Source organism: Streptomyces sp. NPDC006193 (assembly GCF_040613915.1).
Classification (GTDB): Bacteria; Actinomycetota; Actinomycetes; order Streptomycetales; family Streptomycetaceae; genus Streptomyces.
Map to the genome: position 1 here is coordinate 1 of NZ_JBEXTB010000017.1, position 45,228 is coordinate 45,228.

The 45,228-nt window shown below is 75.6% G+C and carries 33 protein-coding genes and 2 pseudogenes; 18 read left to right on the forward strand and 17 right to left on the reverse strand.

The genetic code is table 11. The features are described from left to right. Window positions 1-104: 104 nt before the first annotated feature. A complete protein-coding gene (locus tag ABZ261_RS17410) occupies window positions 105-497 on the reverse strand; it encodes a BlaI/MecI/CopY family transcriptional regulator (protein ID WP_356859957.1) in 393 nt (130 codons plus the stop codon). A 123-nt stretch (window positions 498-620) separates the two neighbouring features. On the opposite strand from ABZ261_RS17410, the gene ABZ261_RS17415 reads away from it, so the two are divergent. Next, window positions 621-2,102: a hypothetical protein gene (locus tag ABZ261_RS17415; protein ID WP_356859959.1), complete on the forward strand. Its 1,482-nt coding sequence runs from the start codon at window positions 621-623 to the stop codon at window positions 2,100-2,102. 124 nt (window positions 2,103-2,226) lie between these two features. Next, window positions 2,227-2,715, forward strand: coding sequence for a DUF5709 domain-containing protein (locus ABZ261_RS17420; RefSeq protein ID WP_356859961.1), 489 nt, complete (start codon window positions 2,227-2,229; stop codon window positions 2,713-2,715). A 216-nt stretch (window positions 2,716-2,931) separates the two neighbouring features. Here the strand turns inward: ABZ261_RS17420 and ABZ261_RS17425 are convergent, their stop codons facing one another. After that, complete coding sequence (locus tag ABZ261_RS17425) at window positions 2,932-3,141, reverse strand: hypothetical protein (protein WP_356859963.1); 210 nt, start codon at window positions 3,139-3,141, stop codon at window positions 2,932-2,934. Between the two features lie 295 nt (window positions 3,142-3,436). On the opposite strand from ABZ261_RS17425, the gene ABZ261_RS17430 reads away from it, so the two are divergent. From ABZ261_RS17430 to ABZ261_RS17440, 3 genes are all read left to right on the forward strand, one after another. After that, window positions 3,437-5,275: a glycoside hydrolase family 15 protein gene (locus ABZ261_RS17430; protein ID WP_356859965.1), complete on the forward strand. Its 1,839-nt coding sequence runs from the start codon at window positions 3,437-3,439 to the stop codon at window positions 5,273-5,275. Between the two features lie 153 nt (window positions 5,276-5,428). Continuing rightward, the gene (locus tag ABZ261_RS17435) at window positions 5,429-6,952 is read left to right on the forward strand and encodes an FG-GAP repeat protein (protein WP_356859967.1); all 1,524 of its coding nucleotides are present in this window, start codon (window positions 5,429-5,431) and stop codon (window positions 6,950-6,952) included. Between the two features lie 98 nt (window positions 6,953-7,050). After that, a complete protein-coding gene (locus ABZ261_RS17440; RefSeq protein ID WP_356859969.1) occupies window positions 7,051-7,287 on the forward strand; it encodes a hypothetical protein in 237 nt (78 codons plus the stop codon). A gap of 301 nt (window positions 7,288-7,588) precedes the next feature. Here ABZ261_RS17440 and ABZ261_RS17445 read toward each other — a convergent pair whose 3' ends face one another. Beyond that, a complete protein-coding gene (locus tag ABZ261_RS17445; protein WP_356859971.1) occupies window positions 7,589-10,102 on the reverse strand; it encodes a SpoIIE family protein phosphatase in 2,514 nt (837 codons plus the stop codon). Window positions 10,103-10,435: 333 nt separating this feature from the next. On the opposite strand from ABZ261_RS17445, the gene ABZ261_RS17450 reads away from it, so the two are divergent. Further along, window positions 10,436-11,662 carry a hypothetical protein gene (locus ABZ261_RS17450; protein ID WP_356859973.1) on the forward strand — a complete coding sequence of 409 codons (1,227 nt, stop codon included), beginning with the start codon at window positions 10,436-10,438 and terminating at the stop codon, window positions 11,660-11,662. Window positions 11,663-11,813: 151 nt separating this feature from the next. Here the strand turns inward: ABZ261_RS17450 and ABZ261_RS17455 are convergent, their stop codons facing one another. The 4 genes and pseudogenes from ABZ261_RS17455 to ABZ261_RS17470 form a co-directional block, all read right to left on the reverse strand. After that, entirely contained in the window at window positions 11,814-12,101 is a 288-nt protein-coding gene (locus tag ABZ261_RS17455; protein ID WP_356859975.1) for a DUF1232 domain-containing protein, read from the reverse strand. 36 nt (window positions 12,102-12,137) lie between these two features. Next, entirely contained in the window at window positions 12,138-13,346 is a 1,209-nt protein-coding gene (locus ABZ261_RS17460) for a hypothetical protein (protein ID WP_356859977.1), read from the reverse strand. A gap of 436 nt (window positions 13,347-13,782) precedes the next feature. Next, window positions 13,783-15,147 (reverse strand): FAD-dependent oxidoreductase, encoded by a 1,365-nt coding sequence (locus ABZ261_RS17465; protein ID WP_356859979.1) that lies wholly within the window; start codon window positions 15,145-15,147, stop codon window positions 13,783-13,785. 279 nt (window positions 15,148-15,426) lie between these two features. Further along, a pseudogene (locus tag ABZ261_RS17470) lies at window positions 15,427-15,792 on the reverse strand (C40 family peptidase); the annotation flags it as partial. 2,304 nt (window positions 15,793-18,096) lie between these two features. Here ABZ261_RS17470 and ABZ261_RS17475 point away from each other — a divergent pair. Then, window positions 18,097-18,303: pseudogene (locus ABZ261_RS17475) on the forward strand (hypothetical protein); the annotation flags it as partial. A gap of 296 nt (window positions 18,304-18,599) precedes the next feature. Here the strand turns inward: ABZ261_RS17475 and ABZ261_RS17480 are convergent. Continuing rightward, window positions 18,600-19,298 carry a lipoprotein gene (locus ABZ261_RS17480; RefSeq protein ID WP_356859981.1) on the reverse strand — a complete coding sequence of 233 codons (699 nt, stop codon included), beginning with the start codon at window positions 19,296-19,298 and terminating at the stop codon, window positions 18,600-18,602. An 80-nt stretch (window positions 19,299-19,378) separates the two neighbouring features. Next, on the reverse strand, window positions 19,379-20,020 hold the full coding sequence (locus tag ABZ261_RS17485) for a class I SAM-dependent methyltransferase (protein ID WP_356859983.1): 642 nt from the start codon (window positions 20,018-20,020) through the stop codon (window positions 19,379-19,381). Between the two features lie 2,725 nt (window positions 20,021-22,745). Here ABZ261_RS17485 and ABZ261_RS17490 point away from each other — a divergent pair. Next, window positions 22,746-23,495, forward strand: a complete 750-nt coding sequence (locus ABZ261_RS17490; RefSeq protein WP_356859985.1) for a hypothetical protein — start codon at window positions 22,746-22,748, stop codon at window positions 23,493-23,495. Here ABZ261_RS17490 and ABZ261_RS17495 read toward each other — a convergent pair. Next, complete coding sequence (locus ABZ261_RS17495) at window positions 23,477-24,493, reverse strand: acyl-CoA desaturase (protein WP_356859987.1); 1,017 nt, start codon at window positions 24,491-24,493, stop codon at window positions 23,477-23,479. The two genes, ABZ261_RS17490 and ABZ261_RS17495, sit on opposite strands and share 19 nt — an antisense overlap. 240 nt (window positions 24,494-24,733) lie before the next feature. Here ABZ261_RS17495 and ABZ261_RS17500 point away from each other — a divergent pair, with 240 nt between their 5' ends. Beyond that, window positions 24,734-26,902 carry an acetoacetate decarboxylase family protein gene (locus ABZ261_RS17500; protein WP_356859989.1) on the forward strand — a complete coding sequence of 723 codons (2,169 nt, stop codon included), beginning with the start codon at window positions 24,734-24,736 and terminating at the stop codon, window positions 26,900-26,902. Between the two features lie 38 nt (window positions 26,903-26,940). Further along, a complete protein-coding gene (locus ABZ261_RS17505) occupies window positions 26,941-27,201 on the forward strand; it encodes a hypothetical protein (protein ID WP_356859991.1) in 261 nt (86 codons plus the stop codon). Between the two features lie 96 nt (window positions 27,202-27,297). Here the strand turns inward: ABZ261_RS17505 and ABZ261_RS17510 are convergent, their stop codons facing one another. Next, the gene (locus ABZ261_RS17510; RefSeq protein ID WP_356859993.1) at window positions 27,298-28,917 is read right to left on the reverse strand and encodes a peroxidase family protein; all 1,620 of its coding nucleotides are present in this window, start codon (window positions 28,915-28,917) and stop codon (window positions 27,298-27,300) included. A 74-nt stretch (window positions 28,918-28,991) separates the two neighbouring features. Further along, window positions 28,992-30,275 (reverse strand): cytochrome P450, encoded by a 1,284-nt coding sequence (locus ABZ261_RS17515; protein WP_356859995.1) that lies wholly within the window; start codon window positions 30,273-30,275, stop codon window positions 28,992-28,994. Between the two features lie 860 nt (window positions 30,276-31,135). Between ABZ261_RS17515 and ABZ261_RS17520 the strand changes: the two genes are divergently transcribed. Both ABZ261_RS17520 and ABZ261_RS17525 read left to right on the forward strand, forming a co-directional pair. Further along, entirely contained in the window at window positions 31,136-32,392 is a 1,257-nt protein-coding gene (locus tag ABZ261_RS17520; RefSeq protein WP_356859997.1) for a beta-ketoacyl-[acyl-carrier-protein] synthase family protein, read from the forward strand. 27 nt (window positions 32,393-32,419) lie between these two features. Further along, on the forward strand, window positions 32,420-32,569 hold the full coding sequence (locus ABZ261_RS17525) for a hypothetical protein (RefSeq protein WP_356859999.1): 150 nt from the start codon (window positions 32,420-32,422) through the stop codon (window positions 32,567-32,569). Between the two features lie 557 nt (window positions 32,570-33,126). Here ABZ261_RS17525 and murJ read toward each other — a convergent pair. Both murJ and ABZ261_RS17535 read right to left on the reverse strand, forming a co-directional pair. Further along, window positions 33,127-34,809, reverse strand: coding sequence for a murein biosynthesis integral membrane protein MurJ (gene murJ, locus ABZ261_RS17530; protein WP_356860001.1), 1,683 nt, complete (start codon window positions 34,807-34,809; stop codon window positions 33,127-33,129). Window positions 34,810-35,214: 405 nt separating this feature from the next. Further along, window positions 35,215-35,826, reverse strand: a complete 612-nt coding sequence (locus ABZ261_RS17535) for an ATP-binding protein (RefSeq protein WP_356860003.1) — start codon at window positions 35,824-35,826, stop codon at window positions 35,215-35,217. A 398-nt stretch (window positions 35,827-36,224) separates the two neighbouring features. On the opposite strand from ABZ261_RS17535, the gene ABZ261_RS17540 reads away from it, so the two are divergent. After that, complete coding sequence (locus tag ABZ261_RS17540) at window positions 36,225-37,100, forward strand: helix-turn-helix transcriptional regulator (protein WP_356860005.1); 876 nt, start codon at window positions 36,225-36,227, stop codon at window positions 37,098-37,100. Between the two features lie 62 nt (window positions 37,101-37,162). After that, window positions 37,163-37,978, forward strand: a complete 816-nt coding sequence (locus ABZ261_RS17545; RefSeq protein ID WP_356860007.1) for an SAM-dependent methyltransferase — start codon at window positions 37,163-37,165, stop codon at window positions 37,976-37,978. 368 nt (window positions 37,979-38,346) lie between these two features. Here the strand turns inward: ABZ261_RS17545 and ABZ261_RS17550 are convergent, their stop codons facing one another. Together ABZ261_RS17550 and ABZ261_RS17555 are read right to left on the reverse strand one after the other, a co-directional pair. Then, on the reverse strand, window positions 38,347-39,426 hold the full coding sequence (locus tag ABZ261_RS17550) for a glycerophosphodiester phosphodiesterase family protein (RefSeq protein WP_356860009.1): 1,080 nt from the start codon (window positions 39,424-39,426) through the stop codon (window positions 38,347-38,349). An 85-nt stretch (window positions 39,427-39,511) separates the two neighbouring features. Next, a complete protein-coding gene (locus ABZ261_RS17555) occupies window positions 39,512-40,270 on the reverse strand; it encodes an NPP1 family protein (RefSeq protein ID WP_356860011.1) in 759 nt (252 codons plus the stop codon). Between the two features lie 620 nt (window positions 40,271-40,890). On the opposite strand from ABZ261_RS17555, the gene ABZ261_RS17560 reads away from it, so the two are divergent. Genes ABZ261_RS17560 through ABZ261_RS17570 form a run of 3 tightly spaced genes read left to right on the forward strand, consistent with a single transcriptional unit; the run spans window position 40,891 to window position 42,580 of the window. Continuing rightward, the gene (locus tag ABZ261_RS17560; protein ID WP_356860013.1) at window positions 40,891-41,577 is read left to right on the forward strand and encodes a hypothetical protein; all 687 of its coding nucleotides are present in this window, start codon (window positions 40,891-40,893) and stop codon (window positions 41,575-41,577) included. Continuing rightward, window positions 41,574-41,852, forward strand: coding sequence for a BON domain-containing protein (locus tag ABZ261_RS17565; protein ID WP_356860015.1), 279 nt, complete (start codon window positions 41,574-41,576; stop codon window positions 41,850-41,852). Before ABZ261_RS17560 ends, ABZ261_RS17565 begins: the two co-directional genes overlap by 4 nt. Beyond that, window positions 41,849-42,580: a metallophosphoesterase gene (locus ABZ261_RS17570; RefSeq protein WP_356860017.1), complete on the forward strand. Its 732-nt coding sequence runs from the start codon at window positions 41,849-41,851 to the stop codon at window positions 42,578-42,580. Before ABZ261_RS17565 ends, ABZ261_RS17570 begins: the two co-directional genes overlap by 4 nt. A 203-nt stretch (window positions 42,581-42,783) precedes the next feature. On the opposite strand, the gene ABZ261_RS17575 is transcribed toward ABZ261_RS17570, so the two are convergent. Then, entirely contained in the window at window positions 42,784-43,773 is a 990-nt protein-coding gene (locus tag ABZ261_RS17575) for an aldo/keto reductase (RefSeq protein ID WP_356860019.1), read from the reverse strand. Between the two features lie 636 nt (window positions 43,774-44,409). Here ABZ261_RS17575 and ABZ261_RS17580 point away from each other — a divergent pair. Next, on the forward strand, window positions 44,410-45,228 hold an 819-nt coding region (locus ABZ261_RS17580), incomplete at its 3' end, for a hypothetical protein (protein WP_356860021.1).

Sequence of the window (45,228 nt, forward strand, 5' to 3'; positions counted from 1 at the left end):
CCCGGCCTCCCGGCGCCCGTCGGGGCGTGGGTCGCCCCCCGGGGGGCGGGCCCCCCCGGGGGGGGGGGGGGGGGGGGGACGGACCCGCGCACCCGCACGCACCCCTACGGCGCGGTGCGGTCGCCCCCGGCGAGCAGCTCCCGCACCGCCCGCTCCTCCTCGGCGCTCAGCCCGGTCACGAACTGCCGGAGCGCGGCGATCGGGTCCGGGCCCCGGTCCAGGGCCTCGCGCATCGCCGCGGCGGTCACCTCGGCCGCGTTCTTCGCCGCCCGGTACGCCCCGCGCCGCCCGTCGGCGTCCCGCAGCACCATCCCCTTGTCGTACAGCCGCGTGAGGATGGTGTGCACCGTGTTGTACGCCAGCCGGCCGCCTATCCCGGCCTGGATCTCCGCGGGCGTCAGCGGCCGTTCGGCGGCCCAGAGGACGGCCAGCACCTCGCTCTCCAGCTCCCCGGCGCTGCGCCGCTCCGCCCTGCCGCGGGCCCCTGTGCCAGCCATGCCCCAACCTTACAGCGCGTAGGGCCGTCGGCCGGATGGCCGTACCCGCCCGGCGGCCGCGGGCCACGGCGGTTAGCTTGACGGTGTTTTCCCCGACCCCGGCCGTAGGGAAGAGCGGTGAGGATGACCGGCAGCACCCACGTCCCACGCGCCGGCGTCCGGCGCCCGGGCGTCACGCCCGCCGGCCGCGCGCGCCCCCGCGGCACCGCACCGCTCGCGGCGGTCGCCGCCGCCTTCACCCTGGCCCAGCTCCTCCTCGTCCGCCCCGGCATGGGCCTCGGCTGGGACGAGACGGTGTACGTCAGCCAGGTCAGCGGGCACGCACCGGCCGCCTTCTTCAGCGCACCGCGCGCCCGCGGCGTCTCCCTGCTGGTCGCGCCGGTCGCCGCCTGGTCGTCCTCCACCGCCCTGCTGCGCGTCTATCTCGCCGTCCTGTCCGGCCTCGCCCTGTACCTGGCGCTGCGCGCCTGGCGGCGCCTGTTCCCGGCGCGCGTCCTGGCGCTCGCCGGCGCCCTCTTCGCCTCCCTGTGGGTGACCCTCTTCTACGGCCCGCAGGCCATGCCCAACTACTGGGTCGCCGTGAGCGCCCTGACCGCCGTCGCGTGCTTCCTGCGCGCCGGTGCGGACTGCACCGACCGCCTCGCCCTGGCGGGCCTGGCCGCGAGTGCGGCGCTGATGGCGTGGATGCGGCCGGTGGACGCGGTGTGGGCGGCGCTGCCCCTGCTCGCCCTCGGCCCGGTCCGCCGCCACCGGCGGGCGCTGCTCGCGCTGCTCGCGGGGCTCGCCGCGGGCGCCGCCGAGTGGGTCGTCGAGGCGTACGTCAGCTACGGCGGCCTGGCGCGCCGGCTGGCCGACGGCTCGGCCGTCCAGGGCGGTCTCGGCTGGCACCTCGCCGTCGGCCACCAGCTGCGCGGCCTCGCCGGGCGGACCCTGTGCCGGCCGTGCACCGGTGACCTGCCCCATCCGGCCCTCGTCCTGTGGTGGTGCCTGCTGCCGCTGTTCGCCGCGCTCGGGCTGGCCGTCGCGGTCCGGGCCCGGCGCACCGCGGCCACCGCGCTGCCCCTCGCCTGCGCGGTGACCGCGGCCTTCCCGTACCTGTTCCTGATCGGCTACGCGGCCCCCCGCTTCCTGCTGCCCGCCTACGCCCTGCTCGCCCTCCCCGTGGCCGACGCGCTGCTGCACCTGGCGACGGCCCCGCGCCGGTCCCGCCGCCCGGTCGCCGCCACCCTGGTCTGCGCCGGGATCGCCGCCCACCTCGCCGTGCAGCTGGCCGTCCTCGTGCACACGGTCCGCAACACCACGGCCGCCCACCGCGCCTGGGCCCGCACCGCGGCCGAGCTGCACCGCCTGGGCGTCCGCCCGCCCTGCCTGCTCACCGGCCACGAGGCCCTCCCGATCGCGTTCTACGCCGGCTGCGCCTCGGCCGCCACGTCCGGGCCCAACGCCAACACCACCGCGGCCGGCATCGCCGGCACCGCCCGCCTGACCCCGGTCGCCACGCTGGTGCGCACGGGCGCCGAACCACCCGGCTACACCCGCGGCTGGCCGTCCGCCCGGCTGGACGCCGTACGGCTGTACTACGTCGTCCCCGGCGGCGCCGGCTGACCTCCCCGCCGGGCGCCGCCCGGCCACCCCCGGCGGCCACGTCCGTGCGGGTGCCGGCGGGGTTAATGATCCGGTTGCGGGAAACGCGGAGCAGGACCGACCGCGAACCGCGAAGGAGGCCACCATGAGCGACCAGCCGTCCGAGCAGACCCCCATGGCGGACGACGCCTACCAGCCCACCGGCAGCAACGAGGAGCAGGAGGACGCCGGGCCCCTGGACCTGCAGGACGCGGTCGGCGAGCGCACCTACGACGACATGCTCGACGAGGGCTACTCCCCGCCCGAACGCCCCCTCGGCGTCACCAAGCACGGCACCACCGCCGCCGAGCAGCACGAGGGCGAGACCCTCGACGAACGGCTCCGCCAGGAGGTGCCGGACGTGACCGCGCCGGCCGGCGACGAGATCGGCGATCTCCCCGGCGGCGAGGGCGAGCCCGTCGACCCCGAGGCCGGCGCGTCCCGAGCGGGCCGCCTCGTCGCCCCGGACGAGGGCGTCCACACGGACACCGTCAAGGAGGAGATCGCCGACGACGTGGGCATCGACGGGGGAGCGGCGAGCGCGGAGGAAGCGGCGGTCCACGTGGTGCCGGACGACACCGACCTGCCCGAGTGAGCCCGGGGGGTGGCGGCCGCGAACGGCTCCGGGCGCACCGCCCCGGCCGCGGGCGGACCCGCGGCGTGCCGCCGGCGGCCGGCCCCGGCCGCCCGTCTCGCATCCGCCCCCGGGGCCGCGCCCCCGGCCGGACCGGGGCCCGCGGGACGGGGAGACCGGCCGGGCGCGTGCCGCCCGGCCGGTCTCCCCGTTCGTCCCCCTCGTCCCCGGACCGCCCTAGGGCAGCAGTTTCTCGACGGCCGCCGGGCCCTCGGACTCCAGCTTCTGCCGCGCCCAGTCGAGATTCTTCGGTGTGACGTCCCTGCCCGCCGCCATCACCAGGTCCTCGGGGGTGACATCCCTCGGGGGCGCGGAGTGGAGCAGGGCGTCCGGGGTGCAGACGTCGTCGGACGACGACCGGGACTCTTCAGGTGTGGATGTCGACATGATGCCTCCTCCTCGGTCCGGATGACCGCATCCGTGCCGGTGCCGCCGAACGGGGCACCCTCTCACCATTGCCCCCCTCGGCGCACCCTGCATCCGGAGGCGCCCGGGAGCGGTGAGGAGCGCCTGCCCGCCCCACGCGGAACCACTCGCTCTTAAGCTGGAAAACACCCGCAAGGGGGACAAACCGCACAACGGACAATCCGCACCACGGACCACGCCCGCACGCTGACCGCACCCGCGGCACCCCCGCGTCAGCCGGGCCCCGACACCCGCACCGCCCATCGGGAGGCCGCCCATGGCCGAGACGCCGTTCCCCGGGGACGCCGCCCCCGGCCGCCGCTACCTGCCGATCGCCGACCACGGACTCATCGGCGACCTGCGCACCGTGGCCCTGGTCGGCACCAACGGCACGATCGACTGGTACTGCTGCCCGTCCTTCGACGCCCCCAGCGTCTTCGCGGCCGTGCTGGACGCCGAGCGCGGCGGCTGCTTCGAGCTGGCCGCCGCCGCACCGGTGCGCACCAAACAGTTCTACTTCCCCGACACCAACGTCCTGATCACCCGGTTCTTCACGGAGGACGGCGTCGGCGAGGTCCAGGACTTCATGCCGGTCGGGACGGACGCCGCCGCCGAGCCGGGCCGGCACCGGCTCATCCGCCGCGTCGTGTGCGTCCGCGGCACCGTGCCCTTCCGCGCGCTGGTCGCCCCGCGCCTCGACTACGGCGCCGCCGCGCACACCCTGCGCGTCCTGGACGACGTGATCCTCTTCGAGTCCCCCGGCCTGTCGCTGGCCCTCACCTCGAACGTGCCGATGGAGTGCGACGACCGCGACGCGCGCGCCGACTTCAAGCTCGACGAGGGCGACTCCGCGGTGTTCGCCCTGGACCAGGTCGACGGCGCGGTGGCCCCCCGCGGCTGCGCCCTCGCCGAGGCCGAGCACGAGTTCAACGCCACCGTCGCCTACTGGCGGGGCTGGCTGCGCCAGTCCCGCTACCGCGGCCGCTGGCGCGAGATGGTGCACCGCTCCGCGCTCACCCTGAAACTGCTCACCTACGCCCCCACCGGCGCCATCCTCGCCGCCCCCACCACCAGCCTGCCGGAACAGCTGGGCGGCGAACGCAACTGGGACTACCGGTACGTGTGGGTGCGGGACGCCGCGTTCTGCGTGTACGCGCTGCTGCGGCTCGGCTTCACCGGCGAGGCCGAGGCGTTCATGCACTTCGTGACCACGCACATCAGCCCCGGCTGCCGCGACGGCTCGGGCCCGCTGCAGATCATGTACGGCATCGACGGCCGCACCGAGCTGCCCGAGCGGGAGCTGCCGCACCTGGAAGGCCATCAGGGCTCGGCGCCCGTGCGTGTCGGCAACGCCGCCGCCGGCCAGCTCCAGCTGGACATCTACGGCGCCCTGATCGACTCCATCTACCTCTACGACAAGTGGGCCCAGCCCATCTCCAGCGGCCAGTGGGACGACGTGTGCCACCTGGTCGACTGGGTGTGCGACCACTGGGACCAGCCCGACGAGGGCGTGTGGGAGACCCGCGGCGGACGCCGGAACTTCCTGTACTCGCGGCTGATGTGCTGGGTCGCCATCGAGCGGGCCATCCGCCTCGCCAACCGGCGCGGTCTGCCCGCCGACCTGCTGCGCTGGCGGCAGGTCCGCGACACCGTCTACCGGCGGATCATGGACCGCGGCTGGTCGGAGCACCGGGGCGCGTTCGTGCAGTACGAGGGCGGCGACGTCCTGGACGCCTCCCTGCTGATGATGCCGCTCGCCAAGTTCATCGCCCCCACCGATCCCAAGTGGCTGTCCACCCTGGACGCCCTGACCGAGGACCTGGTCTCCGACTCCCTCGTCTACCGCTACGACCCCCAGGCCAGCCCCGACGGCCTGCGCGGGGACGAAGGCACCTTCTCGATCTGCTCCTTCTGGTACGTCGAGGCCCTCGTGCGGGCCGGACGGCTGGACGAGGCCCGGCTGGCCTTCGAGAAGATGCTCACCTACGCCAACCACCTCGGCCTGTACGCCGAGGAGATCAGCCGCACCGGTGAGCAGCAGGGCAACTTCCCGCAGGCGTTCACCCATCTCTCCCTGATCAGCGCCGCGGTCAACCTGGACCGCGCCCTCGGCTGACCCCCGCGCGCGTCCCGGTCCCGCAACGTCCGTCACCGCCGTGTCACAGCGCGTCCCCGCCCCGCAACCCCCCGTGCCGTACGCCGGTCGAACCCCGTGTCGGCCGTGACCAGGCGGCTGACACACCGTCAACCACCCACGGGGGAACAGGACATGACCAGCGTGACCAGCATGACCGGCAACACCCGGCGCACCGCGGGCTCCGCCGCCGTCGCCGCGGCCTCCTTCCTGCTGCTGACCTCGGCGTGCGTCCTCGCCGCGCCGTCCGCGTTCGCGGGCGTGCCCGGCGGCACCGCAGCCGCCGACCGCAACAGCGACTTCGACGGCGACGGCTACACCGACCTGCTCACCGGCGCCCCCGAGGGCACCGTCGACGGCAAGGAGGGCGCCGGCTACGTCACCGTCCAGTACGGCGCCCCGAACGGCATCGGAACGAACACCACCGTCCCCAAGGGGCGGGTCCAGGCGATCAGCCAGTCCACCCCGGGCGTGCCCGGCGCCTCCGAGGCCGGGGACGGCTTCGGCCGGGCCGTCGCCACCGGCGACCTGGACGGCGACGGCTACGACGACGCGGTGATCGGCGCCCCCGGCGAGGACGAGGGCAGCGTCGCCGACGCCGGCCGGGTCACCGTCCTGTACGGCTCCGAGAGCGGTCTCGGCGCCGAGCGGGCCGCCTCGCTCACCGCCGCGCAGCCCGCCGCCGGCGCCCGCTTCGGCCTGGCCGTCGCCGCCGCCCGGTTCACCGGAGACGTCGCCTCCGACCAGCTGGTGGTGCTCGACCAGAAGACCGGCCTGCACGTGTTCACCTGGCACGCGGGCGTCCTGCGGCAGGTCGGCACCCCGCACTCCACCGGCCACCGCATCCAGCCCGCCTACCTCACCACCGGCGACTACGACCACGACGGCTTCGCCGACCTGGTCGTCTCCGGCTACAGCCCCGACGACGACTACGCCCAGGGCTGGTCCGCCCACTACGCGGGCGGTCCCGAGGGCCTCGCCCACCGCGGCGACCTGCACGGCGGACTCGGCTCGGCCTCCGGCGACATCGACCAAGACGGTTACGACGACCTCGTGGTCGGCCAGCTCAGCGCCGTGGACGAGGCGACCGGCGACGCGGACGCGCCCGGCGGTCTGGTCGGCGTCTACTACGGCGGCGAGAACGGTCCGGGCGGCTCCCGGGGCACCGGCGCCGACGCGCAGTGGTGGTCGCAGAACTCCCCGGGCGTCCCCGGCGCCGCCGAGGACGGCGACGCGTGGGGCGCCGACCTGTCCGTCGCCGACGTGGACGGCGACGGCTGCGCCGACGTGGCCGTCGGCGCGCCCGGCGAGGACGTGGGCGCCGTCGCCGACGCGGGCGCCGTGTGGCTGCTGCGCGGCACCCGCGAGGGCCTCACCGGCGCCGGTGCGCAGTCCTTCGACCAGAACACGCCCGGCGTCCCCGGCGCCGCCGAGGCCGACGACTCCTGGGGAGCCCAGGTGCGCCTCGCCGACACCGACCGCGACGGCCGCGCCGAACTGGTGGCCGCCGCGCCCGGCGAGAACGCGGGCGACGGAGCCCTCTGGCTGCTCCCCGCGAGCGGCGACGGACTCCTCACCGGCGGATCCCGGTCCTACGGTGCCGCCGCCCTCGGCGGCACCGCCCGCGGCGCCCGCTTCGGCGAGGCGGTGGACGAGTAGCCGACGCGTCCGACCGGGCGGTGTGTCCGCAGGTCGCAGGGGTACCCGGACGGCCCGAAAGCGGAACCGACACGGTCGAACGAAGGAGGAGACTCCGGATGACCAGCACGAACGAGACCGGCGACGTCACCGGCACCCGCGACAAGGACTACAACCTGATCTGGTACGTCGAGGCGTGCCTGAGCAACGCCCTGCGCCTGGAGCAGTACATCCAGGACGCCGAGCGTGACCAGGACAGTGAGCTCGTGGACCTCTTCCGCAAGGCCCAGGCCGACAGCCGCAAGGGTGCGGAACTGGGCAAGCAGCTGCTGCGCGCGCGGCTGAACGGCGGCTGACGGCCGCCCCCTCGGACGAACCGGGAACCGGGACGGGCCCGGCGGACCGGCGCGGTGGCCGCCGCGCCGCCGTCCGCCGGGCCCTCGCCCTGTCCGGCCCGGCGGCCCCGGCACCCCGGTCCGGGGCCGCCGTGCCCCGAGATCAGCGTCCGCTCGCGCAGCGGCCGCACCCCGATCGGGCGTGCGCGTGGCAGCGCCCGACGCCGTCCGGGCGGGACGCCCGGCACCCGGCCGGGCGGTGATGCGGGGACCGGTCGCGCGGGGCGGCGGGCGGTGTGGTGCGGGCGGGGGTTGTGCGCGGTCACGCGTGCGGCGGCGGGCGACGGGCGGCGAGGAGCAGGGCCACGTCGTCGGGGCGGTCGGTGGCGTGCCGGGCGGTGGCCGTGAGCCGGTCGGCGACCCCCGCCAGGGACCGCCCGCCGCGCCGCCCCGCCGCGGCGCCGACCCGCGCGAGCGCCTGCCGCAGCGCGGTGATCCCCTCGTCGATGTCGGCGCCCGGCCGCTCCACGAGCCCGTCGGTGTACAGGGCGAGGATCGCGTCCGACTCCAGCAGCACCTCGGTGACCGGGTACCGGGCGGCCGGATCGACCCCCAGGACGACACCGCCCGGTATGTCCAGCAGCCGGGTGCTGCCGTCGGGGGAGCGCAGCAGCGGCGGCGGATGTCCCGCCCGGGCGATCCGGACGCGGCCGGTGGCGGGGTCCAGGCGCAGATAGCAGCAGGTGGCGAACTGGCCCGGGTCCAGATCGATGAGCAGGTGGTTCGTACCGCTCAGCACCTCGTCCGGCGGCCGGTCGCCCAGCGCGAACGCGCGGACGGCGCTGCGCAGCTGCCCCATCGTGGCCGCCGCCTGCACACCGTGCCCCTGCACATCGCCGATGACCAGTGCGAGCCCGTCCCCGGACTCCACCACGTCGTACCAGTCGCCGCCCACGTCCATGCCCTGTGTGCCCGGCAGGTAGCGGCCCGCCGTCTCCACCCGCGGATGCGCCGACAGCCGGCGGGGCAGCAGCGCCTGCTGCAGACCGCGGGCGAGGGCCGCCTCGCTGTCGTAGCGCTGGGCCCGCTCCATCGCGTGCGCGATCAGCCCGGCGAGCGCGGTGAGGACCGTGCGCTCGTCGGTGCTGAAGCCGCGCGGGCGGTCGAAGCCCAGGATGCAGGAGCCGACCGGCCGCCCGGAGGCGATCAGCGGCAGGAACGCGCGGGCGCCCTCGTGGGCGTCGAGGGGGATGCCCGGGTAGGCGGCCGCCAGCTGCTGCATCGACTCGAAGAACAGCGGCCGGCCGGTGGTCAGCGTCTCCACGCCGGGCAGGTGCGCATCGAGGCCGACGCCTTCGAACGGGGCCAGGAACCCCTGCGGGAAGCCGGTCTCCCAGGCCAGGTACAGATGCCGGTCCTGCAGCAGGTAGATGGCCAGGCGCCGGCCGCCGAACGCGGGCAGCAGCTCCTGCATGACCACCGCCGACACCTGCCGGGCGGTGACGGCGTCCGTCAGCGCGATGGCCAGGGCGATCGGCCGGTACAGCGGCGCCGTCGAGTGACCGGCCGCCACCGCGTCCTGGACCTCCGGGAGCTGCGGGAGCTGCGGCCCGGCGGTCGGCTCAGCGCCGGTCCCCATGCGGCTGGTCGGGGCGAGCGTGCAGGTCAGCAGGTCCGCACCGGGATGCACCGACACGGCCAGCCAGTCGCCGTCGCCGGCCTCGTCCCGTGCGGCGGCCGGCCGCCGCACGGGGAAGTGCACCGGCTCGGGGGACAGCAGGGCGCCGCGCAGATGGTCGTCGTACGGCGGTCCGGCCAGCCAGGGCATCGCGTCCCACAACGCGTGCCCGAGCAGCTTCTCCCGCTCCCGCCCTGCGAGCCGGGCCGCGGCCGGGTTGGCGTAGACGATCACTCCGAGCCGGTCCAGGCAGAACACGCCCTGCGGCAGCAGGTCGGCCGCGGCGTCCGCGGAGGCCGCCGGACCGGGGTCGAGCACCACCCCGCCGACCGATGCAGCCGCACCGTCCGCGGTCGGCCACAGGTCCACCAGCCGCGGCGCGCCCTCCCGGGACCGCACGCTCAGCGGGGCGCCCGGCGGTCTCCCGGCGGCGGCGTCCCGCAGCGCGGCGAGGATCCGGTGCGCGTCGGCCGGCGCCACGGCCTCCGCGAACTCGGCGACGGTGCGGGGGAACCGGCCGGCGGGCAGGCCCAGCAGCGCCTGCAGCCGGTCGTTCGCGCGGACCACGGAGGTCGCCGGGTCCCAGCTGAACCGTCCCACGGCGGCCTGGACGGGCCGGCTGGCGGGCGGCCGCACGCACAGCGGTTCGCCGTCCCAGACCACGGCGCTCTCGTCCCCGTCGGCCAGACCCAGCAGTTCGGCGCCCAGTCCCTCGGCCAGCCGGGCGAGCCGGTCCCGGTCGAGGAGCTCGTCCAGCGTGTCCGCCACCGCCGGGCGCAGCACGGTGAGCACTCCCAGCGGTTCGGCGCCCCCGGGCACCGGGACGTGCACCGATCCGAACGGGAACGGCAGGCCGGCCGCGAACTGCGGATACCGGCGCATGGTCTCCGTGGCGTTCGGCAGCACCACCTGCGTGCCGAGCCGGTAGGCGTCCGCGACGGGGAAGGGGCGGCCGATGTGCAGCCGCCACCAGGGCCGGAACAGCGGACCGGGCAGTCCCACGAGCGCCGCGAGGCGCAGCAGACCCGGGGTGCCGGACCGCAGGTAGACGCCCGCCACCCGGCCGCCGGCCGCACCGAGCGCCCCGGTGGAGGCGTCGGTCAGCAGCGCGGCCAGCCGGGCCCGCCGGCGGACCGCCTGCTCGCCGCTCCCAGCCATCGGCCTTACCTCGTCCCGTACGCCTCCGGATGGATGACACAGCAAGAATGCGCCACGACCCGCACGTCACGCACCTGGGAGGGACGTGCGGAGACCGCGGACAGGGGGCGGCGAGGGGCCCGTCCGCCGCGGCCGGGCGGTGGCACGGCGTCCTGGGCGCCCGGTGCGGGCCTGCGCCGGGCCAGCACCGGGCGTGCCGTGCCCGGCCCGGCCGTCTCACACCGGTGCCCCACCCAGGTGGCGGGGCATCGGCGCCGCTCCTAGTAATGGACTGCGTAACGCCGCATCCGCACGGGGAAGCCGGTGCGGCCGCGCCCTTCTCCTGGAGCCGAGATGACCACCCGTTCTCCGTCCCCCCGCCCCGACGACTCGCCGATACCTCCGGAACCGGCCGCCGACGGCGTCCCCACCCCGCACCCCCCGCTCGTGACGCGGCCCGCGCAGGCCGCCGGCATGCGTCCGGACACCTCCGCCGGGGACGGCTCGGGGCCCGGCGATCTCCTGCGCGGCCTGGTCCGGGCGGCCGTCGCCGACCGCCCGCTGGAGGACGTCGTACGCCTCATCACGCTGCTGGAACGCTCGCCGGAGCACACCCGGACCACGGCCGAGGCCCTGCGCGCGGCCGGGCGCGACCGGTCCGTGGAGGACGTCACCCGGCTGGTGGCACTGCTGACCGAGCCGCCGCGGGGGAGCGACAGCGCCGACGAGGCGATCCGGGCCGCCGCCGAGCGCCGCCCGCTGGAGGACGTCTCCCGGCTGATGCGGCTGCTGCACCAGACGCCGGTGGCACCCCACTGCGGGGAGGCGGCCGTGCGGGCGGTGGCCGTTCACCGGCCCGTCGAGGAGGTCGCCGAGCTGATCGTCCGGCTGGCCGCGGATCGGAAGGGGCGCGAGGATCGCCTGCCCGAACCGACGGCCTCCGAACCGGCGGCCCCCGAACCGACGGCCTCCGAACCGGCGGCCCCTGTGCCGGCCGGTCCGGTGCCCGACCGTGGCGCCGCGCCGCCGGTGGCCGCGCCGGCCGCGGGAGCCGCGCCGGGCGGGCCCGGGCGTCACGCCGGGCAGGAGTCCGCCGGGCAGCCGTCCGACGAGAAGCGGCATGAGAAGCGGCATGACAGGCCGCCGCGGCCCGGCGAGCGCGCCGGGGACGGCCCCGCGCCGGCGGCCGCCGTATGGGGGGTGCGCGGTGCCGTGCTGCTGGTGCTGCTGTGCGGGGTGGCTCACGCGCCGCGCTCCTGGACCGGTCTGTCCCGCGGGGCGCTCGGGGCGAGCCTGCTCACCTCGGCGCTGTGCGGCCTGCTGGCCCTGGCCCTCACCGCGCGGGCGGCCTCGGGCCGGCTCGTCGCGGCGACGGCCGCCGTGGGCGCCGCCGTGGTGCTGGCCGCGGGACGGGCGCTCGGAGGGCGTTTCGGCCTGCCGGACCCGGTCCGCCCGGAGGCGGCGACCCTGGCCCCGCCCTGGCTCGCCGCCGCGGCGGCGGTGGCGGCCGCGCTGGCCGCCCTGGCGGTCGTGATGGGCACCCTGGCCACGGGCGGCCTCCGCCGGGGAAGGCGTCACTGAGCAGCCCCGGCGCGGCTTCCCGCACGCCACGGCCCGCAGTCACCGCAGGCCGTCGCCCGGCATCGCCACCACGAGCGCCGCGTGTCCCGGCGGACCCGGCCGCCTCGACCCCCGTACGGCGGACGGCGCGGCGCCCGGCGGGTGCGACCGGTCAGGGCCCGGACGTCCCCGGCGGCAGCGGACGGGGCGCCCGCAGGCTGCGCAGCGCGAGCAGCAGGACGCCGATGTCGTCCAGGTAGACGGGATCGGGCAGCAGGTCGGTGGGCAGCAGCAGGTACGCGACCGCACCCCAGAACACCCAGCGCGGCCCCGTCGGCAGCCCGGCCTGCCGCAGCGTGCGCCGGGTCCGGACCAGCCGGACGAGCAGGGCGACGGCGACGGCCAGCAGGGCCGCCGCGACGACCGCCACGATCACCAGCAGGGGCGTGCTCCGGTCCATGCGGCCTCCCTCGGTTCCGTCGTCGAGCCGGCCGGTTCAGGCCCGCCGGTCGTCCGCACCGTCGGCGAGACGCATGCCCTCTGCGTCCGCGCCCACGCCTGGGTGCGACGAGTCGTGCGCGGCGGACGCGGGCTGCTGCCGCCCCAGCGCGGTGAGCCTCAGCCGCTCGAAGGTCCGCGTCAACTGCTGCAACGGGGCCGGCGCCCGCACGGCGGGCCGCTGCGGCGGCAGGGAGGACGCGGGGACGTCACGGTAGGCGGACAGCGCCTCCAGCGCCTGCTCGGCGGCCTGCTTGTACAGGTCCCGCGACTTCGTCATCGCCTCCAGCGCCTCGGCGTACATGGCGACCAGCCGCCGTTCGCGCTCGAGCTCCTCCTGAAGGGTCAGCAGGGTCCAGTTCTCGCGCAGGTCGGTCAGCGCCTCCTCGGCGCCCTCCGGAAAGGGCCGGGGCAGGGCGACGAAGTGCCGCAGCGCCGCGATGAGTTCGGCCGGCTCCGAACCGTCCAGGAAGACGTTGCGCACGCTGTGCTCGCGGCCGTCGTAGTCCTTCGGCGCGGGGTCGGGCGGCAGCAGCACCGCGCCGCCGCGTGGCACCTCGACGTCGAGGACCTTCAACGCCCAGTTGACCGCGCGCAGTTGCTGCGGGGCGGCCCGGTGCTCCACCACGCGGTGCCGCAGCCCCGGCGGCAGCAGCCGGGCGAGCGGCAGCCGGCCCCGCTCGTCCGGCGTCATCGCCTCGTGCACGACGACGTGGACGCACCAGGACTCGCGGGCCGCGTCGCGCAGCCGGCGCCGCATCTCCCTGTCGTCCTCGGGCAGCGCGTTGACGTGCCGGAGACGCAGGCCGGCGACGGTGGCGTGGTGGTCCCAGGCGCCGTCGCCGCCCTCGTCCGAGCCGGTCTCCGGCCAGAACAGGGTCGCGGGGGAGGGCCATGCGTCGTCCCAGGCGCGCTCCGCCTCCGCGACGAGCCGCCACTCGTGGCCCTGGGGACGGCTCCGGTGCGGTACGAGGGTGAGCCGGGCGCGTACGGTCACCGTGCCGGCGGCCCGCCAGCGTGCCTCGAAGACCCGTCGGGACGGGTCCTCGGCCACGGGCGGCTCGGCGAAGTCGTCGATGTCGCCGCGCTCCTTGTGCCGGCGCAGGGTGCGGCGGACGACCTCCTCGGGGGCGGGACCGGTGTGGCGGCCCCGGGCCGCCCAGAGGGTCTGCGGGACGGTGGCGCGGTCGGTGGCGGAGTTCGACATGAGCCAATCTGCTGGTGGGGGCCGGTGCGTCTCCCAGTATCCCCATTCGGCCGGGTGACACGTCGACAGGGGCGCGCCGCCGCGCGGCACCGCGGGTGTGCGCCCCGCGTGCGGCGGCCCCACCGCACGCCCGGGGTGCGCGCGGCGCCTGCCGGACGGTCGCCGGTGATGGGGCCGGCCGCCCTCGTCCCGCGCCGCCGCGGGCCACGTCCGGTGCTCGGGGCCCGCCGGTCGGTCCGTTCGGCGGCCGTCCCTTCGCTCCGGCCGGGCGAGGCGGGGTGGGCCGCGCCGGTGCGGCGGGCGGACGCGCAGGCACCGCGCCGTCGGCGGCTCGACGGACGGCCCGGCCGCCGGCGGCGCGGCCCGTCGCACGAGGCGGCGGTCGCGGGGCGCCACCGCCGCGGGGCGAGGGCGGGCGTCCTGCCGGACGCGTGACCTACGCCCCGCTCTCCCGCAGCATGTCCTCGCGCTCGACGATCTTCACCCGCTCGCGGCCCTGCGGTGCGCCCAGGGCGCGCTCGGCCGCGTCCAGCCGGTACCAGCCCTCCCAGGTGGTGAAGCGGACGTTCCGCTCGGCGAGGAAGGCGTCGACGGCCTCCGGCTCGGGCGCGGACGGGGTGTGCAGCCGGCCGCCCCGGTAGTCCTCCAGGAGGTTCGCGACGGTCTCGTTGGCGTCGCCCTTGGTGTGGCCGATCAGACCGACGGGGCCGCGCCGGATCCAGCCGGTGACGTAGGTGGACTGCAGAGGGGCGCCACCCTCCTCGATCACCCGGCCGCCCTGGTCCGGGACGGTGCCGGTCTCCATGTCCCAGGGCAGCTTGGGCAGTTTCTCGGACAGGTAGCCGACCGCGCGGTAGACGGCCGTGACGTCCCAGTTCTTGAACTCGCCGGTGCCCTTGACGTTGCCGGTGCCGTCCAGGGCGGTGCGCTCGGTGCGCAGGCCGACCACCTTGCCGTCCTCGCCGAGGATCTCCACGGGCGACTCGAAGAAGTGCAGGAACAGCTTGTGCGGGCGGTCGCCGACGTCGCGGATCGCCCAGTTCTCCAGCGTCTTGGCGACCATGTCGGCCTGCTTGTTGCCGCGCCGCGTCGCGATCGAGCCCTCGTCGTAGTCGATGTCCTCGGGGTCGACGATGACCTCGATGTTCGGCGAGTGGTCCAGCTCGCGCAGCTCCATCGGGCTGAACTTGGCCTGCGCCGGGCCGCGGCGGCCGAACACGTGGATCTCCACGGCCTTGTTGGCCTTCAGGCCCTCGTAGACGTTCGGCGGGATCTCCGTCGCCAGGAGCTCGTCGGCGGTCTTGGCGAGGATGCGGGCGACGTCGAGGGCGACGTTGCCGACGCCGAGCACGGCGACCTTCTCCGCCTCCAGGGGCCAGGTCCGCGGCACGTCGGGGTGGCCGTCGTACCAGGACACGAAGTCGGCGGCGCCGTAGGAGCCGTCCAGGTCGATGCCGGGTACGGGCAGTTCCCGGTCGGCCGCCGCTCCGGTGGAGAAGATCACCGCGTCGTAGAAGGCGCGCAGGTCGTCCAGGCTGACGTCGGTGGGGTAGGCGACGTTGCCGAACAGGCGGATCTGCGGCTTGTCCAGCACCTGGTGCAGGGCGGTGACGATGCCCTTGATGCGCGGATGGTCGGGCGCGACGCCGTACCGGATCAGGCCGAACGGGGCGGGCATCCGCTCGAAGAGGTCGATGGACACGCCGGGGTCGGCGGCCACCTCGGACTTGAGCAGGGCGTCGGCGGCGTAGATCCCGGCGGGGCCGGCTCCGACGATGGCTACCCGCAGGGGGCGCGGCATGATCAGGTTCCCTTCGAGCGTGAACGGGCGACTCGATGAGAACCCTAAACTAAGGTGAGCCTAAGTTGGTACGGGGGTCCCGTCTATGACCCCATAAGCCGATCTTATGAGGTGCCGCAGGGCTGCTTATGGAGGGTCCGCCGGACCCCCGCGGCCCGGCGCGACGTCCCGGCGGGCCGCCTCAGGAGGTGGTGCGGACGCGACCCGGGCCGCCAGGGTCCGGCTCCCGCGGCGGCCGGCGGCCGGGGCCCCGAGGTCCTGCCCGGCCCGCCGGACGGTTCAGGCCGGCCGGACGATCCGGTGGATGGCCGCCTCTCCTGCCCCGTACACCGACTCCTCGCGGATGGTGGAGCCCGGCCCTGGGGCGTGCACCATCATCCCGTCGCCGACGTGGAGGCCCACGTGCCGGTCGTCGTCGAAGAAGAGGACGAGGTCGCCGGGTTCCATTCCGGCCGTCGTGACCGGGGTGCCGGCGAGGGCCTGCTCGTGCGCGGCGCGCGGCAGCGCGACCCCGGCGGCCTTCCAGGCGGCCTGAGTGAGGCTGGAGCAGTCGTACGAGTCCGGCCCGGTCGCCCCCCACACGCACGGCTTCCCGACCTGCGCCCGCGCGAACGCGATCGCCTTGGCGGCCCGCAGGGCCCGCGAGTCGGCGCCGCCGAGGGAGGCGGCCGGGGCGGGGTACGCCGGGACGCCGGTGGCGGGGGTGTGGGCGGCCGCGTAGGCGGAGATGACGGGCGCGGGCATGGCCGGGAGCGGAAGGGAGCCGGTGGCGGCGACCGGTGCGGCGGCGGCCGGGAGCGGGAACGTACCGGTGCCGGCTGCCGCTGCGGCGGTGGCCGGGGCGGGGTACGTCGGGATGCCGGTGGCGGGGGTGTGGGTGGCCGGGTGAGCGGAGGTGACGGGCGCGGCGGCGGGGAGGGGTACGGACCCGGTGCCCATGGCGGGCGCGGAGGTGGCCTGGGCCGGAAAGGCGGCCGCCGGGGCAGAGGTGGCCTGGGCGGGGAAGGAGCCGGTGGGGGTGGCCGGGGCGGGGTATGACGGGATGCCGGTGGCGGGGGTGTGGGTGGCCGCGTGAGCGGAGGTGACGGGCGCGGCGGCGGGGAGGGGTACGGACCCGGTGCCCATGGCCGGCGCGGAGGTGGCCTGGGCCGGAAAGGCGGCCGCCGGGGCAGAGGTGGCCTGGGCGGGGAAGGAACCGGGGGCGGTGGCCGGGGCGGGGTATGCCGGGATGCCGGTGGCGGGGGTGTGGGTGGCCGCGTGAGCGGAGGTGACGGGCGCGGCGGCGGGGAGGGGTGCGGACCCGGTGCCCATGGCCGGCGCGGAGGTGGCCTGGGCCGGAAAAGAGCCGGTGGCGGCCGCCGGGACAGAAGCGGCTCGAACCGGAGAAGAACCGGTGCCCGTCGCGGGCGCGGAGGCGGCCGGAAGCGGGAAGGAACCGGTGGAGGCGGGCCGGACCGGGAAGGAGCCGGTGGGGGTGGCCGGTGCGGAGGACGCCGGATACGGGTGGGAGCCGGTGTCGGTGACGGAGGGGACGGCAGGGTAGGCGGGGACGCCGTCGGCGGGGGCGAGGGGCGCCGGGAGGGGGAACGCGCCCGTGCCGGTCGCCGGGGTCGCGGCGGCCGCGGCCGGGACCCCGGGCGGCGCCGGAGGCGTCGGTGCGGTCCTCGCCGGTGCGCCGGCTGCCGTCGACGGCGGCTGCTGCCACTGCCCCGTCCGCTGTCCCGGCCGGTCCGCGGCGAGGCCGGTGGTGTGCCGGGTGAGCAGGTCGCGGGCGGTGGCGAGTTTGACCCGGGTGCCCGCCTTGGAGGGGAGGGGGGACGGGCTGCCGGGCAGCGTCCTGGGCGCCCGCGCCCGGTTCCCCTGGGCGGTGGGCGGCGCGGCGGGCGGCAGGAGAGCCGTCCCGGCCGGAACGGGACCGGCCGCGCCGGGCTCACCGAGGGTCAGCAGGCCCGCCGGGCTGCCGGACGCCACCGGTTCCGGCGCACGTCCGCCGACGGGTTCCGCGGCAGCCGAGTCCATCGGCGCGGGCGCGGGTCGAGGAAGCGAGGCGCCGGGCAGCGCCGCACCCACGGCTCCCGGGGCCGCCGCCGGCCAGTCCACGGCGGCCGCCTCCGACCGGCCGCCCGGCGACTCGCGCACATCCGGGCGGGCCGCCGACGCGCCCGCATCGCCGCCGGCCGCCGACGCGCCCGCAACGCGGCCCGGCCACATGCCCTCGGGACGCCCGCCCGTCGGCTCCGCCCGGTCGGCGCCGGCCGGCAGCGCGCCCACCGCGCGCCCGCCCGCCGACCCGGCCGCCGGAAGAGCCGACGGCAGCTCACCGGCCGCCCGGCCGGCACCCCGCTCCAGGGCGAGCGGCGCCCGCGCGGACGGGCCGGGGCCCAGCGCTTCGCGCTCGCCGCCCGCGAGGCCGCCGCCTGCGCTGCGGTCCTGGGAGCCCGCCGGGGCGGCCGGACGGTCGGGCAGCCGGTCGGCCGGCAGGACGGCGGGGACGGTCGGGCCGGCCTTGGCGCGGGCCGCGTCGAACCACTGCCGGGTCAACTCCTCCAGTGCCGGGTCCGTGTGCCCGCCGGACCGCCGCTTGGCCAGCGGAACCCCCCGGGAGCGCGTCCGGGCGGCCATGGCCCGGGTCGCGTTGAAGTTCCCGGTCGCGTTCTCGGCTCGGTCGTACAGGGAGTTGATCCGCTGCTCGACCTCGTCGCGGCTCTCCGGCGCCATGGAAGACGTGCTCCTTCCTTGCCCCGCGGGGCAGTTGGACGGCTCGCCGGGGCTGAGCCGGGCGGCCTCGCGTCAACCTAGCCAACGTGTGTACCTGGTGTGAAGGTTGAGGTGCTAAATGTCCGATACGTATGTGTGATGTTCGCAATGGGGTTCGAGCGGGAAAGGGGTGGCGTCATGATTTCCTGTGAGATCCCGGTGAATCCGCGATTCCGTTGAACGCGGCGGCTTCGCACGCACGTGGCCTTCACCACCGCCGACGGTGCCTGCCCGGCGGGCTTCCGCCCGATCCCGCAGCTGGTGCAGCGCATCGTCTACGACATCGCCGCGCCGAGCGTCGCGGACGGCGGCCGCACGGTCCCGCTGTTCGCCGTGGACTCCTTCCCGGAGCAGCTGCACAAGCCCGTCACCGACCACGGCGACTTCATCAACGTCTTCGGACGCGCGGACGCAGCCGCAGGCGGCGCGCGGGGGCCTGGCGGAGACGGGGGCCCGCCTGTGGCCCGCGGCCATCGGCACGCTGCTCGCCCTGTCCGGCCTGTTCATGCTGATCCGGGCGAGGCGCCTGACCTACTGACCACAGGCGCGCCGCACCGGGCGCCGCGCGATGGCCGCCCCTCGACCCGCGGGGAGCGGCCATCGCACCGAACTCGACGGGACACCGCTCGTCACAGCGCACCCGGGCCGCGACACCCCGGCCGGGCCACGGCCCGGATCAGGCGCCGGCCGGGCCGTCAGGCGAGCTTCAGCGTCCGCTTGGCCAGTTCGTAGGCGGGCCGCATCTCCTCGTGCTCCTCGCTGTCCAAGCCGCCGAGGTGCAGGACGACCGGCCCGTCCGGCGTGCTGACGGCGAAGGCGCTCTCCTTCTTCGTCTCGTCCAGCAGCTTGCTCGTGTGGAGGTACTCGACCTCCACGGCCGGGACGCCGCCGCCGGTCGTGAAGGAGCGGTAGGCAGCCTTGCCCGCGCCGTCCTCGGCGGCGACGAACGCGCGCAGCACACCGCGCGCGTCCGCCTTGCCGGCCTTGCCGGTCCACACGCGCAGGAAGCCGATGTTCCCGGCCGGTTTGGCGTCGATCTCGCACGCCGTGGTGACCGGGCCCTGGCGCAGGAGGGCTTCGGCGAGGTCGCCGCCGAGGTCACCGTCCTCGCCCTCGGACGCCTCGGCCAGCTCCTTCGCGGCGTCGATCGGCTTGGCCTTCCAGTGCTCGGCGATGTCGAAATTGACGGGCAGTTCGCAGGCCGACCCGGCGGCGCCGATCGTTCCGCCGCTCGCCGCGGCCGTGCCACCGGCCTTCGCGCCCCCGGCGCTCGGCGAGGCACTCGCCTGCTTCCTCCCGTCGCCGTCCGACGACTCCGCGCATCCGCCGAGCACCGCGACCAGCGCCGCGACGACGATTGCACGGCCGCCTGCGGCCCCCACCCTGACCTGCACCCTCGACTCCCCTCCGATGTGGAGCCGTCACTGTAGCCGAGGGCGGGGGCGGCGCCGAGCGCGCTACGGCCGCAGGCGGCTCATCCGGCGCCGCGGCGGGCGTGCAGGAACAGGTGCGGTTCGGGTACGGCGTCGGGGTGGTCCGGGGTGAACACGGTGCGCTCCTCGCTCAGCACCGTCAGACCGGCGTCGGTCACGAGCCGGTCGAACGCCTCGGCGGTGAAGCTCGTCACCCGTACCGGCTGCCCCATGAACAATCCCTCGGCGTCCTCCACGTCGAGGGGCACCGTGGCCAGTGCGACGAGGCCGCCGGGCCGTACTGCCCGGGCCAGCTTCGCCACGACGGCGGCCTGTTCGGCGCGGGACATCTGCAACAGCGAGAAGTACGCGCACACCGCGTCGAACGAGGCCTCGGCCAACGGCGTGACGCGGATGTCGGCGAGGCGGAACTCGGCCCCGGGTACCCGCCGGGCGGCCAGGCCGACCATGACCGGCGAGACGTCGATGCCGAGCACCCGGTGCCCGGCGTCGGCGAGCGTCTGCGCGGTCGGCCGTCCGGTGCCGCTGCCCACGTCGAGCACCCTGCTGCCGGGCGCCAGCGTTTCCAGCAGCCAGGCCAGCGAGGCCCGGTGCGGCGCGGAGGCGGCGAAGGCCCGCTCGTACTGGAGCCCCAGCGCGTCGAACACCACGGCGGCCGGCGCCCGGCGGTCCTCCTCGGTCACGACGACTCCTCCCGTCCTCCCGCGGCGCCCCGGTGCGCCGCTCGCGCCGCCGCCCGCGTCCGCGAGGGACGGCGGACGCTCGGGGGCGCCGGTTGTGCCTACCCTGCTGATCGTCCGTCACACCCCGCCCCCGCACCGCCAGGCACTGTTCGGGGCCGGGCGCCCGAGATGCCACGGCGCCGCCGGCGCGGCCACCGGAGTGATCTTCCCGCGGTTGCGATCGGTGACCGGCGTGGGCGAAGGACGCCTTCAGGCCGCTCTGTTAGTCCTTTTCATGTGTTCATAGGACTATTGGAGAGGGGGTGGCGGGCCTTCGGGGCACGCCTCGCCGCGGTGCTGCCGCTGCTCGTGGCCGTGTCCGGCGGACCGGCGCCGCGCGCCGTCGCCGACGGCGCCGGAAGCCGTGGCCTCGCCCTGGAGGTCGCCGTCGACACCCGGCCGGGCACGGCGGCCACCCGCCCCGGCATCCGCGTCGGCAGGCCGCTGATGAAGAGGTACCGGCTGGTCAACCGCACCGGGGCCGACCTGTACGACGTACGGGTGAGCGACCCGGGCCTGCCAGGAGCCGCCATCCGCTGCCCCGGCGGCGGCGATCGCCTTCCGATGCTCCGGGGCCTCGACGCGGCCACCTGCACCGCGTGGGCCACCGCGCGCGCGGGCACCTGGATCTCCGACGTCACCGCCGTCGGCAGCGTCCCCTCCCTCGGCACCCGGTCCCGGGCGGTCGCGCGCTCCGGTTACGCCGGGGTCGGCGGGCGACTGCAGATGACCGAGACGGTCCGGACCGAGCCGGACACACCGGCCGCCACTGTCGTCTACGACGTGACCAACACCGGCAACCGCACGGTGTTCGACCTCCGCCTCACCGATCCGGTGCTCCAGCCGTCCCGCATCGTCTGCGCGACGGGCGACGACACCGTCCCGCTTCTGGAACCGGACGGCACCGCGCGATGCAGCGCGAGCGTGGAACGCCCTCCGGGCCGGCACCGCAGCGAAGGACACGTCACGGGAACCGACCGGATCAGCACCCTCCGGCCCGACGGCTGCCTGGAACCGCCGCCGCTGCTGAAGGCCCGGGCGAGCGGCGAGTTCACCCTGCTCCCTCCCGTGCCGCCGGCGGCCCCCGCGCCGCCGCCTGCATCCGTACCGCCCCCGGCGGCTCCGCCGCCCGTCCCCGCTCCGCCCACCCCGCAGGCCCCGCCTGTTCCTCCCGTACCGCCGGTCCCGGTCCCGCCCGCTGCGCCCCCTCCGCCTCCGACGCCGCCGGTCCTGCCCGTGCCGCCCGGGGTCCCGTTCCCGCCGCCCCCGCCCCTGCCGCCGCCCGGCGCGACGGCGCCCGTACCCGGCGTGGCCGCACCGGGCGCGGCAGCGGGGACGGTCGCCGGAGCGGGAGCCGCAGGTCCGGGCACCGCCGCCGCCCCCGGTGCGGCGGCAGGCACAGCCGCCGGAACGGGCGCGGCGGCGGGAGCTGCCGCGGCAGGCGCGGGTGCGGGTGCAGGGGGCGCGGCGGCCGGGGCGGGTGCCGTCGCGGGTGCGGGAGCCGGGGTGGGTGCGGCGGCAGGGGCAGCAGTGGCCGCGGGGGCGGCGGCCGGTGGGGGCGCGGCGGCCGGTGTCGGCGCGGGGGCCGGAGATGCGGCGGCAGGTGCGGGTGCGGTCGCGGGTGCCGGTGGAGCGGCGGGAGCTGCTGCGGCAGGCGCGGCGGCCGGGGCGGGCGCAGCCGCGGGTGCGGCAGCCGGGGTCGGGACGGCGGCAGGTGGGGGTGTGGCAACCGCGGGTGTGGGTGCGGGTGCAGGGGGCGCGGCGGGTGCCGTCGCGGGTGCGGCAGCCGGGGTGGGTGCCGCGGCCGGAGCGGCTGTGGGTGCCGCGGCCGGAGCCGGCGCGGGGGCCGGAGGTGCTGCGGCGGGCGTGGCAGCGGGAGCAGGGGGTGCGGCAGCCGGTGCCGGTGCAGCCGCGGGTGCGGCAGCCGGGGCAGGAGCGGCGTCCGGCGCGGTGGCCGGTGGGGGTGCGGCAACCGGCGGCGCGGCGGCCGGAGGCGCAGCCGCCACCGGTGGAGCAGCCGCAGGAGGCACCGGTGGAGGAGCAGCCGTGGCCGCCACCGGTGGAGCAGCAGCCGCAGGTGCCGCGGCCGGCGCAGGAACCGCACCCGGCACCGGCACTGACACAGGCTCAGGCGCCGGTACTACCAACCAGGGCCAGGCCACCGGAGGCGGAGCGACCGGCGCAGCCACAGGAGGCGGAGCCACCGAAGGCGGAGCGAACGGCGGAGCCACAGGAGGGGAAGCCACCGGAGGCGGAGCCACCGGCGGTCGGTCGACAGGGGGCGGAGGGACCGGCGGACCGTCGACCGGCGGTCGATCCACCGAAGGCCAGGCCACCGGAGGCCAGGCCACCGGAGGCCAGTCCACCGGCGCCCCCGCGACCGAGCCGGGGCGGCCCCCGGGCACGAGGGCCCGCACCCCGCCCGAGCGGCCCCGCGCCCCGTCCATCCTGGCCCGTTTCGTACGGCCCGGCGGTGGCCCGACCGGACTCGGCCTGCTCGTCGTGCTGTTCCTCATGCTGATCCCCGCCGCCCTGGCCGCCGCCCTCCTGGGTTCCCGGCGCGGCGGCTCGTGACCGGTCCACCCACCGGCCCGGTCACTCCCTGACCCGATCCGCCCCCCGCCCCCCGTCAACCGTCAACCGCCGACCGCCGACCGCCGCAGCACACCGACAGGAGACCGCGCCGATGATCGAGACCTTCGCCGTCGTGCTGGGGATCGCCCTGGTCACCGCGGGCATCGTGGTGATCCGGCACCGCTACTGGCCGCCCGCCCCCGACGAGGAACCCCGCGAGGACGTCGCCGAGTACGTCTCCATGATGGTCGGCGTGCTGTACGCCCTGGTGCTGGGCCTGTCCATGGTGTCCGTGTGGGAGACGCGGTCCGGCGCCGAGGGCCATGTGCAGGCTGAGGCGAGCGCCGCCCACCAGATCCGTCTGCTGTCCGCGGGTCTCCCCGCCGTACAGGGCGAGCAGACCCGCGGGGCCGTCGAGGCGTATGTGCACCACGTCGTGTCCGCCGAGTGGCCCGCCATGGCGGCGGGTGAGCAGCCGGGCCGGCGGGGCTGGGACCTGCTGAACGACCTCCGGGCGGCGGGCCAGGCGCCCGTCGACGCGACCCCCGTCCAGCAGGCGACACTGCAGGAGACCCTGGCCCAGCTCAGCGCCCTGGACGACGCCCGGCGCGGCAGGGAGGCCGACGTGGACGACGGCCTGTCACCGGTGCTCTGGTTCGGGCTGATCACCGGCGGTGTGCTCACCGTGGCGTTCATGTTCATGTTCGGGGTGCGGCGGAGCTTCACCCATGTGGTGATGGTGATGGGCCTGGCCGGGCTCATCACCTTCACCGTGCTGCTGGTCTACCAGCTGAACGAGCCCTTCGACGGCATGTTCGCCGTCGACTCCACCCCCTTCACCCGCTACTTCCCGGGCGCCTGAGCCCCCCGCGCTCCGTCCCGTCCGCGCGGCGTCCGCTGCCGCGCCGCCTCCGCGTTCAGCCGGGCCGCGATCCGCCGCTCGTCCGGCCAGCGCACGTCGTACGCCCAGCCCCAGCGCTCCAGCCGGGCGATCAGCCACGCCGTGAGGTCCGGCTGGCCGTCGAGGCCGCCGTGCCGGGCACTGTTGGGGTCCGCGTGGTGGAGGTTGTGCCAGCCCTCGCCGAACGTCAGCAGCGCCACCCAGCGCACGTCCCGGGACTGGTCGCGGGTGCGGTAGTGCCGGGAACCGAAGGCGTGGGCGACGGAGTTGACCGACCAGGTGACGTGGTGGACGACGGCGTACCGGACGAGGCCCGCCCAGAAGAACGTCACCAGCGCGGACCGCCAGTCCTGGGTGACCGCCAGCACCAGCGCGGGCGGCGCGCCCAGGGAGACGGCGACGGTCGCCGGGTACCAGCGGTCCAGGCGCCGCACGTCCGGGTCCGCGAGCAGGTCGGGGGCGTAGCGCGGGTAGTGGGAGCGGACCGGGGAGGAGGAGAACCAGCCGACCTGGGCGTGCCAGAGCCCCTTGAGCAGCGCCCACCGGGTGGTGCCGTACTTCCACGGCGAGTGCGGGTCGCCCTCCCGGTCCGCGTACTGGTGGTGGCGCCGGTGCTCGGCCACCCACATGGTCACCGGGCCCTCCATGGCGAGGCCGCCCGCGACGCCCAGCGCGATCCGCAGCGGTCGTTTCGCCTTGAACGACAGATGGGTGAAGTGCCGGTGGTAGCCGGCGGTGATGCCCATGATGGCCAGCGCGTACATCCCGGCGCCGAGGACCGCGTCGTACCAGCGCGGCCCCCAGCCGCCCGCCAGGGCCACCGGCAGCGCCAGCGCGAGGACCGCCAGCGGCCCCACCACGAGGGTGAGCAGATAGCCGGTGCGCAGCGGCCGGCCGACCGGGACCGTGTCGGGCAGCGGGGACGTGAGGCCCTCCGGGCCTGCGGCGGACGCGGTCACGACGCGCCCTCCGCCAGATGGGGGAGCGGTGCCGTCCGGGAAGTGCAGGGGGTCATGTGCGGCGATTATGCGGCAGCCCGGTGCGGTCGCGGCCCAGGCTCGGCGGGCGGCGCGGGACCCGCGGGCTCCCTCTACCTGGATGGATGAAGGTGCGGGCCCGGTCGCCCTGGCCGACCATGGGGGCGGGACCGCACCGCCGGTGCGGCCCCGCCCCCATGTCGTCGAGCGAGGGAGCGTCGGATGCGAGCGGACGGCACCGCACCCGGACGGCCCGCGCCGGACGGCCAGGACGCCAGGGAACTGCTGCGCCGGTGCGCGCGGGACGTGGTGGACGTCGCAGAAGGCATCCGTGCGGTGTCCGCGCGCACCAGCGCCACGCTGTTCGCCCCGGCCCTGACCGCCTCCGCGCGCCGCCGTCCCCGCACCGGAGTGGCCGCCCGCTGGGCGCTGCTGAGGGCGCTGACCAGCAGGCAGGGCCTGGGCGGCTCGGCCATCGTGGCGCCCAGGGGCGTGGGCCACCTGCTCGGCGCGGCGGGGGAGGTGCTGGGCCGGGAGAGCCTGGCCGCGCTGGTGGCCGTCAGCTCGCTGCGGCTGCGGATCGCCGCCGTGCTCGTCGACCACCCGGAGTTCCAGCGCGATCCGGGCATGCGCCGCCTCACCGAGGCCGTCGCCGCGGACCGGGACCTGGAGGCCGTACGGGCCCTGCGCGCGCTCTTCCGCGACCAGGGGGCCCAGCGCGCGCTGTCCGGGCTGGCCCCGCTGATGGCCGAACTCCTCGCCATCCGCGCCCTGCTGGACGAGGACCCGAAGAACGACGAGACCGGCTGGGCGCTGGCCACCGGCCGGGAGCTGTCCGCCGACCCGCTGCACGGCGTCAGCGCCGCCCGGCTCGCGGGCCTGGACAAGGGCGAGGGGGCCGCCGAGGCCGTCGAACTGACCGACCAGGAGAAGCAGGTCGTCGCCACGGAGGGCTCCTTCCTGGGCTTCCTGCGCAACATCGAGGCGCTGTCCACCGACGGGCGGATCCTGGTGCAGAACGTGCGCGGCCCGGACGGCGTCGTCCGGTACGTCGTCCAGGCGCCCGGCATGGCGCCCGGCCGCCCCCGCAACGACTCCCCGCAGGACTTCGTCGGGGCCTGGCGCAACCTGTTCATGACGGACTCGCCGTACACCCGGTCGATGCTGCTCGCCCTGGCGGACTACGGCATCCCGCGCGGCGCCGACCTCGCGTTGATCGGGCACAGCGAGGGCGGCATCGCGGTGATGAACCTCGCGCAGGACGAGGAGTTCTGCCGCACCTACCGGGTGACGCACGTCGTCGCCGTCGGCTCCCCGATCGACGGCAAGAAGCCCGCCGACCCGCGCACCTGGGTCGCCAGCATCACCAACCAGCACGACATCGTGCCCGTCCTCGACGGCCGCGGCGCGGGCTCCGCGTTCGACCCGCACCCCCACTGGTACGAGGTCGACTACATCGGACCCACCCACGAGTTCCCGCTGTGCCACATGCTCCACGAGTACATCGAGCACCTGCGAACCGTCGTCCCGGAGGCCCGCGAGCACGTCGACGAAGCCCTCGCCCCGTACCGGGGGCCCGTCGTGCGCACCCAGGCCTACCAGCTCAAGGACCGCGCCAACCCGCCCGAGGGCTACCCCTTCCTCACCCTGCCCACCGCCTCCGTGCCGACCACGGCCGGCCCGGTCGACATGCCCGTGCGCTACTACGACTCCTCCGCCGCCCACCTGTGCTTCCCCGTCGACGCGGGCACGGCCCGCAGCCTGCTGCCCGGCGTCACCTGGATGACCCCGAGCCGGCTGGGCGGCCGGGCCATGGCGGTGCTGTCGCTGTACGAGCACCGCTGCACCACGATCGGCCCGTACACCGAGGCCGTCCTGTCCGTCCTGGTGGACGACCTGTGGCGGCCCCGCCCGTACGACGTCGCACGGGACCTGCTGCGCCGCGTCGACCTGCGCCGCACCGGCCGCTACGTCCTCTCCCTCGCCGTCACCAGCGAGGAGGCCAGGGTCGTCGCCCGGGAGGTCTGGGGCCAGCCCGCGCTACGGATGACCGTCGAGGCCGACCTGATGGGCCGGGAGGTCAGCGCGCGCTCCCCGGACCTGGGCCTCACCGTCGACGGCCGCCCCGGCCCGGGCGTGCGCTGCCCGGAGGCCGACTGGATCCTGTACGGCCGCCGGGGCGAGAGCACGGTCCGCACCCTGGTCAGGGCCCACGGCCGGCTGCGGCTGCACCGGGGCGGCGGCGTCCGGCTGCGGCTGGACACCGCGGCGGCCGAGCCGTTCGCCGGACAGGTGCGCCGGCTGGGCATCGACGCGGCCCGGCCCCTGTTCGTCCTGACCTGCCCCCAGTTCATGCTCCACCGCAGCTCCGGCGCCGTCCTGCCGCGCTGACGCCCGCCCCCGCACCCCGAGCGAACCGGGAGCACATCATGGTCACCGAGTCCCCCCGCGCCACGGCGTCCGACGCCGGCCTCCTCGCGCGCGCCGGCACGCTGCGGTCGGACGCCGAGCTGATGGAGGAGTACGCCCGGCGGCTGCGCGCCACCGCCGCCGCGCTGGACGGCTGCCAGGCGGCGCCGGAGTGGAGCCGCCCCACCCTGGAGCGGCAGGCCGTCGCCTGCTCCACGGCGGCGCAGCACCTGCGCACCGCCGCCGAGGCGTTGCTCGCGCACGCCCGAGCCGGGCACTGACCCCGGTCGGGCACTGACCCCGGTCGGGCACTGACCCCCGGCTCGGCGGGCCGCGGCCCGCACGTACGCCGGGCCGGGGCCAGCCGGGCCGGGGACTCAGCGGGCCGCGGCCCGGACGTCCGCCGCGCTCCTGCCGAGCGACACGAAGTAACGGCCCGTGTCCTCCGGCAGGTTGCGGTGCACCAGGTCGGAGAAGCTGCGCGTCTCCCGGATGATCCGCATGCCCTCGGGGGAGAAGGTGGCGGGCGTGAACAGACGGGGCGCGAGCAGCGGGTTGTTCAGCGCCTCCGAGAACGCGTCCACGGAGATGATCCGTTCGAGCAGCCGCCCGAAGATCGCACCGGGCTCCGGCTCCTCCGCGAACAGCCCGACGTACAGGTCGATCGCGTCGACGTCGCCGTACATGTCCAGCAGCGCCTCCTGGACCCGCGGGTCGCCGGAGATCTGCCGCGGGTCGGTGACCCTCGGGAAGCCGTAGTGGACGCGGTAGTCGTTGTACGAGGCCAGTCGCAGCTCCCGCCCGACCGCGACGCTGTGCGTCTCCAGGGGCAGCAGCAGCGCGTCGGTGTTGAACAGGCCCACCTGGCCGGCCGGCTGCCGTGACAGGTCCTCGAACAGCGGGCCGAGCCCCCGCTCCAGCAGGATTTGCCCGTTGGCGACGGTCTGCGCGAGCGGCACCTCCCGGCCGCCGATGGCGTACGTGGACGGGATGAGGGTGTGCCAGCGGTAGACGAGGCTGAACTCGATCGTCGCCCAGTTCTCCCGGTGCCACACCCCGCGGTCCGTGCGGACGGGGTCCAGGACGAACGGGAAGTGGTACGGCGTGATGTGGTTGATGTACTCCTCCAGCATCACCCGGATCATCATCACGATCAGCGTGTTGCGGGTGGTCTGGAACACCCGCTCGTCGTCCCAGTCCGGGTGCGCGGCGGCCAGGACGTCCGCGACCCGGTTGTGCTCGCGCAGGAACAGGACGTTCATCGCCATCGGCCCGATGTGGGCGTGCACCCGTTCCCCGCCGCACGCGAACAGCGTGTCCACGTACTGCGCGGGCACCTCGTCGAACCGGACCGGTCGGATCGCGCGGAACTCGTCGCTGATCCTTCCTCCCGCGCACAGGGCGGGCGGGAACTCGGCCCCGTCGATGATCCTGCTCTTCATCCGGCCGCCCTCGAAGGTGCGCAGGCACGCCGTCACCTCCTCCCGGTCGCCGTAGAGCTGGCACATGTCCAGGGTGTGCGGGGAGTCTGTGCGCCGCGGGTCGCCGGTCGCGGCGTGGCCGCGCAGGAAGCCGTCGGTGAACCACTGCGCGAACGCCGGCAGCAGCGCCGTGGACCGGGGGCAGCGGCGGCCCCCGCCCTCGCGGCGGAACAGCTCGGCGACCCTCTCCGGCGCGGGCAGGCCCTGCCGAGGCTCGGCCGCCGGCGGCAGGTGCCGGCCCACCCACGAGCGGTCGGTGAGCGTGTCCCAGGAGGTGTACGGGGCCTTGGTGCTCAGCGGGTTGGGGCGCGGCGGCGCCTTCAGCACGGCCTGGTCGATGAGTCTGGCGTTGAGCGTGCGGTGCAGCCGCCTGCTGCGCCGGACCGCCTGCCACACGGGGCCGTAATGGGTGAGCAGATGCGTCTCGAAGCGGTTGCGCAGGCCGTCCCGGGACCTGTCCCTGGCCCCGGTCCACGGCACGGTACGGGCCTGCGGTGAGCGGGACGTGACGGTCATGGGTCCTCCGGTCGGTCGGGGGCGGGTCCGGGTGGCCGATCGCGGCGCCGGCCGGCGCCCGGCGGCGCCTGGGGTCAGGGGGCGGTCACGGGGGTGCGGCCGGAGCGCACCGGGTAGTGCTGCGGGAACGGGGTGCCCGCGTAGTCCAGGGCGCGTTCCCCGCCGGGCAGCGGGCGGACGCCGGGGCGCAGCAGCACACGCCGCACCAGCTCGGGCACGATGACCCGCGCCGCGTGCTTGCCGAGGCAGTCGTGGGCGCCGTAGCCGAGGACGAGGTCGTGCGCGGGCGGGCGTCCGGGCCGGAACTCCGCGGGCGCGTCCAGCACCTCCTCGTCGAACATCGCCGACGCGAGGCAGGCCAGCACCACGCTTCCGGCCGGGATCACCGTCTGCCGAGGGGTGCCCGCGGCCAGCACGTGCCCGCGCACGCACAGCCGGGGCGTGACCGGCACGAACGGGTGGAACCGCAGCGCCTCCCACACGTAGGCGTCGAAGCGGGCCGGGTCCTCCTCGCCCGCCGCGCGCTCCGCCTCGGCCAGCACCTCGGGGCGCACCGCGAGTTCCTTGACCGCGGTGGCCGTGCACTGGGTGGCGTTCTGCTGGTAACCCGTGAGGTAGCCGACCAGGTTGGCGTTGACCCGCTCGTCGTCGAAGCCGTACTCGGCCGGCAGCGGGGTGCGCAGCATCCGGCCGAGGACGTCGTCGTGGCCGTCACCGGGCGGCGCGGCGCGGCGCCGGGCGATCAGGGCGGCCACCCGGTCGTGCAGTTCACGGCCGGCGGCGACGCCCGCCGCGTGGATCTCGGGGTCGCGGCCGGGGTTGACGGCGAACGCCCACTGCATCCGGCGGGTGCAGGAGTGCAGCGTCTCCTCGTCGATGCCGGTGAAGCCCAGGTAGGCGACGGCGACCCGGGCGGCGGCCACCCGGGCGTAGTCCTGGACCAGGTCGAAGGTGCCGGTTCCCCGGCCGGTCGCCTCGTCCAGCACCTCGTCGGCGAGGCGCGCGGTCAGCTCCCGCACCCGGGGCGCGTCCTCGGCGGCGAGCATCACCTGCCCGTACCCGCGCTCCCGCCAGTGCACGTCGGCGCCGTCCCGGGCCAGGATGAAGGGCGCCCCGAGCACCTCCTCCAGGGCCGGTCCGAACACGCCCACGGTGAACGTCTCCGGCGCGGACAGCACCTCCAGGACGTCCGGGTGACGGGTGACGAACACGCCGACGGGCGTGCCGAACACCGGCCGGCGGGCGCGCAGCTCGGCGAACAGGGCCGCCCTGCCGGTCGCCATGGCCCGCTGCAGCAGGGCCACCCGCTGCGGGACGTCGTCCTCCGGGATCGCGTCGTACGCGGCGAGAAAGTCCATGACGGCCATTCAGCCACCGGCCCGGGGCACCCGCACGCCGGGCAGGCATTCGGGGCAGCACCGGCGTGCGGCGCCGCCGATGAAGATCCGGGCACGTACGGCGGAGAGGAGCGCCCGACACTGTCCGCGGGGGCCGGGGCCCTGGCGCCCGTCTTCGGCGGCACCGCCGTGAGAGCGGCGTCCACCGCCTGGCGCCGCCTCGCCGCCGACCACATCTCGTCTTCGACCCGGTGCTGCTCCTCGGCACCCTGCACCGGCTCGGCCTGCGCCCCGCCGTGCCCGCCACCGCCGGACTGCGGCGGGTGCCCCGGGCCGGGCCGGGCCCTCACAGCGCGAGCCGGACGAGACCGGAGTTCCACCGTCCGGGCGGGCGGGCGGTCGTGCGGGGCGCGGTGCGGAGGCTGACCGCCCTCAGGTGAACCAGCAGGCCGCGTGACCGTCCGGGAGCACCGGGGCACCGGCGCGCCGCCCCCGGCAGCCGCGCCGAGCAGCTCGCCGGCTGGGCCACCGCGCCGCTGCGCCGCACTGCGCCGCCCCCGTGTGCACGTACACGTCGGTGCCGCCCTCCGGCCGGCCGCCTCCGACCGGCCGCCGGCCGACATCGAGGCCGCGCTCGCCCGAGCCTGGACCACCGCTTCCACCGCGTCCACCGCCCTGACCGCCGCTTTTGGCACCGGCGACACCGACCCCGCCGCCCTTGACACCGGCGAACCCGCCACCGCCGCCCCCGGCGTCGACGGCTACCCCGCGGCCGTCACCCGGCCGGATTCGCGCATCCGGGTGGTCGTGTCCCGCTGTCCTGGGCCGATCGAGTTGCCGCGGCCCGGAGCCGTGTCGCCCGGCCCGGATAATCACGCCCCATGCAGCGCGTGAAAGCATCCGTACGCCGGGCCCCGGTCGCCGTCACCGGACTCGGACTGGTCACCCCGGCGGGCATCGGCAGAGACGCGGCCTGGGCGGGCCTGTGCGCCGGGCAGTCCACCGCCGCCCCCGACCCGGCGCTCGACGGACTGCCGGTGGCCTTCTCCTGCCGGGTGCCCGGCCTGGACGCGGCCGCTCTGCTCGGGCACCGGCTCGCCCGCCGGCTCGACCGGTTCACGACCTTCGCGCTGATCGCCGCCCGCGAAGCCGTCGCCGACGCCCGGCTCGCCCCGGGCGGCTGGGACGGGGCGGACGGAGTCCGGGTCGGCGTGGTCATGGGGGTCGGCACCGGTTCCATGCAGGGCTGGCAGGCCGAGTTCGACCGGCTCGCCGGCCACACCCCCGACCGCGTCTCGCCGCTCGCCCTGCCGCGCAGCGTGCCCAACATGGCCGCCGCCGAAATCGCCCTGGACCTCGGCGCACGCGGCCCCAACATGGTGGTCAGCACCGCCTGCGCCTCCGGCACCAGCGCCATCGGGCTGGCCCGGGACTGGCTGCTGTCCGGCCGCTGCGACCTGGTCCTGGCCGGTGGCAGCGAGTCCGCCCGGCTGCGCATGACGGCCGCCTGCTTCGCGCAGATGCGCGCCCTGTCCCGCCGCTCCGCCGCCCCGCACGCCGCGTCCCGCCCGTTCGACCGGGACCGGGACGGTTTCGTCCTCGGCGAGGGCGCCGCCGTCCTCGTCCTGGAACGCACCGAGGACGCCCGCGCCCGCGGCGTACGGCCCGAGGCGCTGCTCGCCGGCTTCGGGGCCTCCTGCGACGCCCACCACTTCACCGCCCCGCGCCCCGACGGCGAGGGCGCCGCCCAGGCCCTGCGCGGGGCCCTCGCGGACGCCGGCCTGGCCCCCGAGGACATCGACCACGTCAACGCGCACGGCACCGCCACCCCGCAGGGCGACGCCGCCGAGCACAACGCGCTGCACCGGGTGTTCCACCGGCCGCCTCCCGTCACCGCGGTCAAGGGCACCATCGGGCACGCCATCGGCGGCGCCGGGGCCATCGAGGCGGCCTGCACCGTGCTCACGCTGCGCCACCAGCTGATCCCGCCCACCGCCAACCTGGACACCCTCGACCCGGCGATGGACCTGGACGTCGTGGTCAAGACACCCCGCCGGCGCCGGATGCGAGCCGCCGTCAGCAACTCCTTCGGCTTCGGCGGCCAGAACGCGGTCCTCGCCTTCACCGCCGCCGACTGACCGCCGACCCGGCCGAGCAAGGCCGCGATGCCCTCCGAGTCGGCCCGACCCACCCCACGTGACGCGGGCGCCCGGTCCTGCCCCACCGGCGAGCAGCTGCTGATCGCCGTCCTCGCCGCCGTGCCGTTCCCGCCGTACCCCTGGCCCGGCGGCACGGGCTCAGCCCGGCGGACCTGATGCTCGCCGTCGCCTGCGACCCGGTCGGCGTCCGCATCACGGCCGGCTTCCACCGGCACGTCTCCACCGGCCCCTCGGCCGACGCCCGCCGCGCATAGCCCTCACACCGCCCGGGAGCCTCACCGTCCCGGGCGCTGTTCTCGTACGGCTACGGCCAAGTGGTGCCTCCTGGTCGTCCGCCGCACCCGCGGCCCGCTGTTCCTCACCGGCAGAAGGGCGCCGACTGGGACGGCGACGCCGGACGTGTGCGAGGAGACCGGCCGGGCCCGGCTCTCCTACCGGCGGGGCCGAGGAGATCTTCGATGAGAACACCCGGCTGCCGGCCAATCCGCTGGCCCCTCAACGACATCGAGGACGGTACGTCCCCCCCGATGCTGCTGGCCCGCCCTCGCCACGCTTCCGTCCGCTCCCTGGAGCGGTGCAGCCGCCCTCGCTTCGACGCGGTCGCCCGGCACGTCGCCGAGCGCGACCCCGCCGCACGTCGCCGGACATGACACCCATGCCGGCGGCTGATGCCCGGGCGTTCTCACCCGCCTCCTTCCGTCGTCTGCCTGGACTCAACGCATCCCGGGCAGGCGACGCAGCTCGTCGACTTTCAGCAACCGGCCAACAAGGAGATACGTCAGGGCTGTCGCGAGCACCCCGGCACCCAAGGCGACAGCCGTAGGCGACGTTCCATCTCCCAGCCCAGCGCACGCACGCGCCGCGGCCCAGCCCAGCCCAGCAGCCGGGCACGCGGCGCACAGCAGCTTCACGTAGGTGCGGCGCAGACCTCCGTCGTCGATGCGCCCCCCGAGCCTCCGGCGCAGCAGATGCGCGGTAAGTGCGAGACCGGCCACATAGGAGAGGGTGTAGGCGCCGGCCATGCCGACGACCGCCCAGCGGGCGGGCAGGGCCACATGGCAGGCCGTGGCCAGGACGATGTTCACGCCCGCGTTCCAAGCTGCCATGAAGAACGGGGTGCGGGTGTCCTCGAAGGCGTAGAAGCCGCGCAGCAGCAGGTACTGGGCAGAGAACGGGATGAGGCCGAGCCCGAACGCCTGCAGCATGTGGCCCAGTGGGCGGGCTGAGGCGGCATCCGCTGCTCCGTGGGCGAACAGCAGCGAAGAGATCTGGGGCCCCAGGGCGAGGAAGAGGAAGGCGGCGGGCACGATGACCACGCCGCTGATCCGCAGCGCCCGGGACAGGTCCGCGCGCAGGTCCGGGATGCGGCCCTCGGCGACGGCCCGGCTCATGCGCGGCAGCAGCGCCGTCACCAAGGACACCGTCACGATCGACTGCGGCAGCATCCAGATCGTCTGCGCGTAGGTATAGGCGGAGTAGCCTGCGCCGGCCTGCGGCAGCTCCTGGTCGGCGGCGTTGGCGTAGTTCGTGACCACCGTCAGGGAGACCTGGTTGGCCAGGACGAACAGCAGCGTCCACTTCGCTGCGTGCACGCTCTTGCCCAGGCCGGTGCCCCGCCAGTCGAAGCGCGGCCGGAACCGGAAACCGGCCGCCCTGGCGAACGGGATGAGCGCCAGGGCCTGGACGGCGATACCCGCGGTCGTCCCGATCCCCAGCAGCCGCACCTGGGCGGCGGTGATGTCCTCCACCTGGTCGGGCACCGTCATCAGCCCCAGGTAGGCGACGAACATGCCGACCAGCACGACGTTGTTCAGCACGGGAGTCCACATCATCGCGCCGAACTTCTCACGCGCGTTCAGCACCTGCCCGTAGATGCCGAACAGGCCATAGAAGAAGATCTGCGGCAGCAGGAACCGCGCGAACGTCACCGTCAGCTCGAACGCCTTGTGGCCGTCCGGGGTGTCCCGCATGTACAGGCTCACGATCTGCGGCGCTGCCCATACCGCCAGCGCCGTCCCCACTCCCAACACGCACACGACGAGCGTGACCAGCCGCTGCTCGTAGGCCCGCCCGCCATCGGGCTCCGTGGCCCGGGCCCGCACCAGCTGCGGCACCAGCACAGCATTGAGCGCGCCGCCGATCAGCAGCGTGTACAAGCTCGTCGGCACGGTGTTCGCTGTGTTGTACGTACTGGCCAGCAGGCCCGTTCCCAGAGCCGCGGCCTGCAGCACCTGACGGATCAGCCCCGTCGCCCGCGACACCACCGTGCCGACAGCCATCAGCAAAGACGAACGAGCCAGCCCGCCTTCGTCCTTCACCCGCCGGGCGGCATGCCGCCCCCTTGTCCGCTGTCCCTGCGGCATGGTCTGCGCCGCGGAGTTCGTCCCCTCCACCATGCCGTCAACCTATGCCCCGACATCCCGCGCCCCCAATTCGCGCGCCGGCTCCAGGCGGCTTTTGTGGGACTCCCTGTCCGTACCTGCCAGGTCGCCCGCTGCGGCAGGAGATCCACGAGGGCTTCCAGGTGTGGGAGAACTGGAACCGTGCGAACAAGGACCTCGGCTACGGCAAGGACGTGCCACGGGAGTTGGCCGGTCCGGGACTTCCGGTGCGGGGAGTTGCGCGGGCGGCGGTTCAGCCGGCCGGTTTCGACGAGCCGGGCCTGGGGTGGGTGCGGGTCCAGGACGGGTCGGCGGACGGGGCGGGGGAGGGGACGGCGGTCGGGGCGGGGGCGGTGTGGTGCATGGCGGTCCTTCGGACGGGTGTGGGGGACGGTCCGGGAGACAGGGGGCGGGCGGGGGTCAGCCGTGGCCGGACGGCAGTTCCGCCCAGACCACGCGGGCGGACCGGCCGGGCACCGGTCTCACCCCCCAGTCGAGGCTCAGCGCCTCGACCAGGAACAGGCCGCGGCCGTTGCGGTCGTCGGGGCCGGCGCGGCGGGCGGCCGGCAGCGTGGGGCCCCCGGCCTGGTCCTCGACCTCGATCCGCACCCGGCCGCCGGCGCCGTGCAGCCGGCAGCCGATCCGTTCGCCCGCCGCGTGCACGAGCGCGTTCGTGACCAGTTCGGAGACCACCAGGAGCACGTCGTCCCGGACGCCGTCCGGAACGCCCCAGTCCGTCAGCAGGCCGCGGACCGTCCGGCGGGCGGCGCCCACGGCCGAGGGCAGCGCCGGAACCTCGAAGGCGGCGGTGCGGTGGTCCGGCGCCGGCCGGGCGGGGGCAGCGGTGCCGGGGGGCACGGCCCCGCTCGCGAGCCGGGCGAGGCCGTCGGGGCCAGGGAGCCGTCCGGCCCGCTCGCCTCCGGCCGGCGCGGGGTCCCCGGCGGGGACCGGCGGCCGGTGCGGACGCTGCCCGCCGTCCGGGATCCGGCAGAAGCCGGCCACGGCGTCCGCCGCCTCCTGCGGGAGCGGCACCGCGGACAGCGGTGACAACGCCTGCGCGCGCGGAAGACGGTCCGGTCTCCCGTCGTGGTGCGGTCGTGGCGGGGAGGGCGGAGCCATCGCCGTGCGCCTTTCGTCCGGCCTTGCGTGCGGGGGGTGTTCGGTGTCCGGCCGGCCGCTCGTGCGGCGAACGAAACGCACCGCCTCCCGGACAACCGTGGCACGGCCCGTCTCCCCGAGCCGGGCGCGCCGCCTGCTCCTCGGGTCTGCCGGAGCAGTGCGTCCACTCTGGCACTCGCCGACAACGCTTCGCAACCGGCAGATTGAAATGTGCAAGTGGCGAAGTGCATGCTGCTTCCGTCGGAACGTGATCGAATGGGTGGGGCGAGCGATCGCGTGCGAGGCGACCGGAGACGGACGAGGGGGTGGACGTGACCGCGGAGACCGACTGGGGCGGCGCCCCTTCCGTGCTGCGCATGATCCTCGGCCGCCAACTGGAGGAACTGCGCACCCGGGCGGGCCTCGGCTACGCCGAGGCGGGAGCGGCGATCGGGGTCAGCCACTCCACGATCCGCCGCATGGAGGCCGCCAAGGTGGCCCGGCTGCGCCTGGCGGACGCCGAGAAGCTGCTGCGGGTCTACGGCGTCACCGACCAGCAGGAGATCGACACGTTCCTGCAGTCCGTGCGCGAGGCCAACAAGCGCGGCTGGTGGCACACCTACCGCGATGTCATGCCCGACTGGTTCGCCGCCTACCTCAGCCTGGAGCAGGCGGCCCTGCAGATCCGCGCCTACGAGAACCAGTTCGTGCACGGCCTGCTGCAGACCGAGGACTACGCGCGCGCCCTGCTCACCGCGGCCAACCCGCACGCCCCGGCGGAGGCCACCGAACGCCGGGTCGCCCTGCGCATGCGCCGTCAGGAACTGCTGGCCAGACCGGCGCCGCCGCGGCTGTGGGTGGTGATGGACGAGACCGTGCTGCGCTGGCCGGTCGGCGGCCCCGAGGTGATGCGCGCGCAGATCGACCACCTCATCGAGGTCAACCGGCTTCCCCAGGTCACCGTGCAGCTCATGCCGTTCGCCAACGGACCGCATCCCGCCCTGCGGGCCGGCGCCTTCCACCTCTTCCGGTTCCGGGCCCCCGAACTGCCCGACATCGCCTACCTCAGCGGCCTCGTCGGGGCCGTGTACCTCGACGGACAGAAGGACGTCGTGGTCTACCGCGAGGCCCTGGACCGGCTGAGCGCCCAGGCCGCGCCCGCGAGAAGGACCGAGAGCCTGCTCAGTGCACTGCGCAAGGAGCTGTGACCCGCACGCTGCGACGCAAGCCCCCCGCCCCCGCAGACCCCGACCGAATGGGAGACACGGCGTTGCCCGACAACGGATGGCCGGCCGCCCGGATCGACACCGAGAACGCCCACTCCGCCCGCATCTACGACTACATACTCGGCGGCAAGGACTACTACCCCGCCGACAAGGAGGCGGGTGACGCGATGTCCCGGGAGTGGCCCGCCCTTCCGGTGCACATGCGCGCCAACCGCGACTTCATGAACCGCGCCGTGCGCTGGCTCGCCGAGGAGGCGGGCATGCGCCAGTTCCTGGACGTCGGCACGGGCATCCCGACCTCCCCCAACCTGCACGAGATCGCCCAGGCCGTGGCCCCCGAGTCACGGGTCGTCTACGTGGACAACGACCCGATCGTCCTCACCCTCTCCCAGGGCCTGCTCGCGAGCGCCCCCGAGGGCCGCACCTCCTACATCGAGGCGGACTTCCGCGACCCGGCGGCCATCCTGGAGGCCCCGGAACTGCGCGAGACCCTGGACCTGAGCCGGCCCGTGGCGCTCACCGTCATCGCCATCGTCCACTTCATGCTCGACGAGGACGACGCGGTCGGTGTCGTGCGCCGGCTGCTGGAGCCGCTGCCGTCCGGCAGCCACCTGGCGATGTCCATCGGCACCGCCGAGTTCGCGCCCGAGGAGGTGGGGCGCGTCGCGCGCGAGTACGCGGCGCGCAACATGCCGATGCGGCTGCGCACCCTGGACGAGGCGCACGCGTTCTTCGAGGGCCTGGAGCTGGTCGAGCCCGGCATCGTCCAGGTGCACAAGTGGCATCCCGACGGCAACGGTGAGCAGGGCGTCCGCGACGAGGACATCGCGATGTACGGCGCGGTCGCCCGCAAGCCGTGACAGACCCGGGGCCGGGGTCCGACCCACCTCCCGGACCCCGGCCCCGCCCCGTCCGCACGACGGGAACGGAGGCCGGCCGGCCCCTGCCGTGAGCCCTGGTACGCCACCCGCGCCACCCGGCCCGTGCAGGCGCCGCCGCGCGCCGTCCACCGGGTCCCCCGACCCCGAGGCGGTCGCGGCCCGGCGGGTCCCGGCCGGCACGAGCGCCCGCGTCCACGCCTTCGACGCCCGCGAGGGCGGCGCGTCCCGGACGCGAGTCTCCGCGAGGACACCGCGGCACCGTGCGGCCCTGCACGACCTCGCCCGGCTGACCGAGGGGCGTCGGCCCGCCGGCCCTGGGCGACCTCACGGGCCGGCGGTCCCACGCCCTATCGGCCGCGGCCGTGCGGGCGGTACGGCCGGGGCAGCGGCATGCCGCGGGCGGCCATGATCCGCCGTACCCGGTCGGGGTGGTCGGTGATGACACCGTCGACGCCCAGGTCCATCAGGGCCGCCACGGTCGCCGGGTCGTCGCAGGTCCACGGGACCACCTTGAGCCCGCGGGCGTGCGCCTGCGCCACCATCGCCGCGTCGGAGTAGAAACGGAAGCCCGGATCGCCGACCTTGCCGGTCTGCGGGAAGCCGTAGTTGGGGGAGAGGGCCGTCACTCCGGGGACCGTCGCGGCCGCCCGGACGAAGTCCCCGCCGTAGTCGTCCGCGTCGATGCCGCCCAGCCACGGGGACGCGCCGGGCCGGCCGACCTGCAGGAAGTCGTAGTTCGTCAGCGCCACCAGCGGCCACCGCGGGGCCAGCCGGTGCATCGCCCTGAGCGCGCCCCAGTCGAACGACTGGACGGTGACCTGCCGTTCGATGCCGGAACGGTGGATCTCCTCGTACACCCGGCGCACGAACACCTCGCGTGGCGCGGTCTGTTCGGGGGCGCCGGCCTCCACCTTGGTCTCGATGTTCAGTTTCACCCCGCGGGCGTGGTAGTCCTTCACCAGGTCCAGGACGTCCTCGAGCTCCGCCATGCGGGCACCCCGGGCGACCTCCTGCTCGGGGAAGCCGGGCAACTGCCGGTAGCCGCAGTCCAGCGTTCTGATCTGGGCCAGCGTCAGATCCTTCACGTAGGCGCCCACGTAGGGGTACAGCGGGTCGCCGGGCGCGGCCGGGCCGGTGTCGCGGCATTTGACACCGCTGATCCGCCGGTCGTGGGTGACGACGACCTTCAGGTCCCGGGTCACCTGGGTGTCCAGCTCCAGCGTGGACACCCCGAGCCGCAGCGCCTTGCCGAAGCCCGCCAGGGACTCCTCGGTGGTCATGCCGAGGCCGCCGCGATGCGCCTGGAGGTCGAAGCGGGCCCGCGCGGGGCCGCCCGGCGCCGCCTGCGCGGCCACGGGGGACAGCAGCACCGGCATCAGGGCCAGGCCGGCGAGCACGCGCCGGAGCGGCCGCGGTCGTACGGGCATCGGAACCTCGCTCGGGGTCGGGGCGGGCGCGCGGCGCCCGCCGCCGGGCGTCCGGCGTCAGGCGCCCGCCGTCGGGCGTCGGGCGTCAGGCGTCGGGGTCGAAGGAGATCCCCGACGGCATGGAGTGCGCCAGGGCGTAAGCGAAGTCGCGGTCCTCGATCTTGATCGTGGCCGACCCGAAATCCGCGCTCAGCAGCTTCTCGCGGAACCCGGCGGGATACCCGTTCCAGCCCACGAGCCGCGGGTAGAACCAGCCGCCCGTGGCGTTCTCCGGCGGCTCGTCCTTGGCGCCGGCGAAGCGGAAGCAGTGCGTGGAGATGCCGTCCTTGTGGTAGACGACCTTCGGGTGCGTGCCGTCGAAACGCACCGAGGAACGGGCCGCCACCTGGTAGCCGCTGTGCTGGGACACCGAGACGTACTGCACCGCGTCGTCCCGGATCCACACCACCACGTGCTCCCAGTCGTGGGTGTGCCCGATGGCCGCGGGGCCGAGGGTCGCCTGGTCCTTCTCGAAGTAGCTGGCGTACATCACCGCGCACCAGCCGTTGTTGCACTTCTCGCGCGCGTAGGTGTTGGCGTCGGCGAGCTGGGCGTAGTCGTGGCAGTGTCCGTTGACGTCACCGCCGAGCCGCAGCCCGGGGTTGATCGTGCCGTCGCTGCCGATCGCGGCCGTGGCGTAACAGCCGTCGCCGTCGTAGTCGTAGGCGGGGGAGAAGGTCTGTTCCAGGCCGTCGGCGTTCTGCGGCAGTTGGTGCAGGACGCTCGCGCCGGCGGTGCCGGGAGCGGTGACGACCAGGGCGAGGGCGCCGAGGGCGGCGGCGAGCGCGGAGGTCAAGTGACGCACGGGGACTCCCTGTTGTCGGGGCGCCGCAGATTCTCGCAACGCGCCGGCGTGAGGGTCCACCCTTGTGACTGAACTTCCCCGCAAGGGGAGTTGAACGGTCGGCGCCGCCACGGAAGCCCGAGCCGCAGGGCCGCCCGTGTGCCGGCGGGGATCCTGATCCGCCCGGGCCGTGCCGCCGCGCAGGGGGGCCACGCCCCGGTCGGGCTCTCCACCGGGTCCCGGCCCGGTTCACCCGCGCCGGGCCGCGTCACCGCCGGCGGGACGGTGCGGGCGGACCCGGCGGAGGCTCCCGGCAGTCAGCGGGCATGCCCGTGGTGTCGGGCATGCCGTGGTGCCGGGCGTGCCGGTGGTGTCGGGCCGGCGGTCACGGGCGGCGCCGCCGTGCGGGTGGGGTGCGGCCGTCCCGGTGCGGCGGCGCCCGGTGCGCGTGGCGCCGCCGGTCGCGTTGCCGGGTCCGCGCGGCTCGGCCGGGGGAGCGGCGGCGGCGCACGGCCCCGGCGCAGGCTGCGCCCGATCCGCTCCGCGGTGCGCCGTGTCGGTGCGGGTCCGCCGGGTACCCGTACGACCCCCGGGGCCGAACAGGCCGCCCCGGGGTGTGAAGGTGTTGAAACGGAGAGGTCATGACGCACAACGGGGAGGAAACCGCCCCCGTCCGGCGGACGGAGGTCACCGGACTGCGCCTCGCCCCGGACGGAACGGACCAGCAGGGCTCGCCCGCTGTGGAGTCGCCGGATCTGCCGCACGACCGGAGCCAGGCGATCCTGGAGGCCGCCAAGCAGATCGGCGCCCTCCTCAAGCGCGCGGGGCATCCCTTCGCGCTGGCCGGCAGCGTGGCCGTGTACGCCCACGGCGGCAGCCGCTACCTGCAGCACGACGCGGACTTCTGCGTCCTGCCCGACGACGCCGACGTGGTGGCCGCCACCCTGCGCGAGGCCGGTCTCGAGGTCCGGACCCCGCCGGAGGACTGGCTGCTGAAGACCACCTGTCACGGGCAGAACGTCGACATCATCTTCGAACTGGCGCACCGGCCCGTCACGCCCGGCATGCTGGAGCGGGCCCATGTGCTGCCGGTCGACTCCGTCCTGATGCCCGTGCTGTCCCCGACGGACCTCATCCGCAGTCTGATCAGTGCCTTCTCGGAGCACTACTGCGACTTCGGGTCGGTCCTGCCGGTGGCCCGCGCCGTCCGCGAGAAGGTCGACTGGGACGAGGTCCGCGCGAGCTGCGGCGACCTGCCCATGGCGGCCGCGTTCCTCTTCCTGCTCGAACGGCTGAACGTGATCGACGCCCGGAAGGGGCAGCCATGACCGACGCAAGCCGGCCGCCCGCGCCGACGGCCGGGAACCTGGACTACCGCGTCGCCCACCTCGCCGAGCACCTGGCCTCCGGACCGCTCGGCGAGCTGGGTGTACGGCTGGAGATGCGCGGTGACGCCGTGCTGCTGACCGGCACCGTGCCGTCCACCCAGTGCCGGGACGAGATCCTGCACATGGCCCGTGAGGAACTGGCGGGGCACCCGGTCCACTGCGACCTGCTCGTCGCCGGGACCTCCTCGCCCGACCACGGAGAGGACCTGACATGATCCGCGTCGCGGCCGTCGGGGACATACACATGGGCCCCGAGAGCCAGGGCACGCTGCGCCCCTCGTTCGAGACGCTCCCCGAGTGCGCCGACGTCCTGCTGCTCGCCGGTGACCTGACCCGTCACGGCACCGTGGAGGAGGCAGCGGTCGTCGCCCGGGAGATCAAGGACCTGGGGGTGCCCGTCGTCGCCGTCCTCGGCAACCACGACCACCACGACGAGCGCCCGGAAGAGGTCAGCGCGATCCTCCGGGACGTGGGCGCGCACGTCCTGGAAGGGCAGGCCGCCGTCGTCACCGCCGACGGCGCCCGGATCGGCGTCGCCGGGACGAAGGGCTTCGGCGGCGGATTCGTCGGGCGCTGCGCCGGGGAGTTCGGCGAACCGCTCATGAAGGAGTTCGTCCGCTACACCCGCCGGTGCGCCGACGGTCTGCAGGCCTCCTTGAAGGACCTGGACGAGCAGGACTGCGACGTGCGGATCGCCCTCACCCACTTCTCGCCCGTGCCGGACACCCTGGCCGGGGAGCCGCTGGAGATCTACCCGTTCCTCGGCAGCTACCTGCTCGCGGAGGCCATCGACACCGGCGGCGCCGACCTCGCCGTGCACGGCCACGCCCACGCCGGCAGCGAGCACGGCATGACCAGCGGCGGCGTCCGCGTCCGCAACGTGGCCCAGCCGGTGATCGGGCAGGCGTTCCACGTGTACCACCTGCCCAGCCGGCGGGAGTGAGACCGGCACGCCGCCCGTCGGGGCGGCTAGCCCGGCGCCCTCCGGCCCGCGACGTCGCCGTCCCGGGCCGTCGGCGTCACCGGCGCCGGTGACGCCGACGGCGCACCGGCGGTCCGCGCCGGCCGGGCGGCGCCGTGGAGCGCCCCGGCCGCCGGGCAGCCCGCCGGCGGGGCGGAGCGTGTCCGCCGTCCGCCGTGCGGAGGTCAGCGGTTCACCGTGCGCATGCCCGCCTCGTCGTACCGCTCGCCCGCCGGCTGCGGCAGCTCGGCGTCGATGCGGGCCAGGTCCTCCGCGGTCAGCTCGAGGCCGACCGCGGCGGCGTTCTGCTCCAGGTAGGTGCGGCGCTTGGTGCCCGGGATCGGCACCAGGTCCTCGCCCTGGGCCAGCACCCACGCGATGGCCAGCTGGGCCGGGGTGACGTCCTTCTCGGCGGCGATCTCCTTCACCTTCGCCGCCAGCCGCAGATTGGCCTCCAGGTTCGCGTCCGTGAACCGCGGGTTGGAGCGGCGGAAGTCGTTCTCGTCGAGCTCGTCGGGGGAGGAGAAGCGGCCCGCGAGGAAGCCGCGGCCGAGAGGCGAGTACGGCACGAAGCCGATGCCCAGCTCCCGGCAGGCCGGCAGCACCTCAGCCTCCACGTCCCGCGTCCACAGCGAGTACTCGCTCTGCACCGCGGTGATCGGATGCACGGCGTGGGCCCGCCGGATGGTCTCCGCGCTCGCCTCGCTCAGCCCGATGCCCCGCACCTTGCCCTCGGCGACCAGCTCGCCCAGCGCGCCGACCGTCTCCTCGATGGGCACGTTCGGGTCGACCCGGTGCTGGTAGTACAGGTCGATGTGGTCGGTGCCGAGACGCTGCAGCGAGCCGTGCACCGAACTGCGCACGTGCTCCGCGGAGCCGTCCTGCCGGCCCACCGTGCTCATGTCGCCCGGCACGGCGTCGTCCATCCGGTAGTTGAACTTCGTCGCGATCACGTACTCGTCGCGGTGCCCACGGATCGCCTCGCCGACGAGCGACTCGTTCGTGAGAGGGCCGTACATCTGGGCGGTGTCGAGGAAGTCGATGCCGAGGTCGAGGGCACGGCGGATGGTCGCGATGCCCTCTTCCCGGTCGGCGGAGCCGTAGAAGGCGGACATGCCCATGCATCCGAGCCCGATGGCCGATACCTGGAGTTCCCGCAGCCTGCGCTTCTGCATGGGGGGTCCTTTCCTGCACACTCGATCGTCGTTCGGTACGGCACGCGGCCCTCCCTCCATTCAGCGACGGATCGAGGCTTCCGGCATCCCGTGCGGGGGAGCCGGGTGGGTGGGGGAGGGGGCCGCGTGCGCACCGGTTCGTCGGCGACGCTACGAGGTGGAGAGCACTCGAAGTCAAGGCGTGCTCGGCCCGGCCGCCGGGCGCGGCCGTCCCGCCGGCCGGACCGGCCGTCCCGGACGGCTGCCGGAGGCTCGGCCGGCCGTAGCACGGCCCCGCGGCTCGATCGGAGCCCGTGTCGGAGGACGGAACCAGCGGGGTGCGGGTTGCCTGCGATTCCCCCCGGTCCCGCGGTGCACGCCTGTGGGTCTTCCCACACCGGCGCGCCTCCCCGGCGGATCTTGACGCCGCCCGCCCGGCTCGCTGAACTGTCCCCGGCCCGCCCTCGCGCGGCGACCCGCAGGGACGGGCGGGTCGGCCGGAGGGGATCCGTACATCTATACGATGACGTCCGACAGCGTCCGGAACGGACGGATGGCGGACAAAAGCGCCTCCGCGGTCGTATCGCCGTGAGCGAGGTGAAGGGGACGAGACGATGCGCATGACGGGGGAACCCGAGCGACGGGCTGCCGTGTCCCATGACGACTGAAGGGCACGGCGGGCGGGCGCGTCCGCGGCTCGAACGGCTCGCCCGGTGCGCCGGGCGCACGCTGCGGGGCGAGTGGCACGCCATCGTGGCCGACCCGGTGCGGCGGCTCGCGCGGCGCGGACTGTCCGGGCTGCTGCTGGCGTTCGTCGCCGCGTTCGGCGTCATCTTCTTCCACGACATCGCCCAGCACCCCACCGGAGCGCTGTGGGTGGAACGGCTCGGCGGCGTCAGGGCCGAGCTGCCGCTGTGGCTGTCCCTGCTGCGCACTCCCGTGTCGCTGTACGTCCCGGCGCTCGACCTGCCGGTGTGGGCGGGCATCACCCAGCTGTTCCTCGCCTTCGCCCTCGCCGAACTGACGCTGGGCCGGAGGCGGACGCTGGTGGTCGCCTACGCCACCACCCTGGCGGGCACCCTCAGCGCCCGGCTGATGATCGCGCTGGGGCCCGGCTGGTGGGGCTTCGGACTCCCGCCCGAGGCCGGACAGGTCCTCGACACCGGGCCCTCCGCGGCCGTCGTGGGCCTGTTCACCTACATCTCGGTGATCCGGCGCGCTCCGGTCGTGTTCACGCTGACCGGCGGCTCGATGGTGTGGGAGTCCATCGCCGTGCCCAACCTCGCCGGACGCGAGCACCTGATCGCGGTGGGCGCCGCGATCGTGCTCGCACTCCTGCACGGCCGCGGCGAGCGGGTGCGCGCAGCGGTACGGTCCCTGCTGCCGACGCGGCCCACCGGGCCCACGCCGGAACAGCCCCCGCCCCCGTCCGCCCCGACCGCCTGCGCCGGCGCGATCACCCCGGCGGATCGCGCG

Bases quoted from the DNA above. Each gene is read 5' to 3' on its own strand.
- ABZ261_RS17410 (WP_356859957.1), bottom strand. From the start codon at position 497: ATGGCTGGCACAGGGGCCCGCGGCAGGGCGGAGCGGCGCAGCGCCGGG.
- ABZ261_RS17415 (WP_356859959.1), top strand. From the start codon at position 621: ATGACCGGCAGCACCCACGTCCCACGCGCCGGCGTCCGGCGCCCGGGC.
- ABZ261_RS17420 (WP_356859961.1), top strand. From the start codon at position 2,227: ATGAGCGACCAGCCGTCCGAGCAGACCCCCATGGCGGACGACGCCTAC.
- ABZ261_RS17425 (WP_356859963.1), bottom strand. From the start codon at position 3,141: ATGTCGACATCCACACCTGAAGAGTCCCGGTCGTCGTCCGACGACGTC.
- ABZ261_RS17430 (WP_356859965.1), top strand. From the start codon at position 3,437: ATGGCCGAGACGCCGTTCCCCGGGGACGCCGCCCCCGGCCGCCGCTAC.
- ABZ261_RS17435 (WP_356859967.1), top strand. From the start codon at position 5,429: ATGACCAGCGTGACCAGCATGACCGGCAACACCCGGCGCACCGCGGGC.
- ABZ261_RS17440 (WP_356859969.1), top strand. From the start codon at position 7,051: ATGACCAGCACGAACGAGACCGGCGACGTCACCGGCACCCGCGACAAG.
- ABZ261_RS17445 (WP_356859971.1), bottom strand. From the start codon at position 10,102: ATGGCTGGGAGCGGCGAGCAGGCGGTCCGCCGGCGGGCCCGGCTGGCC.
- ABZ261_RS17450 (WP_356859973.1), top strand. From the start codon at position 10,436: ATGACCACCCGTTCTCCGTCCCCCCGCCCCGACGACTCGCCGATACCT.
- ABZ261_RS17455 (WP_356859975.1), bottom strand. From the start codon at position 12,101: ATGGACCGGAGCACGCCCCTGCTGGTGATCGTGGCGGTCGTCGCGGCG.
- ABZ261_RS17460 (WP_356859977.1), bottom strand. From the start codon at position 13,346: ATGTCGAACTCCGCCACCGACCGCGCCACCGTCCCGCAGACCCTCTGG.
- ABZ261_RS17465 (WP_356859979.1), bottom strand. From the start codon at position 15,147: ATGCCGCGCCCCCTGCGGGTAGCCATCGTCGGAGCCGGCCCCGCCGGG.
- ABZ261_RS17490 (WP_356859985.1), top strand. From the start codon at position 22,746: ATGATCGAGACCTTCGCCGTCGTGCTGGGGATCGCCCTGGTCACCGCG.
- ABZ261_RS17500 (WP_356859989.1), top strand. From the start codon at position 24,734: ATGCGAGCGGACGGCACCGCACCCGGACGGCCCGCGCCGGACGGCCAG.
- ABZ261_RS17505 (WP_356859991.1), top strand. From the start codon at position 26,941: ATGGTCACCGAGTCCCCCCGCGCCACGGCGTCCGACGCCGGCCTCCTC.
- ABZ261_RS17510 (WP_356859993.1), bottom strand. From the start codon at position 28,917: ATGACCGTCACGTCCCGCTCACCGCAGGCCCGTACCGTGCCGTGGACC.
- ABZ261_RS17515 (WP_356859995.1), bottom strand. From the start codon at position 30,275: ATGGACTTTCTCGCCGCGTACGACGCGATCCCGGAGGACGACGTCCCG.
- ABZ261_RS17520 (WP_356859997.1), top strand. From the start codon at position 31,136: ATGCAGCGCGTGAAAGCATCCGTACGCCGGGCCCCGGTCGCCGTCACC.
- ABZ261_RS17525 (WP_356859999.1), top strand. From the start codon at position 32,420: ATGCCCTCCGAGTCGGCCCGACCCACCCCACGTGACGCGGGCGCCCGG.
- murJ (WP_356860001.1), bottom strand. From the start codon at position 34,809: ATGGTGGAGGGGACGAACTCCGCGGCGCAGACCATGCCGCAGGGACAG.
- ABZ261_RS17550 (WP_356860009.1), bottom strand. From the start codon at position 39,426: ATGCCCGTACGACCGCGGCCGCTCCGGCGCGTGCTCGCCGGCCTGGCC.
- ABZ261_RS17560 (WP_356860013.1), top strand. From the start codon at position 40,891: ATGACGCACAACGGGGAGGAAACCGCCCCCGTCCGGCGGACGGAGGTC.
- ABZ261_RS17565 (WP_356860015.1), top strand. From the start codon at position 41,574: ATGACCGACGCAAGCCGGCCGCCCGCGCCGACGGCCGGGAACCTGGAC.
- ABZ261_RS17570 (WP_356860017.1), top strand. From the start codon at position 41,849: ATGATCCGCGTCGCGGCCGTCGGGGACATACACATGGGCCCCGAGAGC.
- ABZ261_RS17575 (WP_356860019.1), bottom strand. From the start codon at position 43,773: ATGCAGAAGCGCAGGCTGCGGGAACTCCAGGTATCGGCCATCGGGCTC.